Origin of the sequence: Bartonella sp. AA1HLJMS (assembly GCF_042197445.1) — a bacterium.
Lineage (GTDB): Bacteria > Pseudomonadota > Alphaproteobacteria > Rhizobiales > Rhizobiaceae > Bartonella.
This window is the reverse complement of sequence record NZ_JBHIRW010000005.1, coordinates 1-57,671: the sequence shown is the minus strand read 5'-3', so window position 1 is coordinate 57,671 and position 57,671 is coordinate 1. Positions and strand designations below refer to the sequence as shown.

The 57,671-nt window shown below is 36.1% G+C and carries 48 protein-coding genes, 2 tRNA genes, 1 other RNA gene and 1 pseudogene (1 of these 52 running past the window's edge); 19 read left to right on the top strand and 33 right to left on the bottom strand.

The features are described 5' to 3' along the window. The 13 genes from ACFIQE_RS02915 to ettA all read right to left on the bottom strand — a co-directional run. Positions 1 to 884, bottom strand: partial view of an FtsW/RodA/SpoVE family cell cycle protein gene (locus ACFIQE_RS02915; protein ID WP_375621370.1) — the 5' portion only. 271 nt of this gene lie to the left of the window's left edge; the window shows 884 of its 1,155 coding nt (coding positions 1-884); it begins with the start codon at positions 882 to 884; its stop codon lies off the left edge, out of view. A gap of 143 nt (positions 885 to 1,027) precedes the next feature. Next, positions 1,028 to 2,422, bottom strand: a complete 1,395-nt coding sequence (murD, locus tag ACFIQE_RS02910) for a UDP-N-acetylmuramoyl-L-alanine--D-glutamate ligase (protein WP_375640839.1) — start codon at positions 2,420 to 2,422, stop codon at positions 1,028 to 1,030. A gap of 4 nt (positions 2,423 to 2,426) precedes the next feature. Then, a complete protein-coding gene (gene mraY, locus ACFIQE_RS02905) occupies positions 2,427 to 3,497 on the bottom strand; it encodes a phospho-N-acetylmuramoyl-pentapeptide-transferase (RefSeq protein WP_375640838.1) in 1,071 nt (356 codons plus the stop codon). A gap of 22 nt (positions 3,498 to 3,519) precedes the next feature. Then, positions 3,520 to 4,941 (bottom strand): UDP-N-acetylmuramoyl-tripeptide--D-alanyl-D-alanine ligase, encoded by a 1,422-nt coding sequence (murF, locus tag ACFIQE_RS02900; protein ID WP_375707250.1) that lies wholly within the window; start codon positions 4,939 to 4,941, stop codon positions 3,520 to 3,522. Beyond that, complete coding sequence (locus ACFIQE_RS02895) at positions 4,938 to 6,389, bottom strand: UDP-N-acetylmuramoyl-L-alanyl-D-glutamate--2,6-diaminopimelate ligase (protein WP_375707249.1); 1,452 nt, start codon at positions 6,387 to 6,389, stop codon at positions 4,938 to 4,940. The genes murF and ACFIQE_RS02895 overlap by 4 nt, the downstream gene beginning before the upstream one ends. Before the next feature lie 23 nt (positions 6,390 to 6,412). Beyond that, complete coding sequence (locus ACFIQE_RS02890) at positions 6,413 to 8,155, bottom strand: peptidoglycan D,D-transpeptidase FtsI family protein (protein WP_375707248.1); 1,743 nt, start codon at positions 8,153 to 8,155, stop codon at positions 6,413 to 6,415. After that, on the bottom strand, positions 8,155 to 8,559 hold the full coding sequence (locus ACFIQE_RS02885) for a hypothetical protein (RefSeq protein ID WP_375611988.1): 405 nt from the start codon (positions 8,557 to 8,559) through the stop codon (positions 8,155 to 8,157). Before ACFIQE_RS02885 ends, ACFIQE_RS02890 begins: the two co-directional genes overlap by 1 nt. Further along, the gene (gene rsmH, locus ACFIQE_RS02880) at positions 8,556 to 9,554 is read right to left on the bottom strand and encodes a 16S rRNA (cytosine(1402)-N(4))-methyltransferase RsmH (RefSeq protein WP_375621372.1); all 999 of its coding nucleotides are present in this window, start codon (positions 9,552 to 9,554) and stop codon (positions 8,556 to 8,558) included. Before rsmH ends, ACFIQE_RS02885 begins: the two co-directional genes overlap by 4 nt. A gap of 264 nt (positions 9,555 to 9,818) precedes the next feature. Further along, positions 9,819 to 10,209: RNase P RNA component class A (rnpB, locus tag ACFIQE_RS02875), an RNA gene on the bottom strand. Positions 10,210 to 10,292: 83 nt separating this feature from the next. Then, positions 10,293 to 10,802, bottom strand: a complete 510-nt coding sequence (locus ACFIQE_RS02870) for a lytic transglycosylase domain-containing protein (RefSeq protein WP_375613362.1) — start codon at positions 10,800 to 10,802, stop codon at positions 10,293 to 10,295. A gap of 1,361 nt (positions 10,803 to 12,163) precedes the next feature. Next, positions 12,164 to 12,541 carry a hypothetical protein gene (locus ACFIQE_RS02865; RefSeq protein WP_375613361.1) on the bottom strand — a complete coding sequence of 126 codons (378 nt, stop codon included), beginning with the start codon at positions 12,539 to 12,541 and terminating at the stop codon, positions 12,164 to 12,166. Positions 12,542 to 14,697: 2,156 nt separating this feature from the next. Beyond that, positions 14,698 to 15,636: an ArsR/SmtB family transcription factor gene (locus ACFIQE_RS02860; protein WP_375621373.1), complete on the bottom strand. Its 939-nt coding sequence runs from the start codon at positions 15,634 to 15,636 to the stop codon at positions 14,698 to 14,700. 640 nt (positions 15,637 to 16,276) lie between these two features. Further along, positions 16,277 to 17,926, bottom strand: a complete 1,650-nt coding sequence (gene ettA, locus ACFIQE_RS02855) for an energy-dependent translational throttle protein EttA (protein WP_375611983.1) — start codon at positions 17,924 to 17,926, stop codon at positions 16,277 to 16,279. 160 nt (positions 17,927 to 18,086) lie between these two features. On the opposite strand from ettA, the gene ACFIQE_RS02850 reads away from it, so the two are divergent. Together ACFIQE_RS02850 and pncA are read left to right on the top strand one after the other, a co-directional pair. Beyond that, positions 18,087 to 18,623, top strand: a complete 537-nt coding sequence (locus ACFIQE_RS02850) for a hypothetical protein (protein ID WP_375611982.1) — start codon at positions 18,087 to 18,089, stop codon at positions 18,621 to 18,623. A gap of 46 nt (positions 18,624 to 18,669) precedes the next feature. Beyond that, positions 18,670 to 19,278 carry a bifunctional nicotinamidase/pyrazinamidase gene (gene pncA / locus ACFIQE_RS02845; RefSeq protein ID WP_375621374.1) on the top strand — a complete coding sequence of 203 codons (609 nt, stop codon included), beginning with the start codon at positions 18,670 to 18,672 and terminating at the stop codon, positions 19,276 to 19,278. Positions 19,279 to 19,728: 450 nt separating this feature from the next. Here the strand turns inward: pncA and ACFIQE_RS02840 are convergent, their stop codons facing one another. Continuing rightward, positions 19,729 to 20,781 carry a DUF475 domain-containing protein gene (locus tag ACFIQE_RS02840; RefSeq protein WP_375621375.1) on the bottom strand — a complete coding sequence of 351 codons (1,053 nt, stop codon included), beginning with the start codon at positions 20,779 to 20,781 and terminating at the stop codon, positions 19,729 to 19,731. Between the two features lie 357 nt (positions 20,782 to 21,138). Between ACFIQE_RS02840 and ACFIQE_RS02835 the strand changes: the two genes are divergently transcribed. Both ACFIQE_RS02835 and ACFIQE_RS02830 read left to right on the top strand, forming a co-directional pair. Further along, complete coding sequence (locus ACFIQE_RS02835) at positions 21,139 to 21,678, top strand: helix-turn-helix domain-containing protein (RefSeq protein WP_375621376.1); 540 nt, start codon at positions 21,139 to 21,141, stop codon at positions 21,676 to 21,678. 388 nt (positions 21,679 to 22,066) lie between these two features. Further along, the gene (locus tag ACFIQE_RS02830; protein ID WP_142416545.1) at positions 22,067 to 22,246 is read left to right on the top strand and encodes a DUF1508 domain-containing protein; all 180 of its coding nucleotides are present in this window, start codon (positions 22,067 to 22,069) and stop codon (positions 22,244 to 22,246) included. A 530-nt stretch (positions 22,247 to 22,776) separates the two neighbouring features. On the opposite strand, the gene ACFIQE_RS02825 is transcribed toward ACFIQE_RS02830, so the two are convergent. The 4 genes from ACFIQE_RS02825 to ACFIQE_RS02810 all read right to left on the bottom strand — a co-directional run bounded on the left by ACFIQE_RS02825 (position 22,777) and on the right by ACFIQE_RS02810 (position 24,012). Continuing rightward, complete coding sequence (locus tag ACFIQE_RS02825) at positions 22,777 to 22,947, bottom strand: hypothetical protein (RefSeq protein WP_375621377.1); 171 nt, start codon at positions 22,945 to 22,947, stop codon at positions 22,777 to 22,779. 52 nt (positions 22,948 to 22,999) lie between these two features. Continuing rightward, positions 23,000 to 23,311, bottom strand: a complete 312-nt coding sequence (locus tag ACFIQE_RS02820) for a hypothetical protein (protein WP_375611977.1) — start codon at positions 23,309 to 23,311, stop codon at positions 23,000 to 23,002. A gap of 305 nt (positions 23,312 to 23,616) precedes the next feature. Next, positions 23,617 to 23,871 (bottom strand): hypothetical protein, encoded by a 255-nt coding sequence (locus ACFIQE_RS02815; RefSeq protein ID WP_375629965.1) that lies wholly within the window; start codon positions 23,869 to 23,871, stop codon positions 23,617 to 23,619. Positions 23,872 to 23,886: 15 nt separating this feature from the next. Beyond that, positions 23,887 to 24,012 carry a hypothetical protein gene (locus tag ACFIQE_RS02810; RefSeq protein WP_375611975.1) on the bottom strand — a complete coding sequence of 42 codons (126 nt, stop codon included), beginning with the start codon at positions 24,010 to 24,012 and terminating at the stop codon, positions 23,887 to 23,889. Between the two features lie 610 nt (positions 24,013 to 24,622). On the opposite strand from ACFIQE_RS02810, the gene ACFIQE_RS02805 reads away from it, so the two are divergent. After that, a complete protein-coding gene (locus ACFIQE_RS02805) occupies positions 24,623 to 24,937 on the top strand; it encodes a helix-turn-helix domain-containing protein (protein WP_007347852.1) in 315 nt (104 codons plus the stop codon). On the opposite strand, the gene ACFIQE_RS02800 is transcribed toward ACFIQE_RS02805, so the two are convergent. Beyond that, positions 24,861 to 25,043, bottom strand: a complete 183-nt coding sequence (locus tag ACFIQE_RS02800; RefSeq protein WP_375611974.1) for a hypothetical protein — start codon at positions 25,041 to 25,043, stop codon at positions 24,861 to 24,863. The genes ACFIQE_RS02805 and ACFIQE_RS02800 overlap by 77 nt on opposite strands. A gap of 1,697 nt (positions 25,044 to 26,740) precedes the next feature. Then, positions 26,741 to 26,817 (bottom strand) — tRNA-Ile (locus tag ACFIQE_RS02795). A gap of 170 nt (positions 26,818 to 26,987) precedes the next feature. Between ACFIQE_RS02795 and ACFIQE_RS02790 the strand changes: the two genes are divergently transcribed. After that, positions 26,988 to 27,731: an SIMPL domain-containing protein gene (locus ACFIQE_RS02790; protein WP_375621378.1), complete on the top strand. Its 744-nt coding sequence runs from the start codon at positions 26,988 to 26,990 to the stop codon at positions 27,729 to 27,731. 29 nt (positions 27,732 to 27,760) lie between these two features. Here ACFIQE_RS02790 and ACFIQE_RS02785 read toward each other — a convergent pair whose 3' ends face one another. The 3 genes from ACFIQE_RS02785 to dnaG form a co-directional block, all read right to left on the bottom strand. Then, on the bottom strand, positions 27,761 to 28,222 hold the full coding sequence (locus ACFIQE_RS02785; RefSeq protein ID WP_375621379.1) for a YcgN family cysteine cluster protein: 462 nt from the start codon (positions 28,220 to 28,222) through the stop codon (positions 27,761 to 27,763). A gap of 611 nt (positions 28,223 to 28,833) precedes the next feature. Next, entirely contained in the window at positions 28,834 to 30,849 is a 2,016-nt protein-coding gene (gene rpoD / locus ACFIQE_RS02780; RefSeq protein ID WP_375611971.1) for an RNA polymerase sigma factor RpoD, read from the bottom strand. 373 nt (positions 30,850 to 31,222) lie between these two features. Next, positions 31,223 to 33,160, bottom strand: coding sequence for a DNA primase (gene dnaG / locus ACFIQE_RS02775; protein ID WP_375702853.1), 1,938 nt, complete (start codon positions 33,158 to 33,160; stop codon positions 31,223 to 31,225). A 134-nt stretch (positions 33,161 to 33,294) separates the two neighbouring features. Here dnaG and ACFIQE_RS02770 point away from each other — a divergent pair, with 134 nt between their 5' ends. The 4 genes from ACFIQE_RS02770 to ubiC all read left to right on the top strand — a co-directional run bounded on the left by ACFIQE_RS02770 (position 33,295) and on the right by ubiC (position 39,048). Beyond that, positions 33,295 to 34,512, top strand: a complete 1,218-nt coding sequence (locus tag ACFIQE_RS02770; RefSeq protein WP_375621381.1) for a mechanosensitive ion channel family protein — start codon at positions 33,295 to 33,297, stop codon at positions 34,510 to 34,512. Positions 34,513 to 34,581: 69 nt separating this feature from the next. Continuing rightward, positions 34,582 to 36,273 carry a Na/Pi cotransporter family protein gene (locus ACFIQE_RS02765; RefSeq protein WP_375621382.1) on the top strand — a complete coding sequence of 564 codons (1,692 nt, stop codon included), beginning with the start codon at positions 34,582 to 34,584 and terminating at the stop codon, positions 36,271 to 36,273. An 857-nt stretch (positions 36,274 to 37,130) separates the two neighbouring features. Beyond that, positions 37,131 to 37,382 (top strand): GlsB/YeaQ/YmgE family stress response membrane protein, encoded by a 252-nt coding sequence (locus ACFIQE_RS02760; RefSeq protein WP_375611967.1) that lies wholly within the window; start codon positions 37,131 to 37,133, stop codon positions 37,380 to 37,382. A 1,159-nt stretch (positions 37,383 to 38,541) separates the two neighbouring features. After that, positions 38,542 to 39,048 (top strand): chorismate lyase, encoded by a 507-nt coding sequence (gene ubiC, locus ACFIQE_RS02755; protein WP_375621383.1) that lies wholly within the window; start codon positions 38,542 to 38,544, stop codon positions 39,046 to 39,048. A 677-nt stretch (positions 39,049 to 39,725) separates the two neighbouring features. On the opposite strand, the gene ACFIQE_RS02750 is transcribed toward ubiC, so the two are convergent. Further along, complete coding sequence (locus tag ACFIQE_RS02750) at positions 39,726 to 40,223, bottom strand: GatB/YqeY domain-containing protein (RefSeq protein ID WP_375611965.1); 498 nt, start codon at positions 40,221 to 40,223, stop codon at positions 39,726 to 39,728. A gap of 235 nt (positions 40,224 to 40,458) precedes the next feature. On the opposite strand from ACFIQE_RS02750, the gene carA reads away from it, so the two are divergent. Beyond that, entirely contained in the window at positions 40,459 to 41,655 is a 1,197-nt protein-coding gene (gene carA / locus ACFIQE_RS02745) for a glutamine-hydrolyzing carbamoyl-phosphate synthase small subunit (protein ID WP_375707247.1), read from the top strand. 869 nt (positions 41,656 to 42,524) lie between these two features. Here the strand turns inward: carA and ACFIQE_RS02740 are convergent. Beyond that, positions 42,525 to 43,745, bottom strand: coding sequence for an MFS transporter (locus ACFIQE_RS02740; protein ID WP_375707246.1), 1,221 nt, complete (start codon positions 43,743 to 43,745; stop codon positions 42,525 to 42,527). 547 nt (positions 43,746 to 44,292) lie between these two features. On the opposite strand from ACFIQE_RS02740, the gene ACFIQE_RS02735 reads away from it, so the two are divergent. Next, on the top strand, positions 44,293 to 45,132 hold the full coding sequence (locus tag ACFIQE_RS02735; protein ID WP_375611962.1) for a DUF1460 domain-containing protein: 840 nt from the start codon (positions 44,293 to 44,295) through the stop codon (positions 45,130 to 45,132). A 717-nt stretch (positions 45,133 to 45,849) separates the two neighbouring features. On the opposite strand, the gene ACFIQE_RS02730 is transcribed toward ACFIQE_RS02735, so the two are convergent. Next, positions 45,850 to 46,758, bottom strand: a complete 909-nt coding sequence (locus ACFIQE_RS02730) for a cation diffusion facilitator family transporter (RefSeq protein WP_375621387.1) — start codon at positions 46,756 to 46,758, stop codon at positions 45,850 to 45,852. Positions 46,759 to 47,525: 767 nt separating this feature from the next. On the opposite strand from ACFIQE_RS02730, the pseudogene ACFIQE_RS02725 reads away from it, so the two are divergent. Then, positions 47,526 to 48,335: pseudogene (locus tag ACFIQE_RS02725) on the top strand (TrmH family RNA methyltransferase). A gap of 277 nt (positions 48,336 to 48,612) precedes the next feature. On the opposite strand, the gene mnmA reads toward ACFIQE_RS02725, so the two are convergent. Together mnmA and ACFIQE_RS02715 are read right to left on the bottom strand one after the other, a co-directional pair. Then, positions 48,613 to 49,836: a tRNA 2-thiouridine(34) synthase MnmA gene (gene mnmA, locus ACFIQE_RS02720; protein ID WP_375621388.1), complete on the bottom strand. Its 1,224-nt coding sequence runs from the start codon at positions 49,834 to 49,836 to the stop codon at positions 48,613 to 48,615. A gap of 131 nt (positions 49,837 to 49,967) precedes the next feature. Next, a complete protein-coding gene (locus ACFIQE_RS02715) occupies positions 49,968 to 50,180 on the bottom strand; it encodes a hypothetical protein (protein ID WP_375621389.1) in 213 nt (70 codons plus the stop codon). 45 nt (positions 50,181 to 50,225) lie between these two features. Here ACFIQE_RS02715 and ACFIQE_RS02710 point away from each other — a divergent pair, with 45 nt between their 5' ends. Next, complete coding sequence (locus ACFIQE_RS02710; protein ID WP_273790817.1) at positions 50,226 to 50,501, top strand: DUF1153 domain-containing protein; 276 nt, start codon at positions 50,226 to 50,228, stop codon at positions 50,499 to 50,501. 139 nt (positions 50,502 to 50,640) lie between these two features. On the opposite strand, the gene ACFIQE_RS02705 is transcribed toward ACFIQE_RS02710, so the two are convergent. Further along, positions 50,641 to 51,027 carry a flagellar export protein FliJ gene (locus ACFIQE_RS02705; RefSeq protein WP_375606932.1) on the bottom strand — a complete coding sequence of 129 codons (387 nt, stop codon included), beginning with the start codon at positions 51,025 to 51,027 and terminating at the stop codon, positions 50,641 to 50,643. A 564-nt stretch (positions 51,028 to 51,591) separates the two neighbouring features. Between ACFIQE_RS02705 and ctrA the strand changes: the two genes are divergently transcribed. Beyond that, positions 51,592 to 52,293 carry a response regulator transcription factor CtrA gene (gene ctrA / locus ACFIQE_RS02700; RefSeq protein ID WP_273790819.1) on the top strand — a complete coding sequence of 234 codons (702 nt, stop codon included), beginning with the start codon at positions 51,592 to 51,594 and terminating at the stop codon, positions 52,291 to 52,293. A 223-nt stretch (positions 52,294 to 52,516) separates the two neighbouring features. Here ctrA and chpT read toward each other — a convergent pair whose 3' ends face one another. Further along, positions 52,517 to 53,155 (bottom strand): histidine phosphotransferase ChpT, encoded by a 639-nt coding sequence (gene chpT, locus ACFIQE_RS02695; protein ID WP_375621390.1) that lies wholly within the window; start codon positions 53,153 to 53,155, stop codon positions 52,517 to 52,519. Between the two features lie 214 nt (positions 53,156 to 53,369). Between chpT and ACFIQE_RS02690 the strand changes: the two genes are divergently transcribed. From ACFIQE_RS02690 to ACFIQE_RS02680, 3 genes are all read left to right on the top strand, one after another. Continuing rightward, positions 53,370 to 53,966 carry a DUF1134 domain-containing protein gene (locus ACFIQE_RS02690; RefSeq protein WP_375613340.1) on the top strand — a complete coding sequence of 199 codons (597 nt, stop codon included), beginning with the start codon at positions 53,370 to 53,372 and terminating at the stop codon, positions 53,964 to 53,966. Positions 53,967 to 54,119: 153 nt separating this feature from the next. Beyond that, the gene (locus ACFIQE_RS02685; protein WP_375707245.1) at positions 54,120 to 54,380 is read left to right on the top strand and encodes a hypothetical protein; all 261 of its coding nucleotides are present in this window, start codon (positions 54,120 to 54,122) and stop codon (positions 54,378 to 54,380) included. Then, positions 54,370 to 54,636: a hypothetical protein gene (locus tag ACFIQE_RS02680; protein ID WP_375611955.1), complete on the top strand. Its 267-nt coding sequence runs from the start codon at positions 54,370 to 54,372 to the stop codon at positions 54,634 to 54,636. Before ACFIQE_RS02685 ends, ACFIQE_RS02680 begins: the two co-directional genes overlap by 11 nt. Positions 54,637 to 54,960: 324 nt before the next feature. Here the strand turns inward: ACFIQE_RS02680 and ACFIQE_RS02675 are convergent, their stop codons facing one another. Both ACFIQE_RS02675 and ACFIQE_RS02670 read right to left on the bottom strand, forming a co-directional pair. Then, positions 54,961 to 56,079: a DegT/DnrJ/EryC1/StrS family aminotransferase gene (locus ACFIQE_RS02675; RefSeq protein WP_375621391.1), complete on the bottom strand. Its 1,119-nt coding sequence runs from the start codon at positions 56,077 to 56,079 to the stop codon at positions 54,961 to 54,963. Positions 56,080 to 56,128: 49 nt separating this feature from the next. Next, positions 56,129 to 57,085, bottom strand: a complete 957-nt coding sequence (locus ACFIQE_RS02670; protein ID WP_375613400.1) for a Gfo/Idh/MocA family protein — start codon at positions 57,083 to 57,085, stop codon at positions 56,129 to 56,131. Between the two features lie 164 nt (positions 57,086 to 57,249). Here ACFIQE_RS02670 and ACFIQE_RS02665 point away from each other — a divergent pair. Beyond that, positions 57,250 to 57,326, top strand: a tRNA-Met gene (locus ACFIQE_RS02665). A 225-nt stretch (positions 57,327 to 57,551) separates the two neighbouring features. Here the strand turns inward: ACFIQE_RS02665 and ACFIQE_RS02660 are convergent. Then, a partial coding sequence (locus ACFIQE_RS02660) for a DnaB-like helicase C-terminal domain-containing protein (RefSeq protein WP_375707257.1) occupies positions 57,552 to 57,671 on the bottom strand: 120 nt, incomplete at its 5' end.

The following is a 57,671-nucleotide window of genomic DNA, read 5'->3' as shown; positions in this document are numbered from 1 at the left end:
TACAATGAACGCATAACGATAAAGCCAAACAGCATCATAATTAATAAACAAAGAATAATACCATATTCTTCAGCAGCAACGGAAAATACAAAATCTGTATGGCTATCAGGAATGATACGTTTTACTGTGCCCTCCCCAGGACCTTGCCCAAACCAACCACCATTCAAAATAGCCTCACGTCCCACATCCACTTGAAAAGTATCTCCTTCACCTGTCAAAAAACCATTGATCCGCTCGCGCACATGATGCAGAAAAAAATAAGCTAAAATAATTCCTACAACGCCTAAAATGAGAAAGAGAAAAATAATAGTAAGAGGGACACCAGCAATAAAAAACAGCCCCCCCCATGTTGCACTTATTAAAACTGTTTGTCCAATATCAGGCTGCAAAACCAGAAGCACACAACAAATGGCATAAAGTAGAATCGCTAACGTATAACCCAGAATGCCCCTCTTGCGTATCTGTTCCGAAAAAAGCCAAGCGGACATAACCACAAAAGCTGGCTTCATAAACTCTGACGCCTGTACAGAAAAACCAAATAGTAGAATCCACCTCCGTGCTCCCTTTAATTCTGGACCCCAAAATAAGGTTGCAACCATAAGAGCAAGCGTTACAATGAGCAAAAGAGCACATAAACGACGAATATTAGAAAGCGAAAAAAAGGAAATGGTAACCATCGTAAAAAATGCTGAAATGCTAAAAATGATATGCCACCGAACAAAATAAAAACTATCAGCAATTCCGATTTTTTTTGCAATAATAGGGCTGGCAGCAAAAGACAGCATAATGCCAATTCCCATTAAAATTAAACAAGCTGCAAAGATAGAGCGATCAATCGTCCACCACCAATTAGCAATTGGATCTCTATCTGCACGCGTCACCATGGTATCCACCTTATCCATTTTATAAATTATCTCAAAGTGATATGGTTCCCCAGCCTGTTTAACAAACACTTTAAAAACTAAATTACACAAAAAAAGATTCTGGAGTCTTAACGCAAAAATATTTTTTTATAACTGATGCTTTTTTATTGTAACTGCATCACAAAAGAGACAAATGCTTCGCCTCGCATTTCATAATTTTTAAATTGGTCATAACTTGCACAAGCAGGTGACAAAAGAACCGTCACCTCTTTTGCCTGAAAATCCATTGCGTCAACAGCTGCTTCACACACCGCATTTTTCAAAGTTAAGCTCATAGAAAAGGGAAAAGCAGATCCAATAGTGCGAGCAAATTCTTCCGCCGCGCTCCCAATTAAATAGGCTTTACGAATTTTAGGAAAAAATTCTCTAAGAGACTCTATTCCTCCCTTTTTTGCCTGTCCCCCAACAATCCAAAAAATATCATTAAAGGTGGAAAGCGCAGGAGCTGTTGCATCTGCATTAGTAGCCTTGCTGTCATTGATAAACAAAACCGCCCCCATTTTACGCACCTGCTGCATACGATGATCCAACCCTTTATAACTTGCCAAATGCTTGTTCACAGAAGGATCAGTTATTTTTAAAGCCTGCAATGTTGCTAATGCCATAAGGGCATTTTGCGCATTATGACTCCCACGTAACACCGCCATAGGAGCAAGATCTGCAAGCATATGACGCTGTCCTTGACGAACAGAAAAGAGCTTGGTCCCATCTGCATAAAAACCATTTTCAACAAAATGATCCTTGGAAACTGCCTCAATTTGCTTCCCATCATGAAGTAACTGTTGATATAAAACCCGACAAGCTGCATCATCAACTGAAATGAAAGCCTGAGAAGCCTGAGCAATCAGATGCCTTTTGGTTTGCACATAACAGGCAAAACTCCCATGTCGATCAATATGATCAGGTGTTAAATTCAATAAAAGTCCAATGGTCGGCTGAAGAGAGGGAGTAAGATCAATTTGAAATGATGAACATTCAATCACATAGATACGTTTTTTAACAAACGGTTTAAGGGTCAATATTGCCTTTCCGATATTTCCCCCCACCTGCACATCATAGCCCATTTTTTCCAACAAATGCGCAAGTAAAGCCGTTGTGGTTGACTTGCCATTCGTCCCCGTAATCGCAATGAAAGGAACATCTTGGTCACACAAACCATAAAGCTGTAAAAAATCATGGCGCGCACGAACAAATAATTCAATATCACCGATAATTTCTATATTTTTTTTTCGTGCTTTTTCAACAACCCAATGGGGTTGAGGATAATTTACAGGAACTCCAGGAGCTACAATCAATGCAACAAATTCTGACCAATCTTCATAACGGAGATCTCGTGTTGGAATATTGTGCTGAAAAGCCATTTGCACGCTTGAAGGACTATCATCCCACGCCACCACTTCTGCGCCACCGCACATCAATGCTTGTGCCGCCGCCAATCCCGACGTCCCTAATCCAAAGAGAGCAACTTTTTGACCTTTATAACACGCAACAGAAATCAAAATCTCACCGCAATTTAAGTGTTGAAAGACCTATGAGAGCGAGAACAATCGAAATAATCCAAAAGCGTATCACGACTTGGCTTTCAGTCCAGCCTTTTTTCTCAAAATGATGATGTATTGGTGCCATAAGAAACACGCGTTTTCTTGTTAATTTGAAATAACCAACCTGAATAACGACCGAAAAAGCTTCCACAACAAAAAGCCCACCAATAAGAACCAAAACAATTTCGTGTTTCGTAGCAACCGCAACAGTCCCTAAGAGTCCTCCAAGAGCCAATGAACCAGTATCTCCCATAAAAATAGCTGCAGGTGGTGCATTAAACCATAAAAAACCAAGCCCTGCCCCAACAACAGCTCCCAATAAAACAGCCAATTCACCTGTTCCCGATACATAATGGATTTGGAGATAATCAGCAAAATTCATATTACCAGAAAGATAAGCAATCAGAGCAAAAGATAAAGCTGCAACCATCACAGGAACAATAGCAAGCCCATCGAGTCCATCCGTTAAATTAACCGCATTACCCGTCGCAACAATGACGAAAGCAGAAAAAGGAATAAAAAACCAGCCCAAATTGATAAGATAATCTTTTAAAAAAGGCAAAGCTAATCCAGATGAGCCAACTTTCAAGATGGCAAAAGCCGCAATTGCCGCAACAAAAAACTCCAAGCTTAATCGTGCTTTCCCAGAAAATCCTTTGTCTGTTTGTTTTGTGACCTTAAGATAATCGTCATAAAATCCAATTCCCCCAAAAGAAAGCATAACCAATAGCGATACCCAAAAGTAAATATTCGATAAATTACCCCATAAAAATGCCGATACCACAATGCCGATTAAAATCATCAATCCACCCATTGTAGGTGTTCCAGCCTTTTTAAAATGTGTTTGAGGACCATCAGCACGTATCGGTTGCCCCTTACCCTGCCGCAATTTAAGAGAAGCAATGATGCTAGGTCCAAACAAAAAGACGATAAGCCCCGAAGTAAGCATAGCCGCTATCGTGCGAAAAGTAATATAACGAAATACATTCACACCTGGAAGCCAATCACTAAACGAAGAAAAAAATAGCATCATGGAATAAAAAAACCTCTTAAAACTATGAAGAAACCGCTTTATAGCGATCAAACAATGCAGTCACAATATTTGATGAACAAAGGCTATTGGATGATTTAACCATAAGCAGATCCCCAGAAGAAATTTCTGCTAAAAGAAGCGATAAAATTTTCTCAATATTTTCAGCATAATGAACCTTAACACCAGCAGACAAATCACTGACTAAATATTTCATCGCCTCACCAAATAGAAAAACCGGATTAGCACCAGAAAGACGTATTGGTTTTATTAAATCACGATGAAGCTTTTCACTATACTCCCCTAACTCTAGCATATCTCCTAAAATAGCAATTCGCCGCCCCCCTTTCCCTACAGGTCCTGTAGCAAGAAGCTCAAGTGCAGCACGCATAGAAGCAGGATTTGCATTATAGCTTTCATCAATGAGATAAAATTCACTCCCATTTGATAAAGACAGTCGATAACGAACACCTCGCCCCTTTTGAGAAGAAAAATGGCGAAAAGAAAGAAAAACAGGCTCTAGCTCAACCCCCATAGCATCACAAGCAGCAATAACCCCTAAACTATTTTGCACAATATGGCGCCCAGGAGCACCAATTTGGACCTCCCTATCCCGCCCCCTCATACGCACAATCATAGAAGAACTATCGGTTAGAAGACGTATATCATGCGCTTGATAATCAGCATCTTTAGTCTCACCAAAGCTTAAGATCTTTTTTACACCGCATTTCTTTGCTTTTTGAACGAGATAAGAAAAAAAATCACTATCCGCATTTAAAATGGCAATGCCTTCTTCATCCAATCCTTCAAAAATTTCAGCTTTTGCCTTTGCTATTTCTTCAAGATCCTTGAAAAAACCCATATGTCCTGCACAAATATGCGTAATGAGAGCAACATGCGGACAAACCAGTTTGACCAGAGGGCGAATTTCATCTCTGTGATTCATGCCAATTTCAAAGATACCATAATCACTCTCCACAGGCATCCGCGCTAAAGTGAGTGGAACCCCCCAGCAATTGTTTAAAGAAGCGAGATTCGCATGAACATTCCCAGCCGTTGCAAGTGCTTGTTTCAAAGCTTCTTTTGTCGTTGTTTTTCCCACTGATCCTGTTACCGCGATAATCTTAGCTCTTGAACGTTTGCGTGCAGCTTGTGCAAGTTGTTCTAAGGCGTGCAAAACATCAGGAACGACAATGAGTGGAGCCGATATCTTTTTCATATCCCTCAAACGGTGTTCCGCAACGATAAGAACGCCTGCACCTCGTTCATAAGCTTGCGCAGCAAAATCATGACCATCAAGATGATGCCCCTTAATGCAGAAAAAAACATCCCCTTCCGCAAGAGTACGGCTATCAATGGAAACCCCAGAAAAAGTTTCTGGCATGCTTCCCATTACAACACCATTAATTGCAGCAACAAGTGCTTGCTTATCCCATAAAGCTGTCATTTCTTTCGGTCCTCTAAAGCTTCTATCGCTTTCAGACGATCTGAAAAAGGATAAGTTGTCTGCCCTATAATTTGGCCATCCTCATGACCTTTTCCAGCAATGATGAGTGTATCACCAGCTTTCAAAAGCTCCACCGCGTAAGAAATAGCTTCACCACGATCTGCTATCTCTATTGCTGTTGGCACCGCCTGTAAAATATCTTTACGTATTTTTTCTGGCATTTCTGTTCGAGGATTATCATCCGTTACAATAACAATGTCCGCTTTATCCGCCACAATTTTTCCCATCAAAGGTCTTTTTCCTTGATCACGATCTCCTCCACAACCAAAAACAACGATCAAGCGCCCTTGCGTAAAGGGACGAACAGAAAGCAAAACCTGCTCCAAAGCTTCTGGTTTATGAGCATAATCAATATAAACAAGCGCATTATTTTCTGTCTTTCCCACAAACTCTAATCGCCCAGGTGCCCCCTGCAAAGTTTCAAGCGCAGGAAAAACCTTACGAGGTGAAACGCCCGTTGCAATGGCTAACCCCGCTGCCATAAGCGCATTGGCGACCTGAAAATCTCCAGCTAAAGGCAAATCAAATGTATAAATATTGTTTTCCACACGACACTCAATACACTGTTTTGAGCGTTGATGTTCGACACGATTAATCGTGATAAATTGCCCCTTACGACCAATTGTCAAGACACGGCGGCGCGCTTGTGTAACAACATCAATAACCTTTTGTGAATAAACATCATCAGCAAAAATCAAAGCAGGAGCAGATACAGGCAAAAGTGTATCAAACAACCTCATTTTAGCCCGCAAATAATCCTCTACCCCCGTGTGATAATCCATGTGATCTCGCCCTAAATTGGTAAAGGCACCAGCCGTTAAACGGACTCCATCAAGTCGTCCTTGGTCAAGCCCATGCGAAGAAGCTTCAAGAGCTGCATGAGTCACACCTTCATAAGAAATTTCATAAAGAAGACGGTGCAAGACGACCGGATCAGGTGTTGTGAGAGAACCATAAACATTCCGTTTAGGAGAAACAACACCAACAGTTCCTATACTCGCAGCACAAAATCCAGCATAAGTCCAAATTTGCCGAAGAAAAGAGACAACAGATGTTTTACCACTTGTACCAGTCACAGCAACGACTGTTTCAGGCTGAGAACCGTAAAAACGTGCAGCTGCCAACGCTAAACTATGACGAACATTAGAAACACGTAAAATGGGAACAGATAAATCCTCAAGAACAGCATGACAGTCTGTAACGATTGCTCGTGCGCCACGCTTTATTGCATCATCTATATAGCGTCTTCCATCACTTTTTTTCCCTTGAACAGCGACAAAAACATAGCCCGGCAAAACTTGCCGAGAATCCACACTTATTCCTGTTATTTCTATTGAAGAAAGACTTTCATCTTCAACACATTCTGTAAAAACTGTTCCCAACAACATGATAACGCACCTTTATATTCATTTTACCGTTGTTTAACGAAACTTGAATTGCTCTTTTTACTTAAAAGAGGCTCATATTCTTTTTTAAAATCGGGTTTTACACCAAGAAAACTAGCTGTGCGACGAACAATATTAGCAAGCATTGGTCCAGCATTCATTCCCGCTGTTGCTGAACGCTGTCCCTCCTCTGGCTTTGGTTCATCGATAATTGTTAAAACAACATAAGCAGGATCTTCAATAGGAAAAGCAGCAAGAAAACTATTGAAATTTTTTGTTTTAGAATATTTTCCATTTTCAACTTTTTCAGCTGTTCCTGTCTTACCACCTACACGATAGCCTTCTACTTTTGCATTACGTCCAGAACCAATATCACTATTTAATTGATAAAGGTAACGCATATTTTGACTTGTTTTAGCCTGCAAAACCCGTTTTGCATGGTGCAGAGTTTGTTCTTTTGTCCGTTTTAAAAATGTTGGAGCAATTAACCAACCACCATTCATTAAAGCAGCAGCCCCGACAGCTGTTTGCAAGGGGGTTGTTGCCATACCATGCCCAAAAGAAATCGTCATAGAATGTATATCCTTCCAATGATGTGGCACAATAGGGTGGGCAACTTCAGGCAACTCTGTCGTGAGACGATCCAGTAATCCAAGTTTTTGTAAAAAACCACGGTGTTTATCAATCCCTATCGCCAATGCCTCTTTAGCAGAACCAATATTAGAAGAATAAATAAAAACCTCCCATAACGTTAAGGGTCGATTTTTTCCATGAAAATCATGAATAGTATACCCACTACTTGCTTTTATTGGCTTTGAAGCATCAATAATACTGTTTAAATGAAAAATATCAGAATCAAGAGCCATGGCTGTCGTAAAACTTTTAATGATCGATCCCATTTCAAAAGCTCCTGCCGTCATCCGATTGAGACGATCACTTTTTAAAGCTTCAATAGGATTTCCAGGATCAAAATCTGGTAGTGATGCCAAAGCCAAAACTTCCCCCGTATGTATATTTAAAATAACAGCTCCTGCAGCAATTGCCCTATAACGCTTCATAGCCTGAATAAGTTCATCATGAACAATTGCCTGAACACGCACATCAATCGAAAGCTGAACTTGTTTTAATGATTCTTCCATGGCAAGACCAGCAGCGCGCAGAGCACTCAAACCCGCATCATCAATATATTTTTCCATACCTGCAATGCCTTGATTATCAACATTCACCATGCCGAGAATATGGGAAGTTACAGGTCCATCGGGATAAAAACGACGAATTTCAGTCCGAAAACCAATTCCTGGAATACCAAGGGCCATAATTTGTGTCTTCTGCATTGGCGTTAACCCACGCTGTATCCAAGAAAAACCAGTTTTTCTTTTTAAGCGCTTATAGGTTTCCTGCCAATTAAGATCAGGCAAAACTGTTGAGAGCAATTCAATTGTTTCATCCACATCAATAATACGTCGTGGCTCAGCAAAAAGTGAATAAGTTTTAATATCTGTTGCCAATAAACGACCATTACGATCAACGATATCAGGCCGTGCCATCAATTGAAGAACTCCAGGCCCTTTTGCTTCTTCAATCTGTCCACCTTCCAACCCATAAGAAATAAGGCAAGCCCCCATGATGCCATATAAAATTAAAAAGCAGAACAACGAAAAAAGCAAACGTGGACGACTAGAATAAGGACGACGAACAGAAACATTATGATTATTCAACGAATTCTTTAAGCGCTTTTTCTTCTGTGAGAATAAAAAAGTCGATTTCATTACTGCGCGCCTTTTTGGACAACACTATTGATCTGAGAAGCCCGATTATTTGTCAAAATATCTTGATTATCTTCCAAGATATTTTGTTTAATCACTTCTTCAATTTGATCATGTACCCGTACCGGAATGTCTTTAAACTCCACGATTTGACGCGGCTGTATAACCTCTAACCCAAGTTCTTTCTGATAACGTTTCGCAAGTTTTTGCATGCGTGAAGGCCTTATCATCACAGCCCACTCAGCATGAAGCAAACTTACCGTATTTTTTGCTGCAGCAATTTCATGCTCAAGATGAAGAACTTCGTTCATTCGCTTTTGAACATCATATTTTACCTTATAAGTAAGTCCTGCCATACAAATCATAATCAACACTAAAATCATATCAAATGTACGAAAAACTGTCATTTTTTGCTGCCTTCAAAACTGGCAATCTCTGCTAAACCAAATAATTTCATATCTGCTGCAAGAGCCTCTGCTTCAGTCCGTACACCAATACGCAACCTCGCAGAACGTGAACGAGGATTTTTCTGTAACTCCTCTTTAGTTGCCGTGATCCCACCTCGAAACAAAGGAAAAAATGTCGCTGGAGCAGCCTTTATTTCTGGCAGATAGCGTGATCTCATACATTCTCCAGAACGAGCCGAAAAAAATCTTTTGACCATACGATCTTCAAGAGAATGAAAACTGACAACCCCCAAACGGCCTCCAGCTTTTAAAACGCGTTCAGCAGCAAATAAACCACATGCCAATTCACCAATTTCATCATTAACATAGATACGAAGAGCCTGAAATACACGTGTTGCCGGATGAATACGATCTCCCAGCTTACGTCCTATCAACGTTTCGATAGCATACGCCAAATCACCTGTACGCAAAAAAGGCTGCACAACACGACGCTTTTCAATCATCCGTGCAATTCGCCCCGCATAACGCTCTTCCCCTAATATCTTAAAAATACGTGCCAAATCCCTTGCTTTTAAATGATTGATAACATCGCTGGCTGTAAAACCAGTCTGAGCCATTCGCATATCCAATGGACCATCTTTTTGAAAAGAAAAACCTCTTTCTGCTTCATCAAGCTGCATTGAAGAGACACCAATATCCAAAATAACTGCATCCACCTTCTCTTCAACGACACGATCAAGCTGTGAAAACGCCATATGGACCAAACGAAGGCGTGGAAAAAATTCTTCAACAAGCGATTGTCCTGCACTGATAGCATGAGGATCACGATCAAGAGCAATCACCTGTGCCCCTGCCTTTAACAAAGCGCGCGTATAACCACCAGCACCAAAGGTGCCATCAATCACTTTTGCTCCAACCAATGGCATAAGCCCAGCCAAAACTGGCTGTAACAACACTGGAATATGGCGTTCAGCTCTTTGATCCTGCTTTATCAAAATAATCCATCTTGAAGTTATGCCGTCTTAAATCAACAGCTCTCTCATGGCAACTGATCTTAGAATAACCTGGCCTTCAACTTTCACATTAATCACAATGAACGAAAAAACTAAAGTTATCCCAAAACAGATCCTAACGCATTATACTTAAAGAAATGTTATAATTTTTTAAAACACTCTTTGCTCAAGTGTCTATTTCAAACACATAGACTCCATAAAAGACCGTATATAATTGATCTTATAAAATATCGCGTATCATCATGAAATATCAGTCGGCCTATAAGCCGGGTTCTGTAGAGTAAAGCTTACACTTTACATGGCAACCATTCATCTGGGACGGATGTTACCATCCGCCTCGTGCAACCTACCCGAATGACTCGCCCGGAAATCGGCTGCAAATTAAATTTTGCACGTCATTTCTATTTGGTCTTGCTCCCGGTGGGGTTTACCTTGCCACATTCATTACTGAATGCGCGGTGGGCTCTTACTCCACCCTTTCACCCTTACCTATAAAAATAGGCGGTTTACTTTCTGTGGCACTTTCCCTAGGGTCACCCCCGCCGGGTGTTACCCGGCACCGTCTTTCCATGGAGCCCGGACTTTCCTCACCTGCCATATTTCAGTATCAGACAAGCGCGGCTGCCCAGCCGACTGACATACTAGTTTATAAAACATTTTCTGCTCCGTGAAAATAGCATCTTAAAATATTTTATGACAAACCTCTCTCAACAGATGTTTTTATTTTAATGAAGCCAGATAAGTCTTTACTTTTGCGCAATATTTCGCTGAAATGGAATTCATTTTTTTTGCAGCATGACCTGCGTTATATTTAAGGATTGTACCACACGTACTTCCACCACTGAGTTTATAGGCCCGTGCCAAATAACGCATACCATATTCAAGATTGGTCGCAGGATCGTACAAATCCTGTACAGAACCACTAAAACCCAATCCTCGTGCCGTAGAGGGTTTAATTTGCATCAAACCTATTTCACCAGCAGCCCCCTTTATACCTGCCTTATAATTACTTTCAACTTTTACAACAGCATGTGCTAAATTAACGGGAACATTATATTTATTCGCAAGTTTCTGAATAAGAAACTCATAAGGACGAGCAGAAATCTTAGAAGCAACAATCACTGAGGTTTCTCCTGATTCCGCAACATTTAAGACACTATGAGTCCAACTTATATCAAATACAAAAAATACAGCACATGCTGTATTTAACAAGATTTTCAAAAATTGCATTTTCTTTCTCTTCACTCAAACATTCTCAAATTCTAGCCGCAAGTAATTTGCAAATGTATTATACAAAAAAGAAAGCAAAAGAACGTCTTTAAAAAGGAAATAGTAAGACAATTTCAAGCTAAAATTATGAAATAAAAGAATATATCTTTATGCACAAGTCTCAGATTTCTCTATATCATAAAATAAAAAAATAAAAAGACTATAATTAATCTTATAGCGTATCAAATAAAATGATATAATCTATAACTTTCGGCTATCACTGTTGTATCAATCAATTTTTATATTAAAAAAATAGCATCTGAACTAGATGTAATATTTTTTACATAAGATTATTAATTTTTTTATTGAGATCAATCCCTCAAAGAAAGAGAGACAAGAGCATCTTTTTACCGAAGATGCTCGATATCAAAAAAGGTTCACAAAAAATATAAACCGTTATCAACGCTTCTCTCTGATTAATAAACACCCACTGCACTCTTTATGTCCGATAAAACCTCAAAAAATCACAAAACAAATCTCCCCATCATTGCGCATAAAAAATTCATAAATATATTAAAACCATCATACTCTTTACCAATTCAAAATATTGGAACAGACTTTTAGCTCTCAAGATGTCTCAAAGAAGCTTTTTAATTCCTTTTTAAAAGAGTTTTTATCCACACAAGCCTCTACTTGTGGTATACAAGAAACTGATTTTAATTTTTTCACCATGGATAAATTTAAAATGAGAGGATTTTACAATTCTTAAGATTCTCATTCAATATAAAATGATAAATTATCATTATAAAACAATATACTAAAAAAGTTATATCCGTTTTTATCCCTACAACAAAGCTTAAAAATTACTTGTGTCTATTTTTTTGAAAAATGTTAGAAAACTCAATACCCCCAAAGCCTTTTTAAATAAAAATAGACCTCTCATCTTCATTCAAATATTTTTTCTTTGTTACAGACTATCATCTTATCAGTCTTGCACCTCATTTTCAGAAATCATACAAGTGGATAAATATCCTAAAATCCGTAGAACAAAAAAAGCTTAAATCCTTTAAAAAATTTTATTTTCTCATATCAAATAAAAAAATAACCGGCATATAAAATGCAGTTAACGTGTTTTATTATAATCAATACTGCTTTTGTCATTGTAGCGATTGATAATGCAATTAACTTGGACCAATACCCTTGATAGACTTTCTATCACTCCTGTAATGATTGCAACATTACCCTTATACTCCAATTGCTTACCTTTTGAGAGATAAATTTTGTTAATACCTTAAAAATTGATTATCTCCTCGCACTTTTCAAAATTTCACGAAAAGCTCTTTCTCCTTAAAATAAAACCCAAAAGCGCAATTAAAAAATAGCTAAAAATAAGCATTAGCAACGGAAGGACGAGAAATCGCTTTTGAGAGAGCCATAGCAACAGTTTCACCAGATTTTTGAGCCTGCTCACGACTCTGACCACTTTTAGAAGCAAGCGCAATTACATCACGACGCAGCTGCGCAATAAACAACTCCTGCTGTTGAGGGGTCATCTTAGAAAGATGCTTGATAATATCTGGAAAAGATACGGATAATCTCTCTAACAACTCCTCCTCTGTTACATCAAGCTGCTGAGAAGAAAAAGAAGAGCGACCGGAAAAAAACTGATAAACAGCACTACTTTGAGAAGCAAAAAAGACAGCGCCAGAAATAAAAAATACAAATAAAATAAAAATAATACGATGTGAAAAAGATCCCATTATCTCTTACCTAAAGATCACAGAATACAAACATAGCTTCCTTTTATGATTCTTCTTATAACATGCAACAATGCCTCAATAAAGAAAAATCAAATTATTAAAAATGAATACGCTAACACTATCCGCCCAATAAGACTCGCCCCTCTATGTATTTAGGTACTATAGGCGAAACAATAACAGATCTTACACTCCCCCCCTAATAACACCTTACATTTCCTAAAATAATTACAAAAAGCCTGACTGAGGAAATCCTCAGTCAGGCCAGACAATCTAGGGGATCCACGCGGGGGGGGGGGGAGGAGGTTCCCCGATTGTCCTCTTACATCAACCACTAAGATAGCCGATGCAATATTCTTGCTATGGAATAAAATTCTTTAAACAACAAGAAATTCTTATCATCTTCTACGCAAAAAAACATAAAAGAATTATAAATTATTTAAAAATGTTTAAATTTAGGCAAAAAAAGTTTAAAATGACCCAATTTGAAGCAATTTTATTTCAATAAGCATCAATTAGAATCTACGATCATTATAACTTTTAAATAGTTTCTTTCATAACTCTGATGATCATATTAAAAAACCGTAATTTCTACGTATCCACCCTATAAAAATCAAACTACGTAAAAGTAGAATCACTTTTCCAACAGCAATCACCACAAAAAGAAAAACGTAGATTTTTAAAATCTTACACAAATAACCGTAAAAAATGGAAAACATCTTCTTGCAAGAAAGCTATGAATTATTTAAATAAAACAATAAATTAGAGAAAATAAAATCTTATCTATCTTTATAAAAAAATTTCTGTAAATGATCATTAAAATATTGTTACATCCCTCATGTAACAATCAATGAGGAACTTAAACAGCTTAATCTTATGAGAAAATGAGAACTCTGAAGGTATTTTTTTCGAATCACGCCCCATCGTCATTCCAAATAACGATAAACCATTTTACAATAACCAACAGTCTCTAACGCATTTTAACATAACAAACCGAAATCAATGCAGACATTTTCTCTTAATCTCTATCATTTAAATGATCCCGTAAAATAATACACACAGTAGTTTCTATGCTCAAAAATTTTTATATTCTGTTCTTCTAACGTAAACAATTCATTAATTTACAATCACAACTCATCATTTTACAATTTACATGAGAAACCTCAAGAACGTAAGATTCCCATATTTTCAATCTTCGTCTATTGAATTAATGAATAGCCATACTATCGCACATCACAAACAAGAAGAAGCATATGGATAAAAAACATAAAACGATGATGCCGGCTTACAACTTTTACTTAAACTAAAGACGATGGTGCCCTCTCAATTTTACGCTATAACCACGGACTGCGTCATAAGATGAGCGGCAAACATAAAAAGAAAGAAAATACTTTTGGCAAAAACAATGGACTTATTTAATAATCTTCATAACTTCTCATGATAAAGAGATACGAAACTTTAGTGTAATATCACGCTTTTCTTTCCTACTTTCAGCCACAAACTATCCATAGATCATCGCCGATCTTATTTTATGAATATAATGCATTGTCTTACCCTTTTACTTTTTCGTCTTTTTAGAGCATCTTTTTGCACCCCTCACTAAAAGTTCCAAGGTACTCCTTATCTAAAAACCTGTTTTAAAGAGATATTTTAAGATCTATTGGGCACCACCATCTCTGATATTTATAAAGGTATGAGCCTTCACTATGATTATATTGTGCGGCATTATATCATATTGCAGCCGCTCTCACATTTAGAAAATGTATTTTCTTTTACAAACGGTATCATTAAGATAAATACCTTCTTTTGTAGCAGACAAACAGACTCTTTCGGATTCTGAAACAGGAAATTTGAAATGAAACAACATTCCTGTATTTAAACCTCTTATTGAGTCTAAAAAAATCAATGATCTTTTAAAATCAATATATTGGCTAATAAAATATAATATCAAGACACCTTAAATAATGATCCTCGTAGGCTTAACTCTATAGAAGGTGCTTCATTATACAGCCTACACGCCGCTATAAAACACCAATACTTCCATATAAAAACATAATACAAATGTAAAAAACAATAGCTCATCAATGATTGAATAAAGTTTTATCTCTACGCTATTCCTTGAGAAAAATCAGAGTATAAAGCACGTTAACAAACGCGATTTATGCAAAATCTACTTGTTTATCTTTGATATCGTCAACCAATAAACGCGGATCATGAGCAAGCCAAAGCGTAGCAATCCCCTCCTCACTGTTTTCATTTTGTATAGGAGTAAGACAAACCGTTTGTTCTAGAACAAGTCCCGCATTTTTAAGCCATTGTTCTATTTGTAAAGCCGAAAATCCAAAACGCATATGCACTTGATCAGAATATGAAGACTCAATTTCATGATAACCAAAATCCACAATCAATAAACGGCCATGAGGACGCAAAACACTTGATATCTCATGAAGGAATATTTCAGGATTTTCAAGAAAATGTAAAACCCAATGAAGAATAACTAAATCAAAAGTTGTATCTCCAACAGACAAGTGAAAAACATTGCTATCAAGCACAACTTGAACCGCATGCGTATAAAGATTAGAAAACAATTTTAAGATAGAGTCTCCACCTCTTCCAATATTCAGCATCGTCTGAAATGGTTTATCGCCAATGATTTCAAGTAAAGAGTTTTCTACACGATGATCTGCCATATAGGATGACCGTAATACATCCCGTTGCAACGCATTTTGTAAGAAATGCTTCTTCCTCGTTTTTTGACGCTGCTTTTTAACATCCTTCAAACGTTCTAAATCATGCGCTAACAACACATCATTCTTTGGCAAAGCCGAAAGAATACCCATCACAATGTCTTTACCCCAAAAATCATGACAAAGCTTAAAATAAAGGCTATCCCCCTTCTGATAACGCTCAATCAATCGTGCTTCGTACAATAAACGTAAATATCGTGATATACACGCTTGCGACTGATCAAGAATAAAAATAAAATCAGGAATTGTTAAATCTTCATGATGTAAGAGCCTAAGAACACGTAAATGGCTTACTTCTGCGACCGCTTTCAGCAGCACAATCATTGCATCTAAACTTGCACTTTTTTTCATAATTATCCCCTAAACATTCCTATAAACATTTGTTTATAGGAAAAAAAGTCAAGCATACAACGCATATTCTCATCTATTTTGTTCTCTCTATTTTATCATACTATGAAAAAAATAGGCTAATGTAAAAAACAAACAGATCTTATCTCCCTGCTTCTCGTTATAATGAGAATACATTGATTTATAATAATAATTCATTTTTAACTTGAATAAAAAACCGTAATACCGTAGATTTTCCTCATTTCAAATCTATTCATGATAAATCAATCCAAATCATTCTCTTACAGCTCATAAACGGAGGGGACAGATGGATAAAAATGCCTTTTATGCCCACCTCAAAACAAGAACTGCATACTATTGAGAAAAAATAACATGATAATGCCAGCTTGCATTTTTATTAAGTAAAGATGATAATGCTCAATGACCAAGGCATTTGTAGAAGTAATACTATACGCTTCATCCCCTCCTTTTCATTGCAGTTTTACAAAAAATAACCCTATTTAGGTCATAATTTCATAAAGTGTCTCTTACTCTTTTCAATGAATAAAAACTCCCACAGAGTACACACACACTTTATTTATGAAATAACAAACGCAATAAAATACACTATTATTCTAACAAAGTTGCGATAAGATAAAAAATTCTAGCGTGTAAGAGGTTTATAATTTGCATGCTTAGGATTAAGAGATTCCGCCCCAAGACGACGAACTTTATCAGCCTCATATTCAGCAAAATTACCTTCAAACCATTCTACATGACCATCACCTTCAAAGGCTAAAATATGTGTTGCCAATCGATCAAGAAACATACGATCATGCGATATGATAACTGCACAACCAGCGAAATTTTCCAATGCATCTTCCAATGCACCCAATGTTTCAGTATCAAGATCATTTGTCGGTTCATCAAGAAGAAGCACATTCCCCCCCTCTTTTAGAAGTTTCGCCAAATGTACGCGATTGCGCTGCCCTCCTGATAAATTTGCCACCTTCTGCTGCTGATCTGCCCCCTTGAAATTAAAAGCCCCGCAATAAGCGCGGCTATTCATCTCATATTTGCCTAATTTAATAATGTCATTTCCACCAGAAATTTCCTCCCAAACAGTTTTATCCCCCACCAAGGAATCGCGACTCTGATCCACATAACTCATGTGAACTGTTTCACCGATACGTATCTGACCTGAATCGGGCTTTTCCTGTCCCGTCAACATTTTAAACAAGGTCGACTTTCCCATACCATTGGCCCCAATAACGCCGACAATGCCACCAGCAGGAAGTTTAAAAGAAAGAGAATCAATCAATACACGTTCACCATAAGCTTTAGAGAGATTATCAACCTCAATAACAACTTGTCCTAATCTTTCTCCAATAGGAATAATGATTTGCGCCTCTCCAGGACGGCGCTCACGTGCTGATTGAACCAACTCATCATAAGCCTTAATCCGAGCTTTTGACTTTGCTTGTCGCCCTTTTGGACTAGAAGCAATCCATTCTTGCTCACGTGATAAAGCACGTTGACGCGCTGCCTCTTCACGGCCTTCCTGAGCCAAACGCTTGGCTTTAGCCCCCAAATAAGCAGAATAGTTCCCCTCATAAGGAATACCTCTACCGCGATCTAATTCTAAAATCCAACCCGTTACATTGTCGAGAAAATAACGATCATGGGTTATCAAAAGCACAGCCCCAGGATATTCACGTAGATGCCTCTCAAGCCAAGCCGTCGTTTCAGCATCTAAATGGTTTGTCGGTTCATCCAAAAGTAATAAATCAGGTTTTGACAAAAGCAATTTACAAAGTGCAACACGCCGCTTCTCACCACCCGAAAGTTTTGTTACATCCCCATCGGCTGGCGGACAGCCAAGAGCAGCCATAGCCATTTCCACTTGACTTTCTAAATCCCAAAGATTCTGACTGTCAATAATGTCCTGAAGCTGTGCGCTTTCATCAGCCGTTTCCTCGCTATAATTCATCATCAATTCGTTATAACGCTCAAGAACTTCCTGTTTATCTGCAACACCTTCCATCACATTACCACGCACATCTTTGCTCGCATCAAGCAAAGGTTCTTGTGGTAGATAACCACAGCGTGCTCCTTCAGAAATCCATGCTTCTCCCGTATATTCCTTATCTAGCCCAGCCATAATACGTAAAATAGTTGACTTCCCTGCACCATTCGGCCCTAAAATACCGATCTTCGCATCTGGATAAAAAGACAAATGAATATTTTCTAGAACTTTTTTATTGCCGTAAGACTTGTTAAGCCCAGCCATATGATAGATAAATTGACGTGCCATAAATTTCTCTTTATATTATGCGATATTAAAGATTAGGATTTTGAAAAAACTGCTTTTGCTTTTTGAAACTGTACAGTAAATAGCACTTACGTCGTATCAAAAGCTTTCGCTTTATATTGGTACATTTTTTCTAATCTCACAAGCCCCAGTATGGTCCTGAATGCAAAAAAACATCCCCCTAAAGAGCAAAAAGCAAATCTTTTTAGCTGTACCTGAAACCTGTTATCAAACATTGCCTCTCTTTTCCATACCAGATATAACATTGTATTTTTATCGTATTAAACCGACTTATCAATGTAATATGATACCACAAAGAAAAGCAATTCTCTATGCGCCTTCTTTTCTCGCTTTATGGGCTTTATATTACGCAGTAAAAAATCCTTCTCTTTTTTCATCGATTTTTTGCTACGGAAAGCAATGGACTTCACCCCTTGCCTTGATATGGCTTAAATTACGTTTACAAAACGACCGCCGCCTTATGGGATCTGACGTCCCAAGCCCAATGATCATGAAAGCTTTGCATCAACACGTAGCAACAAATGACTACAGCGCACTTCCCATTGGTACGTGGTTACAATTCGTAAAAAACTATAAAACCAATTGTAAAAACTTATCCATCCCCCTCTTTTGGCTTGATAATTATAAAAATAATATCAATATCCAGCACATCATTTCAAAACTTCAAGACGACATATAGCTTTTTAAAAATACGATAAAAGCTCATCTCGTATAGGAATATATTTATGGAAAAAAAAGCCTTAATCGTCATTGATGTTCAAAATGACTTCTTACTAGGTGGAGCACTTGCCGTACCTCAAGGTGATGCTATTTTACCCGCCGTCAATAATCTCATAAATCATTTTGACCACGTTATCTTAACCCAAGACTGGCATCCCAAAAACCATTGCAGCTTTGCTTCCTGTTATCCTGAAAAAAAGCCCTATGATACAGTCATTCTTGACTATGGTCCTCAAATACTTTGGCCTGATCATTGCATACGAGGAACACAAGGAGCAGAATTCCATCCATCTCTTAGAGCAGAAAAGGCACAACTTATCCTTAGAAAAGGCTATAATCAAAAAATGGATAGCTATTCTGCTTTTCTTGAAAATGATCAAAAAACACCAACAGGTTTACAAGTTTATCTCAAAGAACATGGTTTTACTAAGCTCATTATGTGTGGCTTAGCAACTGATTTTTGTGTCGGATTTTCTGCTCTTCACGCTATACAATGCGGTTTTAAAGTCAGTGTTTCATTAAATGCCTGTGCTGGTATTGATGTAAACGGATCACTAAACACTATGCTTAAAACAATGAACGAAGCCGGTATAGAACTTTTAATGGTCTCTTAAAATATCCTTCTCTAATCTACCATTATAATACACTGATTTATAAAGGATAAATCATTTTGCACATATTTAAGTAAGAGTCCAGAATATCGTAAATTCTCTCATTTCAAACCTGTTTCAAAAACATTCTTTTACACGTTACAAAGAGAATCAATGTATGAATAAATCATTCAAAAAAACAGTAAGAATGCTTCTTATGACCCATTAAATGCAAGAGCTTGTCATAATATTGAAAGCTGGTAAAAAGTATAACATCAGCTTTCTATCTTATATTTAGGTCAAAAAGTATCCTAGAGATTGTACATTATTGGCTTCATGGGTAGTATCATGCAATGAACTCAACTTTAAAAAAACACAAATAAGCAATAAAATAGTATTTTATTTTGCATAAAAGACCTCTTTCTATTCAAAGATATGCGATAAACAAAAGTGTGAAAAAGGAAGAAATCTCCATTACTTAGATACAACATGTTTATCTAATTGACGATGCTTAAAACGAATCGAAGAATATAATGCCATTCCAATAATACAGACTCCCACAAGTCCTGTTAAAACTTCAGGAACCGATATAATCGTTTGCAGATACATAATCACTGCAAGAACTAGAATTGCATAAAAAGCACCATGCTCTAAATAACGATAATGCAATAATGTTCCTGATTCAACCAACATAATTGTCATAGAACGAACGTAAAATGCTCCGATACCAAGACCTATCGCAATAATAAAAAGGTTGTGTGAAAAGGCAAAAGCACCAACCACGCCATCGAAAGAAAAACTAGCATCAAGAACTTCTAAATAAAGAAACGCCCCTACTCCCCCGTGAGCTACTGTTGTTAAAGTCTTTTGAGGAGTATCCAAGAGATGACCGACAACTTCAACACCGATAAAGGTCAAAAGTCCATAAAGTGCTGCCAATAAAAAAGTTATTTTATTTTCTGCATCAATCTGAGCTGAAACAAATAAGATCAAAATCAAAACAATTGCAATATCAATTCCAACAAGCGCCCCAAACTTTTGAGCAGGTCTCTCTATAATATTAAGCCAATGCACTTCTTTTTCAGAATCAAAAAAATATTTTAAGCCAACCATCATAAGGAAAGTTCCTCCAAAAGCAGCAATCCCCATATGCGCATCGGTTAAAACTTCAGCATATCGATGTGGTTCCCATATCGCTAATTTGACTGCCGCAATTGGATTAATCCCAACAGCAACGACAACCACCAATAATGGAAAAACAATTCTCATCCCAAATACAGCTATCAAAATGCCCCATATAAGAAAACGACGACGCCACAATGGACTCATTCTACTAAGAACACGCGCATTGATAATAGAATTATCAAAAGATAAAGAAATTTCCAAAATTCCTAAAACAAAGCAAATAAAAAAATATTTAAGAAAACCAGTAATACTTTCCGTTTCAAACCAACCAATAACCCCTCCTAAAAAGACACCAATAATCGTGAAAAAAAAAGCAAACCCAAAATAGCGTAATAGGGCCATGATCATTCCTCAAAGTTTATTTTCTACTTCATCTAAGCACACCCAGTACCAATCCAAAGTTTGCATCTCTTTAAAGTTGCATCTATTAATGCAGAGGTGTATAGAATATATATGGTAAAGTTACATGAAAATTCTCTCAAAAAAAGCAAGAGACAAATGTAGCAACAAGGAATTTTGTTTTGAAGTGAATATCAATTGTCAATACAATAAGTGCAAGATTGCTTTCTATCTACACAAATAAAAAAAAACAAGAAATTAAAGCTATAATATTGACATTATATCATAGAATATTAATACATAGTGTGCTTTTATTATTTAATGATTTATACCATGATGATTTACCGAGGGAGATAATTCGTGGCACGTCCTGAAACTGAATCAAAAACCATATTTGGAAAACGTTTACGTTATGTACGTCTTGCTTTAGGCGATCCATCACGTGAAACCTTAGCTAAAAGTTTTAGCATGACAAAAAATTCCATTGCTTTTTATGAGCGTGGAGAGAGAGAACCCAATCTTAGTGTCTTACAAACATACCGCACGTTATATGGTGTCAATATTAATTGGCTTTTAACTGGACAAGGAAAAATGTTTGACACCGAATATACAAAAGGTGATTTTGACTGGAATTATTTTATTAAAAAAATCGAAGGACTGGAAGAAACACTTGCCGATAGTGATCGTAGCGAAAAACTAAATCAAGAAAAAATCGACAGTTCTTATGAAAAATTGCAGCAATATTTGTCAAGACAAGGTTTATCAAATGGTTTTAACCCTAAAACTACAACCTCTCTTATCGATATGAAAGCTAAAATGGCCAATTCTTATACCCTTAGCTTATTCATTGATTTACTCATTCGAAGCGTATCCCAAAAAGAGGTTATAGCTAATCAATAAACGTCTATTTCAAAAGAAAAAGCAAGAAATGATTAAACACCAGTATGGAAAAAAGTATTTTTTACTTTATCCATGCTGGTGAAGTTTTATATAATTTATAGACTTTATTTCTGTAACGACAGAAAAATATTTGCATTGTAAATGAAAGTATAGTGTCTTTAAATTAAAAAAAATAATTTTATAGTATAAAATTCTCATTCATGTCTTATTGACAATATTTTTTTTCTTGTTAAAAGAATAATAGCTCTCATAGAAATTATTTTTTAAGGTCAGAAAATTTAAGGGGAATATATTGACGACTTCCTAGAGAGACATACATTAATGTTTACAAGTGGATTAGTTAAATATTTATCCTGAAAATTATCAGCTATTTTATGAGGTGGGAAGCATGTATTTTGAGGTGTTTCAAGGAGTTCACAATCAATGGTACTGGCGTTTAATCTCAGGAGATGCACAAAAAATTGCTTTTTCTAGTAAAGGTTATCCAACAAAACAAGATATCCTAATCAATATTGAGCAAATAAAAGAAATTACACATAAGGCTCTTATTAGAGAACTACAGTCCTAACATTCTTTACCATTAAAACAAGCGTTTATTTTGTATAATGGTATGGTAGTTACTTTTGTGACAAATGAAAAGTGATTGATTTGCCCTCAATGAGAGGAAGTTTTTGTATTATTTCTGACACTCACAAAGAACATTCATATTCTTACAGATTATATGTTTATTTTCAATCATACTCAAATCTCTATAGCCTTTATCAAAAAGAAAATCTCTTAAGTTTTGTATTTTTCATAAAAAATAAACGCACATGAAGAGAAGATAAATCATCAATGAGAAATATATTTACTCTACAAGATATTAATATCTTTTACGTTCATATTCCTCTTCTGTATCTGATAATCATAACTGACTTACCCATTTCATCTTCATAAAAAGCAAATATCTCTTTCTTTCTATTATCATGCAATTTTTTATACCTATTAGCTGAAACTATCGTAGCATTTATACCTTACATCTAAAAAGAACGTGCAAAACTGTTTCCAGCAATAATATAAAATTGCTGGATTGTATAGACGCGCTTTTTAATAACTAGCCTACCTATAAACTGGTTTATCATCATAAACTCTTATTTTATGATCAACGACGCTCTGTCTTATAAACTTAAATGTTGTCATAAAATCAGAGTAAACTTGAATATTCTCTTCCAATACAATCTCTCCATCAGCACCATAATTGGCTTCATTAAAGTTTATCTCTCTCGTCATTCCAATCTTCCTAACACATTTCCAAACCCTTTAATGCAAAATATGAATACAATCACTCTTTATCATCTTCAGATTTAAGCATTTTTTTATATTTCTTTTCATTTTTTTCATATTGCTTAATTTGTTTTTTCAGTTTTTCAATTGCTTGGTCGCGTCTTTTAATCACCATACTTTGCTCTCTAATAGCCCTATCTCGTTCTTCAGTCATCTTCATAGTATCTCTTAAAAACTCATGCTTTATTCTTCTAGATTCCTCTTTTAAAATTTTCACTTGACTGCGATAATATAAAGAAAATCGAAATATAACCCCGCTGCACAACAAAACAACAATCATTGCTCCCAATAAAATTTCGTTTACACTCATTTGGATCTCCCTTAATTGTCGCTCAAGTGATCATCTTGACCAATTTGTTTCATCCTCAATCAAAAAAAGAATGCAATAAATCGCATGTTCCAAGTGTGAACAATCACTCTCGGCGTTCTTATTTTCTCCATTAAAGCATTGATAAATGACGCAAACAAATCTCTGAAAGCGGCTAAATCTACACTCACACCAATTATTTGCGACATATTTATTGACACAAAATACAAAAAATAAGGAACGTCAAATAAAACTAACGACGCAATCCAATCATACAAGCCTTGCCCAAATCGTTCCTATCTTCCTTTTTACGCCATGTGGAATGCGGCTATATATAAAAGTTTTTCATTATTACAAAAATCTTCAGTGTCACAAAGCACAGCATTTCTGTAAAATTTTGCCTTCCCACAAATCTTTACATCACCACAAACTAAAGCATCATTATAAACTCGAGCCTTTCTAAAATCACGAGTATCACCACAAAATTCAATACATTGAGCATTCAAAACTTGATCAAAAAAGACCGCATTAGCATAAACATATGCATCTCCACTCATATTCAAATAACGATAAAGTTCTTATTTTTCATAAACATGCGAACTCTTACGAACCACTAAACAACCATATGTTAATGCATTGTTATCAATAACAACATCATTATAAACACAGACTTCATTATAAACCGCAGCATCATAAAAACACATTCATCCCCATAAGGGCATTGATCGAATGTACAATTCTACCAAACAACCACCTTTGTGGATCAGATTACCTTCCTGTTTAATAAAATATCCAAGATCACTTTTTTGATATTTCCCATTTTTTTTACGCATATATACGATATACCATCTGATAGTGATCTAATTTATTACAATAAAGAAGAAATCAGTATTCTTTGTCTATGCAATTTACATTTTTTCTACAGCCATTATCCTATCTCTTAAGGCTCTAAAGCTTCGTTATATTCACACACTACCTCAACGCAGAATTTTTTTTACAAATTCTGATGTTGGGGTATATCTTGATTTATAATGCTGCTACGTATACTATCATAGTGAAATCTCATAAACATACGAGTGTGTATCGCCCTTTCTGGTATACACATTTACTTTTTCACAACCGTGGAACTAAGCAACCATTTTTATTGATTCGAATCTGAAAGTGTATGGGGACATTTTGTTATTAGTTAAAAACAACTCTATATGCTTCCTTAGCGAAGAGCTACACATGGATATTTTCACGCTCCTTGTATCATATATTCTGGATTCGCAACGCAATATTAACGCTATAGCGTAAATATGTAAAGGTCTAAAAATGACAAAGACTGAAAAAGATTGGTTCCAACGCTTAGTTGAATTGATAAAAAGTGACGGACGAACAATGATTGAAATAAGCAGAGCTGCAGGCTGTGGACAAAATTACGTCCAACAAATGATAAATGGAGGCAAGAGACCTTCTGTAGATAAACTCATGGCTATTTTGAATACACTGGGAAATGCTAGTGCCATATATGTAATAACTGGTTTCAACATCTCCGATGAAGACTTAAAACTCATAACTTTGATTTCGTCTGGAGATAAAAAGAAGATTGAAGCCTTAAATGTTCTGTTGAATGAGCAGAATCTGTAGCATTTTCTACTTTATCCAATATCGCTTGCTTTTGAGACGTCGATAAAGACTCCCATTTCACAATAATATCAGATAAAGTTGTTTCAAATTTTTTATCATTCTTCATAGTCATACTCCATGTAGTCACACTATATAACGCTAAAGCGTTCAAAATATATCTCATACCTTAGAAAAAAATATTTGCAATAGGCAGTATGGAAGCAATTGTGTACAAACTTATTTTACAAAATCAGATGAAGTTCTATTAGTCATGTACCATAGTGAAACAGAAAGCATCACACGATCCAGACCTTCTTATGAAAATTGGTATAATCTATCAAAAACGCGAATAATGTTACGCAGATCTTGCGATTCGGACCAATAAAAACTAATGTGAAAATATCCCTGAAGACACTCCTGAACTCTATATAAGAGAACACGAAAAAGCTTTTTTGAAAAAAATACATCACAATTTATTCTACATAGCACCATCTATGTTTTTTTAACAATATTGCAAAGCAAGAATATAACAATGTTATAGGAATAAATTCTTATAAACAGAGCCACACTACCTAAAACTCTGTAACACATTTACAGGTAACCTCTCCTCTAAACGCACCTTGTAAATACTAATATAAGTCTCTATCATAAGCAAAAATGATACTATTAAAAAATAAAACGAATCATCACGCACAATCTTTGTACGTAAATTTTATACAGATTTACAACAAGAGAGAAATCCCCTTATGCAAATGAAGAATTATATTTTCAAAGTATGACTTTGAAGAAGAAGTATACTTTTCCAAAAAAACACCCTCCCTGCCAATAATTTTTCATAAGAGAAAAAACTCATAATAAAGATAAAACTCTCTATACGATCAATACGAGAAAAATGTTAGCAATACAAAAAAGTGCTAGGGTTACCGCAATATTGCCAATTCCTTATCAGAGTAAAATCAAAAAAGACATCTGCTCTTCAATAATAATTCGGATCACATGAAAACTCTATAATTTAAACATTAAGCAAAAAATACACAAAAACAGAAAATGGCATTTTAACAAATTTTCCAATATCATAGAAAACATTTCTTACAGAATAATAAAATGCTTATTACAATAGAATCTGGATGATGCAAAGCGATAGAAACAATCACTCAATTGACTTTTCAAAGAACAATTAATAAAATTCTTTTCAGAAAACACGCCACCGTCACTATGAACAATATTTCTCAAAATATTAAATAGAATTCCTTTCTTGAGAAAAAGAAAATATCAACAAATGTTATCATCGTTGCCCCCATGATACATATGAATGCCCATAGATCACATTCTCTTATACACTAACCTTTCATCACAATGATGCTATTCGAACGTCTAAAAGACATTAACATCACTTAGAAAAAAGCAAATTTACACTAAATGTTTTTTGAGCCATTTGTTCTGAAAAGGTACAATCTTTAAAATTGGTTTTATTGAGGTCTGTTTATTTGCAGAACAAGTATAAATAAACTTATCCAATGAAGCTTTTAGCCTTCTATTTTATGAAGAACACCATATAGAAAAAGTACAAAACAGTATATGAATTAAGAAAGTAAATAGCGACCCATATCAGTTAATCCAAATGCTAAAAGGTTGCAAATGAGAGAACTTCTTTGATGAGACTAAGAAAACATACCATCATATTAAAGCGACTGAGAGAAAAAACTGCAACAAACAACGACCAAAAGCTTCTAACACAAACAGGAAAATAAATAAAAAACGAAAAAGGTAGAATCTCAAAACTTTTATATAAGCGATCCATTTTTCTATTGTACATTTCCCTATTGGTGGGCCCGGAGGGACTCGAACCCCCAACCAAGCGGTTATGAGCCGCTGGCTCTAACCAATTGAGCTACAGGCCCTAAATAGGTTGTTTCTCTCTAAACTAAAATGCCCTATGATACAAGAGCTGACAAAGATTATAACCCATCTTTTTCTCTTTTCTATTGGTTTTTTTTTCAGTGCTCTAATTTCTTTACAAAAACTCTTAAAAATGAGAGAATAATTAACTGACAAATATAAAGGTATAGATATGATAGAAAAGAAAATTCAACCACTGAAGAGTTCTCGGGTTAAAACAGTTATATTAGCATTTACACTCTTAGCCACATCGTTGACTGTACGTGCTTATGCTGAAGAAAATAAAATGAAAAATGCAACGATTACAGTGACAGCAATCGGAGAAAGTCAAGCAACACCGGATATGGCCATTATTAATCTAGCCGTTGTTACCTATGACAAAACTGCCCAAAAGGCATTAGCTTCCAATAATCAATCCATCAATGATATTATAAACGCTTTTAAAAACAATGGCATCCAAGCAAATGATTTGCAAACATCAGGCTTATCCATTTATCAGTCGACCTCTGATAAACACCACGAAAAAAAGAATAATGAAAAACTCTATCATGTTTCAAATTCTTTAACCGTGCGCATTCGTGATCTTACCAATGCTGGTAAAATCTTTGATCAAGCGATGACACTAGGTGTTAATTCAGTTAACGGCATTACTTTTACCAACGCAGATACAAAGCCATTTTATCAAGCAGCACGTAAAAAAGCCATTACTGAAGCCATTGAAAAAGCGCAAACGATAGCGCAAGCAGCCGATTTAAAATTAGGAAAAATTATTGAAATCAATGAAAAGGATGATTACTATCACCCAACACCACGTCTCATGAGTAGAGCAGCAGATGTAAGCTACGCAAATACAAATTTTGCAGGTGGTGAATTAAATTATAACGTGAGCGTCACTGTAGTCTTTGCGATCGATTAAGTCACAAACAAGTTGTATAAAAAATCATATTACTGGCCTTCACGTAGAAGACCAGTAATGTGATAAAGATAATCTTCCTCAGATAATAATTCGTCTTCGTAAATCTCTATTTGTCCGCGTGCAGAAATATGCGCTGTATGTACCGTCTGACAATCCCCTGATACCAATGGATGCCACCAATGAAGATCTTTTCCCTCATAAATTAATCTATAAGCACAACTTTCTGGGAGCCAACGCACTGTTTTAACTGTCGTAATATCTAGCGATATACAATCTGGTACAATTGATTTACGATGAGCATAATCTCGACACCTGCAGGTTTCCCCATCTAAAAGACGACAAGCAATACTGGTTGCATAAAGGTCACCCGTATCATCGTCCTCAACTTTATGGAGACAACAACAGCCACAGCCATCACAAAGGCTCTCCCACTCAGAAATGGAAATCTCTTCTAATTTTTTTACTTTCCAAAAGGGAAGTTCTCCACTCATAAACTCAGACACACCTTTTTTAATTAAGACGATCTATAAAAAATGAAACGTTTAATTTCTATAATTTTATCTATTTCTGTCTCTTAAAAAGATTCAACTTAATGTATACTTTAAACCATGTTCTTAAAAGCTATCTGAATAAAAAGAGAATATTCAAAAATAGCGCATATAAATGAACATAACCTATTGAAACATCTCTTTGTAAACTTAACGAAGAATAAAATGCGTCACCTAAAATGATAGAAAAATTCCGCAAAGAATATACATTTTTCATCAAAAAGTCCGTATGTTGCAATATAAGTTTATTCCTAATAGATCTCATTTCTTAAAAACGAGCCGCGCTATACGCAAGGTAATGTTTTTATCGTTCATTTCTTGAAAGCCCCCCTACTCTCTACTCCATAACCACCCTTTGCCCTATATCTATTCTTTTGAGACAGAGAAGTATAAAGCCCCAAAACTAAGAAAAACATTAAACATCGAAAACTTTCTAGATTGTTCAAATTCTTCCTATGTTTTTCTCAAGAAAGCATCCAAGTACAACATGAAGCACCTCCCCCCTTCATTAGGAAGAAAGAGGGAGTTATTAAAATGCACACGAATTCTTTTATTTAAGAATCGAGAAAACTGCGCAATTTTCGTGAACGGCTAGGATGTTTTAATTTACGAAGTGCCTTTGCTTCAATTTGACGAATACGCTCTCTTGTAACTGAGAACTGCTGTCCCACTTCTTCCAATGTGTGATCGGTATTCATCCCTATTCCAAAACGCATCCGCAAAACACGTTCTTCTCGTGGTGTTAATGAAGCAAGAACGCGTGTTGTCGTATCTCGCAGATTAGCTTGGATAGCTGCATCAATTGGTAATAACGCATTCCTATCCTCAATAAAATCACCCAAATGGGAATCATCTTCATCACCAACAGGCGTTTCGAGAGAAATAGGTTCTTTTGCAATTTTAAGAACTTTTCGTACTTTTTCTAACGGCATAGAAAGCTTGCTAGATAATTCTTCTGGTGTTGGTTCTCGTCCAATTTCATGGAGAATCTGACGCGAGGTACGAACGATTTTATTAATTGTTTCAATCATATGAACAGGAATACGAATTGTACGTGCCTGATCAGCAATTGAACGTGTAATAGCTTGACGAATCCACCATGTTGCATAAGTTGAAAATTTGTAGCCGCGCCGATATTCAAACTTATCCACAGCCTTCATCAAACCGATATTACCCTCTTGAATAAGATCAAGAAACTGCAAACCACGATTAGTGTATTTTTTTGCAATTGAAATGACAAGACGCAAATTAGATTCTACCATCTCTTTTTTTGCAATTGTTGATTCGCGTTCACCTTTCTGCACCTGCATAACAATCCGACGAAATTCACCAATCGAAATAGCCGTTTCTTGCGCAAGATTTTGTATCTCACTTCGCAGTTTTTGGATTTCTTTTGCTTCACGCACCGAAAACTCTTTCCAACCAGGTGTAGGCAAAGCAGCAATATAATTCATCCAATCTGCGTCCAATTCACGCCCTTGGTATTCTTTTAAAAAATCCTCATGGCCAATGCCATAGCTATTGGCAATCCGTTTCAGCTTACCTTCATTATGAATCAATCTCTTATTAATGTCATAAAGCTGTTCAACCAAAGCTTCGATACGATTTTGGTTTAAAGAAAGAGATTTTACTGCTTGAATCAACTCACCCTTTAATTGAATATATTTCTTCTTCTGAGAAGATGTAAGGGCCCCCTCTTTACGCTCTGCCAAACTGCTTTCAACATGCTGATCTTGTAATTTTCGTAATTTTACATAGGTTTGAGCAATAAAATCCAATGTTTCCATAACTTGAGGACAAAGTTCATTTTCCATTGCAGCAAGCGATAAGTTAACATCGTCCTCGTCCTCTTCATCATCGTCTTCAATGTTTCTCTCTCCTGCGCTCTCCCCCATATTACGTATACCAGAAGACATTTTTTCTTCTACGGTCTTATCAACTTCACTTCGCTCAATAACAGGAGCCTGCTTTGCTTCTGGACCAGCATAAGTCGTTTCAAGATCAATAATTTCACGAAGAAGAATACGCTGCTCTTTTAACTCGTCACGCCAGATAATAAGAGCCTGAAAAGTCAAAGGACTCTCACAAAGTCCTGCAATCATTGTCTCACGCCCTGCTTCAATACGCTTAGCAATGGCAATTTCGCCTTCCCGCGAAAGAAGCTCAACAGCTCCCATCTCACGCAAATACATACGCACCGGATCATCCGTACGATCTGTTACTTCGCGTTTATTCGTTGTCGTTGCAATTGCGTGGCTAGAGGCTTCTACTAAATCACCCCCCTCTACCGTAACTTCTTCTTCATAATTTTCAGACTCGACTTCATCCTCATCATCCACAACATTAACCCCCATCTCAGAGAACATCGCCAAGATATCTTCAATTTGTTCGGATGTAACCTCGTCAGAAGGAAGAACTGCATTGAGTTCATCCATTGTTACGTAACCATTTTTTTTGGCAAGTTTAATCATTTTCTTGATGGCATCATCAGAAAAATCAAGAAGAGGACTATCCAAACTCGCTTGGTTTGTTACTTCTGCATTATCTTTCTGTTTAACCTTTGTTGCCATACCATAACTCCACTCGATCACTTCACAGTTTCCATGTGACCAGTTTTTTTGTTCTCACTAAAATCTACCAATAGTTACTCATATATACTTCCTGTTAAGAGATTACCATTGGAAAGAATACATTCTGTATACGCCCTGACATCCAGACAAACTTGACATCCAGACAAAAACGCGGGAAAACTCCAGAAGTTTCCCCGACACCTCTCAGCCCTTCTGAGATAATCTCTGCACCCTATCGTAAGAACCAATTTCCCGCTTTTCCTAAAATTTACCCGCTTTTCCTAAAATTTAATTGTCATCTTTATAAAAATGTCACTCCACATAAACTTCCTCATCTAAAATTTAAGTGACTGATTCGCATTAAAAAAGCGAATCATTTTATCGTATCTTGTGTATTCCCGTCTATTTTTTCATCCAACCAACTTCCAAATCCTTCAATTAACGCTTCTGTTGCCTGCATCTGCTCCAGCTCATTTTTTACCTCACGAAGCAGATCAAAAACCTCACTCTTAGGATTTTCTACAAGTTGCTCTTCAATATCCTGTAACCTCTTATGTAGGTGGTGTTCTTGAAGATGCAAGTAGACAGCTTGTTTTAATATAGCACGCGCATCTTCTATAGGGGCTCCACCAAGAATAATACGCATACCAATATTTTGCACAAGATGTTTCATACGCTCTAACAGAGCCTTTTGCCCTCTTTTTTCTAAGAACGCAACCATCGTCTCTTTATCATGAAGCTGTTGGTCCCCAAGAATTTCCAACATAGCTTGATGAAAAATTATCAATTGAGTATTTTTTAATTCTAACTCAGAAAGAATTTCAAAATTTTCATACCACAACTCAGGATAGTAAGCTAAAGTGAGTAAAATGACTGCTTCACGCAAAGGGATAGATTGCGAAGAATTTCGTACTATTTCAGAATTTGCTAACAGAGAAAAGGTTTGATCTTTAAAGGTCCTATTTGGTGAAGATTGACCATATCGCCCTTCCCCCTTTTGTTTTGAAAAAGAGGGACGAAAAAAATCAAAAAGGCGTTTTTTTACATCTTGCAAATAATAACGACGGACATCTTCATCCTTAATCGTAAAAATTTGTTGTTTTAGTTGTTTTTCTAGCGCTGCTCGTGCCTCTGGAATTTCAAAATGCTTTCCATAGGTAGCACGCCACCATAAAAGCTCACTCAAAGGAATAGCTTTTTGCAAAAAAGAAGAAAAAAGCTGAGCTCCACCAGCACAAACAATTTCATCAGGATCTTTCCCTTGTGGCAACAAAACAAAGCGTACACAAACCCCAGCCTTTAAAAGAGGCAACACACGATCAGCAACACGAAAAGCAGCTTTTAAACCAGCATCATCACCATCAAAACACAAAATAGGTTCCTTCCCCATCTGCCATAAAAGCTCAATTTGCGCTTCCGTTAATGCTGTCCCTAAGGGTGCTACAACTCCTTCAAAACCAGCTTTAGTCAATGCAATGACATCCATATACCCCTCAACAACAAGGAGTGAATGAATTTTTTCATCGCCAACAAAGCGACTATTTTTGCGAGCTGCTGCCGCGTTATAAAGTATATTTCCTTTATGAAACAGCACTGTTTCAGGGCTATTGAGATATTTTGCTCGTGTCTCTTTCTCTAATGCACGCCCTCCGAAAGCCACCACACGTCCACGCAAATCTTCGATAGGAAACATAATGCGATTTCTAAATCGGTCATAAGAATCCGCGCTCTCCTCATGCACTGAGAGAAGCCCACATTCTTCCATTTGCTTTATTGAAATGCCCCGTGTACCTAAAGCTTCTTTCAAAGCCGTACGCCTTACCGGTGCAAAACCAATGCGGAAACGCTCTACAAGCTCTGGTGTAACACCACGTGCATCCAGATAACGACGTGCTTGTATACCTCCTTTATCGCGTAAATTATATTGAAAAAAATCTGTGGCAATTTTCATCACATCATAAAGGTCAGCTTTTTCCAGTTGACGTTTATGACTTTGTGAATCCAAAATAGGGAGTTTCATTCCCGCAAAATCAGCCAAACGCTCTACACTTTCTGAAAAGTGCAATCCATCAAGCTCACACAAAAAGGTAAAAATATCTCCACTTACACCACAACCAAAACAATAATAGCGCCCTTTATGATCATCACAATGAAAACTTGGCGTTTTTTCACCATGAAATGGACAACAACACCAAAAGTCTCCCCGTGAAGGCTTACTTTTTCGAGGATCAAAATCCACCCGTTGACCAATCACTGTTGAAATTGGGAGTCTCGTACGCAGTTCATTAAGGAAATCGGGCGGAAAACGCATTATCTCTCACAGAGTTTGAAAATTCTTTTTTGCATATTTAACGACTTTAGAGCATAATTCCAATACTTCCTCTTAAGCAGTTGTAAAATTTTAAACCCTCAACTGCATATATTTTTAGAAATGGAGAATAAAAAGTGATCGAATTTATTGCTCAATATCCTTGGTTAGAGGCTATTTCTTGGCTTGTTATTCTTACCATAGCTGCCCTTTTAGTGAACTTTCTAGGACGAAAATTACTTATTCACGGAGCAAAAAAACTCTCTTCTTTTCTCCCCCAAAATACAACGATCGATATTAATAATGCTATTCAATACATAGCGGATATCATTTCAGCTTTTATTCTTTCAATTGGTGTTAATTTTATCTCAACATTGCCCGATGCATTTAGCACTGTCATCAGTAATGTTGCCAACGCCTTCATTATCTTCTTTGTCGTCCTGACAATTTCTTCCTGTCTCAATGTCATTAACATCCTTTACGAACAACGACCAACAGCACGACTAAAACCAATAAAAGGTTATATTCAAATTGCTAAAATTGCACTTTTTGCTGTTGCAACAATTTTAATGGTCGCTACATTGATTGACCGCTCCCCTCTTATTCTCTTCTCTGGTCTTGGTGCAATGGCCGCGGTTCTCATGTTAATTTTTCAAGATACGCTTCTCTCTCTCGTTGCCGGTATTCAAATTTCATCTACTGATATGGTTCGCGTTGGTGATTGGATTGAAATCCCCAATCTCGGTGCCGATGGTGATGTTATTGAAATTGCCTTGCATACTGTTAAAGTTCAAAATTTCGACAACACCATCACCTCAGTTCCTATCCGTAAACTTGTGACCGACCCTTTTAAAAATTGGCGTGGAATGCAAGAATCGGGTGGAAGACGCATCAAACGCTCCCTTTTTATTGATCAATCAAGTATCCATTTTCTCACAAAAGAAGAGCAAAAATATCTTTCCCGATTTAATTTATTAGAAAATTATTTCACGCAAAAAGTAGCAGAAATCGAACAATGGAACGCTCAATTAGATAAAAATCATGATGTCTTAGCCAATACGCGCCGTTTAACCAACATTGGAACTTTTCGTGCTTATGTTTTTGCTTATCTACAACAGCATCTAAACATCAACCCTAATATGACCTATATGGCACGACAATTACCTCCTACAGAAAATGGTTTACCCTTAGAAATCTATTGCTTTACGAACACCACCGTTTGGATCGACTATGAACAAATTCAAGGTGATATCTTTGATCACCTTTATTCCATTCTACCCTGTTTCGGTCTAAAGGTTTTTCAAAATCCAAGCGGTTATGATTTTAATCAAGTATTAAAAGCAAAAGTGAAATAAAAACAATAAACTTCAATTTATTAATTTGAGGCAACCACATTCACAACAACAAAGAAAGAATAAAGTATCATGAATGGTTCATTGGTACTCCTTCATCTTGCCGGCGCTATTTCTTTACTTCTCTGGGCCACACGCATGGTGCGCACAGGAGTTGAACGCGCCTATGGTGACAGACTTAAATATAAAATGTGCCACGTCGTTTCAAAACCATTGTTTGCCGTAAGTTTTGGGCTTTTTACAGCAATGATTTTACAAAGCTCTACAGCAATAACACTCCTCGTTGGCTCTTTCGTTGAATCTGGTTTTGTCTCTGGAGTAGCAGGACTTATGGCTGTACGTGGAGGAGAATTAGGATCAGCAATCGTTGTAAAAATTCTCACCTATGACCTCACTCTTGTTGTACCCTTGTGTCTTTTAATTGGCACTTGTATCTTCATGACAACAGAAAAACGTGAATGGCGTCAAATAGGACGTATTGTCATCGGTATTGGTCTTTTGATTTTATCTTTAGAGATGATAAGTACCGCGACAGAACCTTTACGTGAAAGCGAAATTTTACCTAGCATCATTCGTTATCTTTCAACCGATCCTATTTCCACTTTTTTGTTGGCTGCTGGCTTAACCTACCTCTTACATTCATCCATTGCAGGAATCATTTTGCTGGTCAATTTTGCCAACTACGATCTTATCCATACGCAACTCTGTGTTGTCATGGTTCTTGGTGTCAACTTTGGCTCTTCTCTTATAGCACCACTTTTAACGCGCAACGCCTCTCCTAATACCCGCCTCGTTCCCTTAGGAAATTTACTCATGCGTGGGGCAGGGTCAATCCTTATACTTATCTTATTTCTCTCCTTTCACCCTCCCATCACATGGCTTGGCAATAACGCCCCTACTCAAGTGATCAACGCCCATATCATTTTTAATGTTTTCATTCTCCTTGCTGGAATACCTCTTTCAAAATGGGTTTTAAAATTAACCACTCAGATCGTGAATATAAGTGCAAAAAAAATGCAAGCCGACAAAACACTCAATTTATCCGATCAAACAGCTCTTGATGACAGTGTTCTTGATCGCCCAACTCTCGCCCTCTCGAATGTCATGCGTGAAGTCATTCATATTTGTGATCTTGTAGACATCATGCTAGAAAAAATTATGGGACTTTATGAAAAGCCTGATCCCAATATTATTCGTGAACTCAACCAACTCAACACCATATTGGACAAAAAACATATCGCCATCAAACTTTATCTTGCCCGATTAGCGGGACAAAAATTATCTGACGAAGAAGCTCTTCAAACGCAAGAACTTCTAGGCGCCTGTATAAAATTAGACCAAGCAGGGGATATCATTATTCATAATATGTTGATGCTGGTTAAAAAGAAACAACAAAAAGGTTTACAGTTCAGCAGCGAGGGCTGGAATGACCTCCTTCGTTTCCACGCCATTGTACTAGCCAACGCGCATATAGCATTTAACGTTCTCGTCTCACGTGATACACACACTGCACACCTATTGGTACAAAAAAAAGATCAGCTACGAAACTTAGAAAAAGAGATGAGTTTAAAACATTTTAAACGTCTGCGTGAAGGGGATCTCAAAAATGTAGAATCATCCAGTCTTCATCTCGACACTGTGCGCGACCTTAAACAAATCAACTCTCTTTTGACCTCAATGATCTACCCCATTTTAGAAGAACAGGGACTTCTTCAAAGTTCTCGTCTACGCAACCCTGCTGAAGAACAAGCAGAAAAAACTTAAACTTTTCAAATAACTTGAATAAAACACACATCACATCGATTATTCAATTTTGAATATGGTCAAGATATTGATCTAATCAATAATGTCTTATTATTCGACAATTTAAATGAGCTTTCTTCATCGTAAGTTTCTTTCATTTAAAATCTATTCATGATGATTTGCTCAAAGTCATTTGCTTGCACATTACAAACAAAGCAGCATGTAGAATAGAACTCTTGAAGAAAGATGTAAAAATGCCTAACCATCTCAAAGCCAAGACTGTTAAACACATAAAGAGTAGGTCAAGAGTATGATAGTTCCAACCTAAACCCGCCTTGTAAAAAGGGAACCGCTTCACAGTAGCAGCGAAACAGAAATACTCTATAAGAAATACAAAACCCCACAAAAATGCAACATTTATATCAAGATTGGTAGAGGTTCAACCTATACAGCCATGCTATAACGTATCAACGAAACAGTTTTCATTTCAAACATCATTGATATCAATTGGCAAGCTCCAAACTTTTAAATATCCATTTTACTTATTGCTTTAATCACAATTGTTTTTTTAATTTAAGAGAGAGATTTAAAAAGCTTATAAATACACTTTATGAGTTCTTAGAACATTTCTACTAATATTTTCTTCTTTTATTCATATTTATCAATTAATTAATTTATTTATAAATTAAAATATGTTGTATATTTATACTTATTAAGTATTATTATGATATAAATGTGAATGTTATTTTTATATAAAGGAAAGTAATAAGTAAAATATCTAAAAGAAATATCCTTTCCACTGGTTAAAAAAGGAATAAACCTTGATTTTTACAAAGTTTACTCTAGTTACAATTTAAATTCAGGCAAAGGAGGGTATCATGGAAAATGCAAACATCGGTTGGATTGCTGCTATTATTATCGGCGGGATTGCAGGTTGGGCAGCACAGTATATTATGAAAAGCCAAACAGGAATATTGTTAAATATTATCTTAGGGATTATTGGCGCTGCGCTAGCAAGCTTTCTTTTTAGTCTTTTAGGTGTAAGTTTTGCTGGTTGGCTTGGCTATCTTATTTCAGGTTTTATAGGAGCCTGTATTCTTATATGGATAGGACAAAAAATTCGATCATAGAGTATTTATTTTTTACACCTTTTGGGATTCAATACAAAACTAGGAAACAACGAGCAGAGTTTAAAATATTCCCCTGTAACTTGTTGTTACCAATTTTGATATGATGGTGAGATGCTTAAGCTGTGATTTTAGGCATACACCATCACCGTATTATAAAACCAAATGCAGTAAAGAACTTTATAACGCACCATTTCATACCTATATAAACTTACGCATATCAGAGGAGAGATATGTTGCGTTATTTTAACAAAATACGAACTGATTTTTGTACCACGTGCGCAAATCCAGCATATCTCACTGTAATAACAATTCATAAGGTTACAAAAATCACTAACGATGATTAAAGATTTTACCGTATAATGCTTAACACCTATACACTCTATCAACAATACCCTTTTTACCGAAAAACTCGAAGCGCTTTTTTACATTCTTAAGAAATAAAGAGAGACGGCAAGAATAAAATGATAAATATTTTTTTCTAATCTATGAAAGAAAATAGTATCTAAAATAAATATAAAAATTAAATTATAATGTGTTTTTTTTAAATTTATTTTTAATAATAAAAATATATAAGTAAAAATTAATAATATTAATGCAAATTTATTATAAAATTAATAAACATTATGTGATGTAATATTTCAAAATTTTAATAATATAATATATTTTAGAGTTTGCAAAAATATATGCATTAATATAAACTTCTTTATTATAAAGAATACGATCTCCTTTACATCTCAATTCAAAAGATTTGAATATCTCTTCACTTTCTAAAGTATAAAATAAAGTTTTGTTCCTCTTAAAATTTCCTCTTTATATCATCTTGCATAGATGAATTTTTAGCTCTTCTTTATATGCGTTACAAACGAATTTTAAAGCACGAAACATTTTTCCCATTGCTCTCATGCGATAAAGAAATTTCCGTAACGCATTGTGAAAGCGCCTTGGATAAAACATAATACCTTATTTTGCTTTTTTAATGAAAATAATCCTATAATATATACTTCCCGCATATCTTCTTTTAAAGACCTTTGCAATCGACTTTCCCTTTGATATCTTCCTGTTAAAATCTTGCTGCTTTTATACTCCTTGTATTACAATAGAGCTATCTATTTAACCCAACATAACATATGGAATAAGACTTTAGCTGTGGAGTAAAACGATGTCTGATCTTGAAGATTCCATCTTACCGCCTCTAACGTGGTTTTCTGATCAAAATCCTCCAATACCAGAAAACGTTCGCGATTGGCTCATGGAATCGGGCTCGATGACGCTTCGATTAAAGAAATATTGTACCTGCCTCCAAGTTCAACCACAACGCGAATGTTTTATTACGCAAGATAAATTAACAGAAGAAGCAGAGCATCTCCCCGAAAGTGCGCGTTATTGGCTACGCGAAATCATATTAATGGGAGATAATAAACCTTGGCTCCTTGGACGCACTGTAATTCCACAAGAAACCCTCCTACACAATCAAGCCTTGATGCATTTGGGAACTGTACCTCTAGGACATTATTTATTTAACAATGACAAATTAACCCGCGATTACATTCATATTGGTCAACAAGGTGCGCTATGGGCACGCCGTTCCCGTTTGCGGTTAACGGGTAAGCCATTGTTGCTAACTGAACTATTTTTAACAGATTCACCACTGTATCCCCACAAATAGAGGTTACTCATTTTATTCTGCATAACTTATAGATTTCATATAGCTTATAAGGGATTTAATCAGAGAAAAGAATTTCAAAATTATCTCAAGAACACATTAAAAACAAAGATTTCTTTTCAAAATATCCTTTTATTTCATCAACTCAGCTTAAAAAATCTCTTCCCTAGAAAAAACGTTCTAAAATTCTGATTTTCTTATCATTAAAACCAGCACTTGAATTAAAAAGATACACACCATATTGATAAAACCATCTATATTTAAATTTCTTGCTGAATAATCACTACTCTAAAATACGGTAACTCTTTATCAAACAAATGCTTTGAAACAGCAAAAAAGACAATAATACACTCGCCAAAATTGGAAATCTGTATCAATTAGCTTAATCATTCTGTTTTAAAATTTTTAACAGTGCTGACAATAGATCTTTTTAAAAAAGTAAAAACTCTATAATCTTTTTGTTTTTTAATGGTCTAACAGCTTTGAAGAACAGAAAATATAATACATAAAAGATATTTCATTGCTCTATAAGAGCCGAAAAAGTTTAGTTGATATCAAAAAGTTATTTTTTTGATAATAGTATGTATGTACAAGATAAATGACATTTATCAACATCCTACTGACTTACAAAGGCGACGCACAATAAAAAATATTTTCCAATCCCCTTGAATTAACAAGATCTATTGCAATTTTTGACGAAGACTATTGCACACTTTAGAAAAATTCATTTGCCCCGCATACCGTTCCTTAAGCCATGCCATCACCTTACCGATATCGCGTAATTTTTCTGCCTTTGTTTGTGCCAAAGCTTCACAAAGAACCTGTTCTACTTCCATCTCCTTAAGTTGATAGGGAAGAAATTCACGAATAACTTCTATTTCTGCTTGTCCTCTCTCTGCCAATTCCAAGCAACCAGACTCTTTATAGGCTCGCATCAATTCTTCACGCTGTTGAAGCATTTTAGTGAAAACAGACTGTATCTGCTGATCATCCACTTCTAGCTTCCCTTCATCATAATAAAGAATATCACGATCCCTAACTGCAGCATTCATTAAACGAAGTGTAGCAAGACGCGCACTATCTTGCGCTTTCAAAGCAGCCCTAAGAGCCCCATCAATCTGGTTACGCAACATAAATTTATCCAATTTTTGTTCAAGAAGAAGATGCCTTTTAACCAATCTTTATCCATCTTGCAATGGAGAATAAAAAAATAATTAAGGACTCGATCTTCGAAAAGCTAAAACAAGACTTTACCTCTTCATGGAATGTACTTATACTGCCTATTTCAAGCGAAACGTTACCAGAATAATATACACAGCATCTGTTAAAGGTATGATTTTTGTGTAAAGTTGATCATTATACCTTTCAGAGAATAAGCCATCATACCTTTAGAATAAATTGTGGATACATACTATGATACAAGCGACTTCACCCAGCTACCCTTGGAGTATCAAAAAACCTACAGCCCTCTTAGTCTTAGCAGATGGAACCGTTATTGAAGGCAAAGGAGCAGGTGCTACAGGTATAGCTGAAGCTGAAGTGTGTTTTAACACCGCCATCACAGGCTATGAAGAAATCCTCACAGACCCGTCATACACACAACAAATCGTTAATTTTACTTTTCCTCATATAGGAAATGTAGGGGCAAATAGCGAAGATATTGAAGATCTCTCTCCTCTCAATTGTCATGGTGCTGTTGGCGCTATTTTCAAAGCAGACATTACACATCCCTCAAATTATCGATCCAATGAAAATCTTCATCAATGGCTTAAAACGCGTAAAATTATTGCACTTTGTGGTATTGATACACGTGCACTCACAATTCTTATTCGTGAAAAAGGTGCACAAAATGCTGTCATTGCACACGATGCTAATGGAAACTTTGATATTCCTTCTTTAAAGAAACGTGCGCAAAAATGGCAAGGTCTTGTCAATCTTGACCTTACGAAAGATGTGACATCTCAATCATCAATGCAATGGGATGAAAAACCATGGAGTTGGAATAAAGGATACGGTACAAACAATGTGCACAATCTTCATATCATTGCAATTGACTACGGTATTAAACGTAATATTCTTCGCCTTATGGCAACACAAAAAGCCCGCATTACTGTTGTGCCTGCCCACACAACTGCAAAAGAAATTCTGGCAATGAACCCTGATGGCGTTTTTCTTTCTAATGGACCAGGAGACCCCGCAGCTACGGCTCAATATGCCATTCCAACAATCAAAACATTAATTGATTATAATTTACCAATTTTTGGAATATGTCTTGGTCATCAACTTCTCGCTCTTACGGTTGGTGCAAAGACCGTGAAAATGCACCAAGGACATCATGGTGCCAACCACCCAGTTAAAGACCTTAACACTGGAAAAGTTGAGATTGTATCGATGAATCACGGTTTTGCCGTAGATTCTTCCTCTTTACCACAACATGTTCAAGAAACACATATTTCTCTCTTTGATGGCTCAAACTGTGGTATTCGAATCATTGGAAAACCTGTTTTTTCTGTTCAATATCACCCTGAAGCTTCTCCGGGACCACAAGATAGCCACTACCTCTTTCAGCATTTTAGTGATCTCATTATGAATTATAAAAAAATATCTTAAAATAAAAAGCATCACCTTTTAACTTCTCTCCTTTAAATTATATCATCTTCCTACGCACAATTATATTATTTTTATACCTACAACTTATTGAATAAATATTCTTATTGATCATTCTAAAACTAAAAAGAGCGCTCTGAATAGCTTAAATTTTTCTCATTCCTCTCCTCTTAAGGTCGTATCCATCAAAATCATTGGCTTCTCCCCCCAAGCAAGATAAGTGGGTCGATAAAAACCATTTTTAAAAAGAGTAAAGTGCCTAATATTCAAATAAGCATTTGATTCACAATACAATTTTAAGCATTCTATTGTGCATGAGAAACATAATCCCTCCTAAAGAATAAAAAAATTAAAGTGTAAGACAGTGCAACAAATCTCTACTTTTTAAAAGATATTGCCGTAGATGGTTTTGAAAACTGTAAAGTCGAATAAAAAAGTAATCGCAAAACAGAAAACATCTTTTCAATTTTACAACTTTATATTCTTCCAAAATGAGGTTTTCTTTCGATTCCAGAAATGATGCCAACAAATATAAGCAATATTTTACTTCCAATTTACCATATAAAATTTGGAATTGTTCATACAATACTGATACATCTAACTCAGATACGTTTTAATCTTTTTTTTCAATATGCTGCTACATTAGCACTGGATATTAATTTGCAAGCAATAGAAAAAATACAGTCTCCCCTATACAAACAATATCACAAAATAAAAAAATTATTTTCACTAAATGAGAAGGATATATCGATATTCTATACAACACTTTGTGAAACAAATATCACAAAAAACTTTCTGCCTATAAAATGATACATTTTGTTTATCTTGTGCATTCTCTAGCAAAATAGTACGTACCAGCCCCTCTCAACAAATTAACGTACCCGCAAGACAAAAATAACTGTCGCAACAACAAGAAGAAAAAAGCCTCCAACAAAAGGAGCACCAGAAAAATAAAACAGTGCATTTTTATCTGTAAAACATTCAAAAAGAAACACATAAAAAACAGAACCAAATGTTAAACTCAACGAAATAACAGATGTCATCGCTCCTTGCAGTTCTCCTTGTACATTTGTCGGTACCTGCGCTGAAGCAATAGCACGTATAGGTGCATGAACAAGATACTCAAGCATAGTACACACACAAACCATATAAACCATCCACCCCTGCGTCGCAAATGTATAACCCAGCATAGCAACAGAGGCAAACAAAAGCCCTACTATAACAATATGCCAATCACTCCATCGTTTAGAAAAATAAGGCAAAATGAGAGCGACTACAATAAATTGGCCTATCCCAAAAACACTATAGGAGAGTCCAATAGAAAAAGAACTCCAATCATAGCGTTCTTTTGCAATGAAAGCCCAAATGCTTAACCATACAGATTCCGCAAACCAATAAAGAAAAAAGACCAATAACACCCAAAGAACCATCGGGTATTGTTTCAGATGCCAAAAAGCACCTAAGGGATTTGCCCGCTTAATATCAAAAAAGCGCCTATTCCATAAAGAAAGGGTTTCTGGAAGCATAACCCAAGAAAAAATAAAATTAATGAGTGAAAAACCAACAGCAAAATAAAACGGAATACGCGGACCAAACTGACCTAAAAAACCACCAATAAACGATCCTAAAATAACCCCCAATGCGGATGCAATGCCTAACAGACCAAAATTGCGTGTACGGGTTTTATCATCAGATATATCCGCAAGATAAGCTGTACAAGTTGCAAAACTAGCGCCACTTATCCCTGACAAAAGACGCCCGATAAATAACATAGAATAGCTCCATGCTATAGCACATATGAGATTATCAAGAGCAAAGCAAATAATAGAGAGAAGCAAAATAGGACGACGACCATAACGATCAGAGAGATTGCCAATAACAGGAGCAAACAAAAACTGCATCACTGAATAAGCTGCAAGTAATTTTCCTCTTTCTACAAAAGATGTACTGACCTCTTTTCCAGTTAATTGAGAAAAATATTCAGGCAAAACAGGACAAATGATCGCAATACAAAGAATATCTAACAATAAAGTGATAAACACTAAAATGAGCCCACGCTGAACAAATTTCGGATTGAGCATTTGGTCTTGCATAACATACACACTATTTTACGCATACAATGACTCCCCCGCTCTCTTTTAATTCCCTTTTCATTTTAAAAGTATTCTATGCTGTATACTTTTCATATATGAAATAATAACAAATTAAAAATTACAAAAAGAGTCAAGATAAAAATATAAAATTATTTTTTACTTGATATATCATTATCAATGTATAAAAAATATCTTTTATATTAAATGAAAAAAATACTTATGAGAATAAATCATTAACAATTCATCGTAAGACACAGAATATCAAAATAATTTGATAGATATTATGATTAATTTTATAATACATTATTACAACTTATCATACTGCTAATTTTTAAAACATCAACTCTATTAGATAAATCAATGCCATATAATAATTTAAATATTTAATAATCATCGTAAAATATATTAATACTGTAAAAACTGATTATATTTATTGAATCAATCAATATTATATGTTATTATTACATTAAAATCTAATAAGCATGAGAAAACAGTTCTTTTAGTACGTGTTGTCCGTGAATTGTTAAATTTAAAAATGGTGTGTAAAATGCAAAAAATATCCCTATTAATTCTCACTTTAATGCTAGTGATAGGACGTGATGTCCAAAATTCTTATTCACAAGAGGGGGGGATAGAAAATAAAATAGAAACACAACAAACAACCAGCGTAGAGCTAGATCCCTATACTTTAAATAAATTAAATGCTCTTCTCAAAAAGCGTTCAGAAATAAATGATCACGAAAAAGGAGCCGTGATTGACTTTCTTTCTGAAGCTTTTTTAGGAACACCTTACAAAGCTAATATGTTACATGGCTCAGAAAATACACCAGAAAAACTGATTATTGATTTTAGAAGCTTAGATAACTTCACTTGTATGGATTATGTTGAAGCATTGCGCAAATCAACATCCCAAACAGAATTCATAAATAACGTCATAAAAACGCGTTATATTAACGGTAATGTTGATTTTTTAAATCGGAAACATTTTTTTACGGATTGGGCTTATAGAGAATATAAACTCGCCACTGATATTACCGCTGAAATAAGTCCCCATGCGGTAAAAATAGAAAAATATCTCAACAAAAAAGCTGATGGTGAAAGCTATCTTCCTGGACTTCCAGTTGTGAAACGCACAATAACGTATATTCCAAGTAACTTTATTAATGAAGAGGTTATAAGCCGTTTAAAATCAGGGGATTTCATTGGTATTTATGCAAAACTTGCTGGATTGGATGTAACACATGTGAGTTTCTTTATCATGACAGATAAAGGGCCGATGTTACGACATGCTCCTTCACACAAAGAAAATGAAAAAGTCGTCGATACCCCTTTTATGGATTATGTTGCAAAAACACCAGGAATCGTCGTTTTAAGAGCCCTTGAATAACATCATAGCGATATGAAATAGCTTTTCTATTCTTACTAGATATACTGAAGCTATTCAGATAAACGTCTAACTTTGTATAATCTACACGGATAAAATCATATTTGAAGAATGGCGGTTATAATTACCTTTACTGACTGAAGGCTGAAGGCAAGCAAAACTCTGTTATTTCTTGTATCATACTTTCTTTTCATATGCTCGAGCTAAGAATTATCTATAGACCACCGCCATTCTAATCTTTATGAATATAAAAAATATTTTTTTGCAAGCATAAGTAAAATAAGGTATGTTATGATTATTGTCTCACAAAGTATTTTATATAAAATTTATAATTAAGCTCTATTTCCTCTCGCCCTCAAAAACAAGAGATCTATTCTTGACAGCCCCGTAAACAATACATCTTCTTAAGCCAATTTCAGCGGATAACCATTTCATGTAATTCAATTAAACGCCACCAGCAAGCCTTACTGCTCGGCATTGACCGCGCACTCAAAAAATGCTTAAGAGATCAAATTTTATAGGTCTTATCTCACCACACCTTAAATGACAGTGTACGATAACAGAATAAATCTTGCCTTAAGAGACTCTGTTTAATCTTCCCCTTTATTGATGCAAAAATACAATCAACAAAAGAGCATCATCGTATTTTCAAGAGATATGAGTTGCCACACCGTAAAAAATTAATGTTCGTAACATGACAACCCATTTGAAAAAATCTTTTTATATAAAAGGGATCACCGTTGTACCGGGAGGCAATTTTGCCTCATCTTCAGGCTCGACATGAATAGAAATACGCACATTATCAAATTCTTTTTGAAGAACAGCTTCAATTTTATCACAAATTTTATGTGCTTCTCCTACCTGCATTATAGCAGGCACAACCAAATGAAACTCTATAAAAGTAACCCTCCCAGCAACACGCGTCCGCAAATCATGGACCTCAAGCGCACCCGATGCATTTGCAGAAATCAGCTCACGAATCCGCATGCTTTCATTCAATTCAACGCCAACATCCATTAATCCCTGAACAGCATTTCTAATCACCTTCCAGCCCTGTAAGAGAATATTAACGGCAACGATTATCGCTAAAATTGGATCTAAAGCTCCCCATCCTCCGACAAAACCGGCAATTAAACCAATTAAAATTGCAAGCGACGTAAAAACATCAGTTATAAAATGTACTCCATCAGCTTTAAGAGCCGGTGAGCGATGGAGTTTTCCCTGCCCAATAAGAACCATTCCCCACATACAGTTTATGACAGTTGCAATAAGATGAATAACAAGCCATATTCCAGGTTTCTGCAACAATTTAACGGTAGAAAGAGCTATCCATGCTTCTCTTAAAATAACAATTGCCGCAATAATAATGAGTACCCCTTCAAGAATTGCGGAAAAATATTCCGCTTTATGATGCCCAAAGGGATGATCATGATCTGCTGGCTTCATACTCACTTTAACAGCCCACCATGCTGCCAATGACGCAAGAATATTAACGATTGATTCCAATGCATCAGAATAAAGTGCAACCGAATCTGTGATGTGATATGCCCAATATTTCAAAGCAAAAACAATACACGCAATAAAAATAGAGTATAAAGTTAAGCTTTGTATATTGATTTTTACATCCATGAACCTCATCCTTTTCTTCACGAAATAGGGAATTAATATTTTCAACCATATCATTATACTTTTGGCATAACGACGATCTTTCCTCAATATTACAGAAGCTTCATCATACAATAAACGCCTCAGCTCACCATTATTATCGTAAAAACTGCTCAGTTACACGAACAGCACCAATAAATAAAGAAGAGAGAAAATAATAGAAAAAAGAGCTTTCCCAAGAGCAATCAAACACATAACCTTCATTATTAATCGTTTTCTGAATAACTTGAAGCCATCTCACTTCTCATAAACGAAAAACTTGTTTTTGCTCAAATCTATCATGATCATGCATTATTTTTCAGTCTTATGATGTGCATTATAACCCATCTATAAGCCATCTTTGCACCTTAGAAAAAATATCTTAGCACTCTACGGTAACTTTACAGGTCAACAGGATTTTAAAATATGATTTACTGAAAAATTTAGATATAAAAAGAAGAACAATGATTACCCTCAAAAAAAAAGAATCTGGGCATTGGGGACCCAGATTCTTTTCCCTTAAAAACTAAGGGCATACAGAACTTGGGAAATAGCGGGGACCCAAGATACTGCACCCGATACGAGAAAAAATATATGATTCCGTATCAGTATTTTTACATTATACCTATGGTTGCATATTGTCAATACAAATTCTACCATAAGTTTTAAAAAATATTTTTTTATCTCTTCTTTTTAAATAAAACAAATTCTAACATCTGGAAATCATAAGAAAAAAGCACTAAAAATCTCGCATGCATTTGAATATCATAACAATCAATGAAACAGATGATCCACGCCTAAAAGCCTATCATAATATCCGTGAAAAAGATCTTGTTGGACGGCAACATCAATTTATTGCTGAAGGCAAAGTAACATTGTCCGCATTACTACATTCGAAAGAGTTTTCTGCCATCTCACTGCTCATCGTAGCAAACCGTCTCTCTGGACTTCTACCGCTTTTAGAAAAAACACAGCCCCTATGTCCCATTTATTGCGTTCCACAAAAAGTTATGGATAATATCACCGGCTTCCATGTTCATCGTGGTGTTCTGGGTATTGGTAAACGCAAAATACTGCCATCCTTACAAAGTTTTTTACAATATCTTCCAGAAAAAGCTTTGATTCTTGTTTTATGTGGTATCTCAAATCACGATAATATGGGATCAATTTTTCGTAATGCAGCAGCCTTTGCCAGTAATGGCATTATTGTCGACAAAACCTCATGCGATCCACTTTATCGCAAATCAATAAGAGTTTCTGCCGGCGCTGCTTTAAAAGTACCCTATACGTAAAACGCTGATATAGATGACATTATAGCTGCTCTAAACGATGAAAACTTTCATCTTTATGCACTCTCCCCTTCTGCCTCACACACTCTCAAACAAGCCAACAAAAGCAAAAGAATAGCACTTATTTTTGGAACAGAAGGCGATGGCTTACCACTCCACATACTAAAACAATCAAACACCTTACGTATTCCCATGACTGACGGTTTTGACAGCCTTAATGTTGCCACAGCCTCAGGTATTGCACTTGCTCATTTTACCAACTTTGACCACTAAAGATGATAACACTTCAAGTTATAGAACATACCTAATGTTGTATGTTATCTACCAGTCTCCAATAATATTGCCGTTCCCTAGCCTTTGAAAGCATTGATAAAAAACATTTTTACATTTTTTTCATCACTTTCCACACCCTAACCCCGCTTATGACGTGCAGAAGATATAATTTTGATGGATTCAATCATAAAACAAACTTTCAATGAGAAAATCTTCCGGAAGTCTCTCATTCAAGTTTAAGATTAAAAAATATCATTATAAATCAATCTACTATGCTTTATAAAGCTGTTGTTTTTAGTTCTGAGGAAACAGGATCTTTTGTTTCGAGATTGCATAAAACGCGCTTCAACATCATTTCAGTATCAGCTGCACGTTCTGAATGTGTTACAAATCCTCCCCCAAGAATACGCGCCTCATGACCATTTCCATCATAAAGAACGCAAGCTTGCCCTGGTGCCACACCATTTTCACATTCCAATAAATCAACAGAAAAAATACCTTCTTTATAATGTAAGCGCGCAAGGTGAGGAGGACGCGTTGAACGCACCTTTACAGCCACCTCAATACCTTGAGAAGGGAAATTATCTAACGACTCATCACCAAGCCAATTCACATCACGTAAAAAAAGCTTATGCGTTTCTAACATTTCACGCGGTCCAACAATAACACGTGCATTTTCCACATCGAGATAAACTACATAAAGCGCTTCACCCGTTGACACCCCAATACCACGACGTTGACCAACCGTATAATTAACAATTCCCGAATGTTTACCTAAAATCTTTCCATCAATATGGACAATAACGCCAGGATTAGCTGCTTCTGGACGCAGTTTTGCGATAACATCTGAATATTTTCCTTGTGGAACAAAACAAATATCCTGACTATCATGCTTATTGGCAACCACAAAGCCCATTTCTGCTGCCATTTCACGAACGCGGGCTTTTGGAAGGTCACCAAGTGGAAAACGCAAATAATCAATCTGTTCTTGTGTCGTTGCAAAGAGAAAATAACTCTGATCACGATCATTATCGAGAGGACGAAAGAGTGCTCGATGCGCTCCGTTGGAACGCGAACGAATATAATGTCCCGTAGCCAAAGCATCCGCCCCCAATTCGCGTGCGGTTGCTAATAAATCAGCAAACTTAACCGTTTGATTACATGCAATACATGGTACTGGGGTCTCTCCATGAGCATAACTTTCTGCAAAAGGATCAATAACAGCTTCGCGAAAGCGCTTTTCATAATCAAGAACATAATGCGGTATTCCTAATGTTTCTGCAACGCGGCGTGCATCCTCAATATCTTGTCCTGCACAACACGCCCCCACCCGATGCGTTGCTTCCCCATGATCATAAAGCTGCAACGTAATGCCAATAACATTATACCCTTCCTTTTTCAAAAGACCTGCAACAACCGATGAATCAACCCCCCCCGACATTGCAACAACAATGCGAGAATCCTCAGGTTGTCCTGGTAAATCAAGACTGTTTAAAAACATGTATTCATTCTCTATTTAATGCTCTGTTTAATGGCTAGCCATATGTTGACATTCTGATGCACGCTCTTTAGCACTTTTACACGATTGATTGTCTTTATATTATTTTTTTATCCTTTCCACAACCATAGGCATTACTTTCTTAAAAGCTGCTGCAAACAAAAAAAGAATGATGGAAATAAGGCATAATGGTAATCGTTTAGGAGAAAACCTTTTTTCTCTTTTGAAAAATCCGGTAAAATATTGCAAGAATCTCTTCTACACACTTCAACTTGAGCTTCTTTTACATACCCAATCACTTTATTAATTTTTTCTTTCAGCGCTTTTAGCTCTTTTTTAAATTTCATGCTCTATAAACGAATCAAGTCCTTGACTAAAGGTAGAGGATACGAATGAGCAACTTGATAAAAACACAAATGAAATATGTTATTGGGCCAGATGGAAGTCCGCTTACAATTGCCGACCTACCGCCGCAAACAACACGGCGCTGGGTGATTCGTCGCAAAGCTGAAGTTGTTGCGGCTGTCAGAGGTGGATTGTTAAGTCTTGACGAAGCATGCCACCGTTATACTTTGACTGTAGAAGAATTTCTTTCATGGCAAAGTTTAATCGATGAACACGGTTTAGCGGGATTACGAACGACCAAGATTCAACACTATAGGCATTAAGTTGCCATTGATTAATAACATAAAGCAATCTATAAAACAGCCAAACTTGATAGAAGTTTGGCTGTTTTATACTATATCCAAAAGATAAACCTAAAAGAATGGATTTTTCAATAATTGCTTTTATCATCCAGCCATTAAATTAGCCAACCATTGAATTAGATTGAATCAAAATATCCTTATCATCCGCAGCAATCTTCTTTTCTCGTGCTTCCAAAAGCTGTGCACGTTGCAGCTCTGTATTAGCTTCATGGAGAGCAATTTCAGCATTTGTTTTTTGAAGTTCTAAATCACGAATTGAATTGATCAGATTATCACGTCTTTGCCGCGCTGCACGCGCAAAAGCAGAATAAGCAAAATGGTGAACATCATTGTTTCCAGATTTACGTTCTTCATGAGTAATCTGTGCTTCCAACTCTAACACCATTCGTTCAAATTCTGCGATCATCATCTCAAGCTGTGCAATTTCACGGCGCTTTCCACGCACTTGAAACATCCTCAATCGCACCATATTTTCTCGTGGCTTCATACTCACTACTCCTTGATTGCGCCAACTCAAAACTCGTATTCACACCCAATAAATATCTTTTAGTTATATATCTATCCGACAAAAACAGTCTCTTAACTTGAAATTATAATAATTTTTGCCTTGCATTAAAGCATCTGAAAATACAATCTGCTTTAAAGAGCAATAACTATTTCTTTAACTTTTCCCCCCATTATAAACTGAAGAGGTTTAAAGCTCAGTAAATAAACACTGAAATTGTAAAAAAGTAATTTATAAAGCTCTTTTACAAATTTTTTTAAGTTAAAGTTTATAGAAAAAGCCCTCCTTTTTTATTATGTTAAAAAATATAAGATTTTTCTAAAATAATTTTGTAGCCTCTTTCAAAAATAAAAATATTTTGTTAACCACTATCATGGATAGTGGGGAATTTAGTAGTGATTGTTACGCGTACTACTGAAATGTTCATAAACGCTTTTTTATAAGTGTTTGATTTAATGAATTGTTTTTATAACAGTGGTTTTGCTAACTGATATAAAATAGAAATGCTCCTTATGATTCGTGAAGGAGCAAAGTGAGGGATCTAAAATGCGCGTATTATTAATTGAAGATGATAGAGCAGTTACTCAAAGCATTGAGTTGATGTTAAAGTCGGCAAACTTTAATGTTTATATCACTGATCTGGGTGAAGAAGGTATCGATTTAGGAAAACTCTATGATTATGATATCATTTTGCTTGATCTGAATTTGCCTGACATGTCAGGGTATGATGTCTTGCGGACTCTAAGGTTGGCAAAAATAAAAACTCCTGTCCTAATCCTTTCTGGTATGAATGCCATTGAAGACAAGGTTCGTGGTTTTGGCTTTGGAGCAGACGACTATATGACGAAGCCTTTTCATAAGGATGAGCTCATTGCACGTATCCATGCAGTTGTTCGTCGTTCAAAAGGACATGCACAATCGGTTATTGTTACCGGGGATCTCACCGTTAACCTTGACACAAAAACTGTCGAAGTTGCAGGGCGCCCTGTTCACTTAACCGGTAAAGAATACCAAATGTTAGAGCTTCTCTCTTTACGCAAAGGTACCACCCTTACCAAGGAAATGTTTCTCAATCATCTCTATGGTGGAATGGATGAACCAGAACTAAAGATTATCGATGTTTTTATTTGTAAATTGCGGAAAAAATTGGAAGCAGTCTCTTCCAGTGTAAATTACATTGATACAGTTTGGGGACGTGGTTATGTATTACGTGATCCAGTTGAAGAGAACGTACGAAAAACCGCTTAAGCAGTGAACATGCACATTGTAAAATCTCGGAGTGTAGCGGGCCGAGATTTTTTCCCGGGATCTTTTCTCTATTAAAAGTAGAGAACTCGCGCACTAAAAATCTCATATAGAAAGCGCTTAAAGCTTAAGAAGTAACCACACCCAATTTACACATATAACCTTATCGCTCATAAGTTCAATCGAAGCCACTTTTCCCAACACAGCTTAAGCGCTTCTCTCTTATTCAAAGCTTTTTTACACTTTCTAAAACAATACAACCATCACTTTCATCAATATTTATTTTCATCTCTGTCATCTGAGCAAGTAACATTGTGTAATAAAATTGGATGACATGTGCATCAATAAGCTCTTCTTGAACTTCTCCACGAAATAACGCAAGAAAATGAGGGGGTATACGGAGAGTTCTACCGAAAACCTCAAATCGAAAAGAACGTTTATTTTCTTCTTGCAAAATCATAACAACAATTTCACCACCACGAGAAACTGTTGCGTTTGCAATCAATAATAAATTAAGCAAAAGTTTAACTTCATCTTTTTCTAACAATAAAGAAGAAGCTTGCCATTTTAACGTTGCTTTTTCTTCTTTCATATATTGTTGAGCAACCTGCTCTGCAGCCCGTGTATCTATTTGTCCTCCACTTGCACCAGCAAAACCAAAAGCCAATCGCGCAAATTGTAGACGTGCAGCAGCACTCGCAACGGATAAACGCACCAATTGTAAAGCATCTTCTTCAGCTCCTCCTTCATCATAAAGCTCCATTGCATTTTGAATAGCCCCCACAGGTGAAATCAAATCATGGCAAATACGACTACAAAGCAAAGCAGCAAGATCCATAGGCTTCAAAGAAATATCTAACGTCATAATGATTGAAAACTCCTAGATTCAAAAAAACAAAATTTATTTTAAAGAAAAACTCTTAACATCTGATGCATAATAGGAAACATTAACAATCATGCTAAAAAATTCAGAAATAAATTCAAGAATTTAAATAACCTTATATCTTATTTTTTATTTGAATAGAATGAAAATTCTAATATTATCTTTTTGTTTATCACTAATAAAAGGAGAAAACTCCATGGCTCTCTCTCTGCTCAAATACTGGTACAAAAATATTATATCTTTAATCTTCCTTTTATTCATCACCATAAACACTACACAAGCTCGACTAAAACCAATAGAGCAAAACGAACCTCATTATTCACTCCAAGAAATTATTGATTCTGGTCATATTTTTTTTGGAAAAACAGCCAGTGGTCTGGCTGTTGCAATTCAAAATATTTTTTCAAAATACGGTTATCCCAATGCCTATATTTTAGGAGAAGAAGCTTCTGGTGCCTTTTTTGCTGGATTAACCTATGGCGAAGGAATGGTTTTTACCAAAAGCTATGGTCAACATAAAGTTTTTTGGCAAGGTCCCTCAGTAGGATGGGATTTTGGCGGCCAAGGCTCCCGTTTAATGATCTTAGTTTACAATCTTAATGGCATAAATAATTTATGGAGACGCTATGGTGGTATTTCAGGTTCGGCCTATTTAATTGCAGGTGTTGGTTTTCATGTCCTAAAATACCATAATACCTTGTTAATCCCAATACGTACAGGAGTCGGCGCACGCCTTGGTATCAATATAGGATATTTAAAATTAACACATAGACCGACATGGAATCCGTTTTAAACGGTTTCTTATTTGAAAAGGGGTATTATGCTTATTCAATCATTTCTTTTTTTTATACTTGGAGTTGCTTTCACTTCCTGGTTACTGGTGCTTTTATCTCCTTTTATTTGGCGTAAAGCCGTTCATTTTGCGTATAAAGATGTTTGTGCGAAAATGCCATTATCACTCGCGGAAATAGAAGCAAATCACGATTTTCTTCGTGCACAACATGCTGTAGAATTAGCAAACAACCAACAAAAGTACGAATTTTTGCAAAAAAAATATGTCCAACAAAAAATACAACTGAGCCAAGTAACAGAACAATTTTATCGGCTATGCCTCCCCACAAAAGATACTCTCACCAAAGAAGCGATAGCAATCAAACAAAATATCGCCACACTACACACTTCCAAAGGAAAGACAAATGATGCGTGAAAAAGTCGCACACTATCAGCAACGCTTACAAAAAATCCAAACTCATGAGCTGGACACGACCGCTAACCACCAATTGCTAGAAGAACTCCGAGAAGAAACAAAAGAACTTGCAGCAACATTGGCAGCTCAAATAGCGCTACAAGAGGGGAATACATCACCCATCAACACATTGATTCAAAAATCCAAAAGCAAAAATGACCTAGCATCACGTATTCGCCAAAAAATAACTTTTCTCTCCAAAAGCCCTGTTAAATAAGTTATCTTTTAAAACACCTTAAATGAAGAGTAAAATCAACAAAGGTTCATTGTCACGTTCGTAACCCAAATCCTTTTTACTAAACGTGACTTTTTTGCTAAGCTAAAGGACAAAGTTTCTTAGCCCATACCGTTCTGTTAAAAAATATCTTCTTGTCTAGAAGCTTCACTTTCTAATCATATCACCGCTCTAAAGGACAACATTTCATAGGTACTAGAAAGGAAATAATACCAAAATATTGGCCACACACTTTAACAAAAAATACCTTCTAAGATGGATCACCAATAGAGCTTTGACCATAATTTTAAGGATAAAAACACGCTCTCAAGAGTGATAAAAATCTCTTATTTTTTTGATAATCATATCCTGATCCGTTTGTGTCAAGTAAGGATGCATTGGTAAACTTAAAACACACTCTCCTAAAGACTCTGAAACAGAAAGGGAATCTTTTACATAAGGGAAGTGTTTATAAGCTGGCTGTTGATGTAAAGGAGTTTTATAATAAATCATTGTAGGGACAGAATTTTTTTGTAAAAAATCTTTTAATTTATCCCGCTCTTTTACCTTAATCGTATATTGTGCATAAGCAGAACGAATATTTTCTCCTATTTCTGGAACTGTAACAATATCTCTTAAGCCATTGGAATAGCGTTGAGCAATTTCCACACGCTTTTCCATTTCATCTTCAAAAATCGCAAACTTTTCTAGTAAAATTGCAGCCTGAATGCTATCTAGGCGCGAATTCATACCAATACGTACATTGTCATATTGCGTTTCACCTTTACCATGAAACAAAATAGAGCGTAAAAGTTCTGCAAAATGATCATCATTGGTCATCATAGCGCCTCCATCGCCATAACATCCTAATGGTTTTGCAGGATAAAAACTTGTAGCAGCCACATCACCAAAAGCACCACACATAGTATTACCGCTTCTCCCCCCCATAGATTGAGCAGCATCTTCAATTACAAAAAGATTTTCCTTTGCAGCCACTTGAGCAATTTGCACATAGTCAGCAGAAAGTCCAAATAAATCAACGGCAATAATAGCTTTTGGCTTTAGACGTCCCTCTTTTTTTACCATTTCGATAGCGTGAGAAAGTTTTTCAACATCAATATTGAATGTATCAGGTAAAACATCAACAAAAACAGGTTTAGCCCCCACCAAAGCAACCACTTCAGCCGTTGCTGAAAATGTAAAACTAGGACAAAAAACAGCATCGCCTGGACCAATATTTTTAGCCATAAGAGGCATCTTCAAAGCATCTGTTCCATTAGCACATGCAATCACATGTTTAACGCCAAGATATTCTGCCAATTTCTCTTCAAATTCTGTTACTTTTGGCCCCAAAATATACTTACCACTAGCGACTACATGCGCAATTGCAGAATTAATTTTATCTTCAATACGCGCACGCTGCGCCCCAAGGTCGATGAATTGCATATTAACTCCATTGATCATCACAAGAATGCAAAAGCGCTACCTATCTCTTTTATCTATTATAATTGACATCAGCAGCTGTTAAAATCCGTAAAACCGCAATAGCATCATCACCATTTGTACGAGGTGATTGACGCGTTTCAATACAATGAAGGAAATGCCGTAATTCGCAAGTAAGCGGCAAATCTTCACAAACATCAATGTAATTCAGCTCATCCATGCTAAAAGCCCACTCTTGATTTTCTTTCCAAACGGCAAAATGGTGCATTGCCAATTTACGACTCCACGGTTCCATATCATCAAAAACGAGTATAGCCTTTGTTCCAACAACAATTAAACGCCTCTCACGATAAGAACTCAAGCGTGAAGTAAAAAGATGACTACGCACACCATTTGGAAAAATCATATGAATATGAGAAAAATCAGAAATCTGATCAACGACAGCAGCCCCCTCACCGCGAATTTCGGAAGGTTCACATCCTGTCAACGCCAAAATCATTGAAAGATCATGAGGGGCAAGATCCCATAAAGCATCACTGTGTGTGTGAAATTTTCCAAAGCCTAATCTATGAGAATAAATATATCGCACATCTCCCACATCTCCGTTTTTCACCAATTCACACATTTTTTCAAAAGCTGGATGAAAACGCAAAATATGGCCCACCATAAAAACTCGCTCATAGGCCTCAGCCTCCTGAACTTGGCGTTTAGCATCAGAAACATTCAAGGCTATTGGTTTTTCCACCAAAACATCTTTACCATTTTTAACAGCACGGAGCACATTTTGCGTATGCAATTGTGGCGGCAACGCTAATACCAGCGCATCAATATCTCGATGAGTAAAAAGATCATCTGGTGTAACAACCTCTACACCATACAGTGTTGCAAAACTAGCAGCACGATCATTATCAATATCAGAAACTGCTGCTAAAGCCCCGAGAGAGTGGAGTGTCCGTATATGATTTTCACCCCAATGACCGCATCCTAAAACCGCTACACGTGGCACCATTTTCATGCCTTACCTTACTTTATCATATGAAAATTACACTTTTACATATCGAGGATAAAATAGAATGACAAGAGAAAAGCTTAAAAACGATGCTTGACATCTTACTATTCTACCCCTTATATCCGCAAAAGATGTAATTATTGACAATTATGATTGCTTATTTTGGCGGAGTAGCTCAGTAGGTTAGAGCAGAGGAATCATAATCCTTGTGTCGGGGGTTCAAATCCCTCCTCCGCTACCATTACTTTTTTATTGTGTGTGTAGCTTACTGTAGCTTGCCAGCAGGTTTTGTATAATTTGCCACTAGGTTTTGTACCAATGTAGCTTGCCAGCGGGTTTTGTATATTTTGCCACTAGGTTTTGTACCAATTTATTTTTTCTCAAAGAGTTTTAAAGATGTTCTCAAAGGGTCTTCAAATGCTTTTCAAAGGGTATTTAAAGCTCTCTTTAACGCATTTTTCTGCTCCTATTTTTCCAAATCACTAAAGCGTGTAAAATCGGATTGAAAGGCAAGGGGAACGATTCCTGTCGGACCATGGCGTTGTTTTGCTATAATAACCTCGGCTTTACCCTTGGCTTGCTCCAT

What these genes read in the sequence shown, in the direction of transcription:
- mraY (WP_375640838.1), bottom strand. Translation starts at nt 3,497, where the DNA reads ATGATGCTATTTTTTTCTTCGTTTAGTGATTGGCTTCCAGGTGTGAAT.
- murF (WP_375707250.1), bottom strand. Translation starts at nt 4,941, where the DNA reads ATGACAGCTTTATGGGATAAGCAAGCACTTGTTGCTGCAATTAATGGT.
- ACFIQE_RS02895 (WP_375707249.1), bottom strand. Translation starts at nt 6,389, where the DNA reads ATGTTGTTGGGAACAGTTTTTACAGAATGTGTTGAAGATGAAAGTCTT.
- ACFIQE_RS02890 (WP_375707248.1), bottom strand. Translation starts at nt 8,155, where the DNA reads ATGAAATCGACTTTTTTATTCTCACAGAAGAAAAAGCGCTTAAAGAAT.
- ACFIQE_RS02885 (WP_375611988.1), bottom strand. Translation starts at nt 8,559, where the DNA reads ATGACAGTTTTTCGTACATTTGATATGATTTTAGTGTTGATTATGATT.
- ACFIQE_RS02870 (WP_375613362.1), bottom strand. Translation starts at nt 10,802, where the DNA reads ATGCAATTTTTGAAAATCTTGTTAAATACAGCATGTGCTGTATTTTTT.
- ACFIQE_RS02865 (WP_375613361.1), bottom strand. Translation starts at nt 12,541, where the DNA reads ATGGGATCTTTTTCACATCGTATTATTTTTATTTTATTTGTATTTTTT.
- ACFIQE_RS02860 (WP_375621373.1), bottom strand. Translation starts at nt 15,636, where the DNA reads ATGAAAAAAAGTGCAAGTTTAGATGCAATGATTGTGCTGCTGAAAGCG.
- ettA (WP_375611983.1), bottom strand. Translation starts at nt 17,926, where the DNA reads ATGGCACGTCAATTTATCTATCATATGGCTGGGCTTAACAAGTCTTAC.
- ACFIQE_RS02850 (WP_375611982.1), top strand. Translation starts at nt 18,087, where the DNA reads ATGCAAAAAAACATCCCCCTAAAGAGCAAAAAGCAAATCTTTTTAGCT.
- pncA (WP_375621374.1), top strand. Translation starts at nt 18,670, where the DNA reads ATGGAAAAAAAAGCCTTAATCGTCATTGATGTTCAAAATGACTTCTTA.
- ACFIQE_RS02840 (WP_375621375.1), bottom strand. Translation starts at nt 20,781, where the DNA reads ATGGCCCTATTACGCTATTTTGGGTTTGCTTTTTTTTTCACGATTATT.
- ACFIQE_RS02830 (WP_142416545.1), top strand. Translation starts at nt 22,067, where the DNA reads ATGTATTTTGAGGTGTTTCAAGGAGTTCACAATCAATGGTACTGGCGT.
- ACFIQE_RS02825 (WP_375621377.1), bottom strand. Translation starts at nt 22,947, where the DNA reads ATGACGAGAGAGATAAACTTTAATGAAGCCAATTATGGTGCTGATGGA.
- ACFIQE_RS02820 (WP_375611977.1), bottom strand. Translation starts at nt 23,311, where the DNA reads ATGAGTGTAAACGAAATTTTATTGGGAGCAATGATTGTTGTTTTGTTG.
- ACFIQE_RS02810 (WP_375611975.1), bottom strand. Translation starts at nt 24,012, where the DNA reads ATGTGTTTTTATGATGCTGCGGTTTATAATGAAGTCTGTGTTTATAAT.
- ACFIQE_RS02805 (WP_007347852.1), top strand. Translation starts at nt 24,623, where the DNA reads ATGACAAAGACTGAAAAAGATTGGTTCCAACGCTTAGTTGAATTGATA.
- ACFIQE_RS02800 (WP_375611974.1), bottom strand. Translation starts at nt 25,043, where the DNA reads ATGAAGAATGATAAAAAATTTGAAACAACTTTATCTGATATTATTGTG.
- ACFIQE_RS02790 (WP_375621378.1), top strand. Translation starts at nt 26,988, where the DNA reads ATGATAGAAAAGAAAATTCAACCACTGAAGAGTTCTCGGGTTAAAACA.
- ACFIQE_RS02785 (WP_375621379.1), bottom strand. Translation starts at nt 28,222, where the DNA reads ATGAGTGGAGAACTTCCCTTTTGGAAAGTAAAAAAATTAGAAGAGATT.
- rpoD (WP_375611971.1), bottom strand. Translation starts at nt 30,849, where the DNA reads ATGGCAACAAAGGTTAAACAGAAAGATAATGCAGAAGTAACAAACCAA.
- dnaG (WP_375702853.1), bottom strand. Translation starts at nt 33,160, where the DNA reads ATGCGTTTTCCGCCCGATTTCCTTAATGAACTGCGTACGAGACTCCCA.
- ACFIQE_RS02765 (WP_375621382.1), top strand. Translation starts at nt 34,582, where the DNA reads ATGAATGGTTCATTGGTACTCCTTCATCTTGCCGGCGCTATTTCTTTA.
- ACFIQE_RS02760 (WP_375611967.1), top strand. Translation starts at nt 37,131, where the DNA reads ATGGAAAATGCAAACATCGGTTGGATTGCTGCTATTATTATCGGCGGG.
- ubiC (WP_375621383.1), top strand. Translation starts at nt 38,542, where the DNA reads ATGTCTGATCTTGAAGATTCCATCTTACCGCCTCTAACGTGGTTTTCT.
- carA (WP_375707247.1), top strand. Translation starts at nt 40,459, where the DNA reads ATGATACAAGCGACTTCACCCAGCTACCCTTGGAGTATCAAAAAACCT.
- ACFIQE_RS02740 (WP_375707246.1), bottom strand. Translation starts at nt 43,745, where the DNA reads ATGCAAGACCAAATGCTCAATCCGAAATTTGTTCAGCGTGGGCTCATT.
- ACFIQE_RS02735 (WP_375611962.1), top strand. Translation starts at nt 44,293, where the DNA reads ATGCAAAAAATATCCCTATTAATTCTCACTTTAATGCTAGTGATAGGA.
- ACFIQE_RS02730 (WP_375621387.1), bottom strand. Translation starts at nt 46,758, where the DNA reads ATGGATGTAAAAATCAATATACAAAGCTTAACTTTATACTCTATTTTT.
- mnmA (WP_375621388.1), bottom strand. Translation starts at nt 49,836, where the DNA reads ATGTTTTTAAACAGTCTTGATTTACCAGGACAACCTGAGGATTCTCGC.
- ACFIQE_RS02715 (WP_375621389.1), bottom strand. Translation starts at nt 50,180, where the DNA reads ATGAAATTTAAAAAAGAGCTAAAAGCGCTGAAAGAAAAAATTAATAAA.
- ACFIQE_RS02710 (WP_273790817.1), top strand. Translation starts at nt 50,226, where the DNA reads ATGAGCAACTTGATAAAAACACAAATGAAATATGTTATTGGGCCAGAT.
- ACFIQE_RS02705 (WP_375606932.1), bottom strand. Translation starts at nt 51,027, where the DNA reads ATGAAGCCACGAGAAAATATGGTGCGATTGAGGATGTTTCAAGTGCGT.
- ctrA (WP_273790819.1), top strand. Translation starts at nt 51,592, where the DNA reads ATGCGCGTATTATTAATTGAAGATGATAGAGCAGTTACTCAAAGCATT.
- chpT (WP_375621390.1), bottom strand. Translation starts at nt 53,155, where the DNA reads ATGACGTTAGATATTTCTTTGAAGCCTATGGATCTTGCTGCTTTGCTT.
- ACFIQE_RS02690 (WP_375613340.1), top strand. Translation starts at nt 53,370, where the DNA reads ATGGCTCTCTCTCTGCTCAAATACTGGTACAAAAATATTATATCTTTA.
- ACFIQE_RS02685 (WP_375707245.1), top strand. Translation starts at nt 54,120, where the DNA reads ATGCCATTATCACTCGCGGAAATAGAAGCAAATCACGATTTTCTTCGT.
- ACFIQE_RS02680 (WP_375611955.1), top strand. Translation starts at nt 54,370, where the DNA reads ATGATGCGTGAAAAAGTCGCACACTATCAGCAACGCTTACAAAAAATC.
- ACFIQE_RS02675 (WP_375621391.1), bottom strand. Translation starts at nt 56,079, where the DNA reads ATGCAATTCATCGACCTTGGGGCGCAGCGTGCGCGTATTGAAGATAAA.
- ACFIQE_RS02670 (WP_375613400.1), bottom strand. Translation starts at nt 57,085, where the DNA reads ATGGTGCCACGTGTAGCGGTTTTAGGATGCGGTCATTGGGGTGAAAAT.